Origin of the sequence: Streptomyces sp. 130 (genome assembly GCF_007096885.1) — a bacterium.
Classification (GTDB): domain Bacteria; phylum Actinomycetota; class Actinomycetes; order Streptomycetales; family Streptomycetaceae; genus Streptomyces.
This window is the reverse complement of record NZ_VJNO01000013.1, coordinates 57180-114528: the sequence shown is the minus strand read 5'-3', so window position 1 is coordinate 114528 and position 57349 is coordinate 57180. Positions and strand designations below refer to the sequence as shown.

48 protein-coding genes and 1 riboswitch (1 of these 49 running past the window's edge) are annotated in these 57349 nt (G+C 73.1%); of the genes, 12 read left to right on the top strand and 36 right to left on the bottom strand.

Annotation, left to right across the window (positions count from 1 at the left end; all coding sequences use genetic code 11):
• The first annotated feature begins 63 nt into the window (after positions 1 to 63).
• From mutA to meaB, 3 genes are read left to right on the top strand one after another with little or no spacing between them, the layout of a single operon-like run.
• Positions 64 to 1920: a methylmalonyl-CoA mutase small subunit gene (gene mutA / locus FKN01_RS14110; RefSeq protein ID WP_143620224.1), complete on the top strand. Its 1857-nt coding sequence runs from the start codon at positions 64 to 66 to the stop codon at positions 1918 to 1920.
• Complete coding sequence (gene scpA / locus FKN01_RS14105; protein ID WP_143620222.1) at positions 1920 to 4121, top strand: methylmalonyl-CoA mutase; 2202 nt, start codon at positions 1920 to 1922, stop codon at positions 4119 to 4121. The genes mutA and scpA overlap by 1 nt, the downstream gene beginning before the upstream one ends.
• An 11-nt stretch (positions 4122 to 4132) precedes the next feature.
• The gene (gene meaB / locus FKN01_RS14100) at positions 4133 to 5131 is read left to right on the top strand and encodes a methylmalonyl Co-A mutase-associated GTPase MeaB (protein ID WP_143620220.1); all 999 of its coding nucleotides are present in this window, start codon (positions 4133 to 4135) and stop codon (positions 5129 to 5131) included.
• Positions 5132 to 5155: 24 nt separating this feature from the next.
• Here the strand turns inward: meaB and FKN01_RS14095 are convergent, their stop codons facing one another.
• The 6 genes from FKN01_RS14095 to FKN01_RS14070 form a co-directional block, all read right to left on the bottom strand.
• The gene (locus FKN01_RS14095; RefSeq protein ID WP_143620218.1) at positions 5156 to 6517 is read right to left on the bottom strand and encodes an NAD(P)/FAD-dependent oxidoreductase; all 1362 of its coding nucleotides are present in this window, start codon (positions 6515 to 6517) and stop codon (positions 5156 to 5158) included.
• 133 nt (positions 6518 to 6650) lie between these two features.
• The gene (locus tag FKN01_RS14090; protein ID WP_143620216.1) at positions 6651 to 7019 is read right to left on the bottom strand and encodes a hypothetical protein; all 369 of its coding nucleotides are present in this window, start codon (positions 7017 to 7019) and stop codon (positions 6651 to 6653) included.
• Positions 7016 to 8842: a cytochrome c oxidase subunit I gene (gene ctaD, locus FKN01_RS14085; protein WP_398932285.1), complete on the bottom strand. Its 1827-nt coding sequence runs from the start codon at positions 8840 to 8842 to the stop codon at positions 7016 to 7018. Before ctaD ends, FKN01_RS14090 begins: the two co-directional genes overlap by 4 nt.
• Positions 8843 to 8930: 88 nt before the next feature.
• Entirely contained in the window at positions 8931 to 11150 is a 2220-nt protein-coding gene (locus tag FKN01_RS14080; protein ID WP_143620212.1) for an NADP-dependent isocitrate dehydrogenase, read from the bottom strand.
• 99 nt (positions 11151 to 11249) lie between these two features.
• Positions 11250 to 12275 (bottom strand): glutathione S-transferase family protein, encoded by a 1026-nt coding sequence (locus tag FKN01_RS14075; RefSeq protein ID WP_143620211.1) that lies wholly within the window; start codon positions 12273 to 12275, stop codon positions 11250 to 11252.
• Positions 12276 to 12288: 13 nt separating this feature from the next.
• A complete protein-coding gene (locus tag FKN01_RS14070; RefSeq protein ID WP_143620209.1) occupies positions 12289 to 13767 on the bottom strand; it encodes an MFS transporter in 1479 nt (492 codons plus the stop codon).
• Between the two features lie 89 nt (positions 13768 to 13856).
• Here FKN01_RS14070 and FKN01_RS14065 point away from each other — a divergent pair, with 89 nt between their 5' ends.
• Positions 13857 to 14252: a molybdopterin-binding protein gene (locus FKN01_RS14065; protein ID WP_143620207.1), complete on the top strand. Its 396-nt coding sequence runs from the start codon at positions 13857 to 13859 to the stop codon at positions 14250 to 14252.
• A 4-nt stretch (positions 14253 to 14256) separates the two neighbouring features.
• On the opposite strand, the gene FKN01_RS14060 is transcribed toward FKN01_RS14065, so the two are convergent.
• Positions 14257 to 14802, bottom strand: coding sequence for a DUF1697 domain-containing protein (locus FKN01_RS14060; protein ID WP_143620205.1), 546 nt, complete (start codon positions 14800 to 14802; stop codon positions 14257 to 14259).
• Between the two features lie 164 nt (positions 14803 to 14966).
• Between FKN01_RS14060 and FKN01_RS14055 the strand changes: the two genes are divergently transcribed.
• Together FKN01_RS14055 and FKN01_RS14050 are read left to right on the top strand one after the other, a co-directional pair.
• Positions 14967 to 15377 (top strand): PTS-dependent dihydroxyacetone kinase phosphotransferase subunit DhaM, encoded by a 411-nt coding sequence (locus FKN01_RS14055; RefSeq protein ID WP_143620203.1) that lies wholly within the window; start codon positions 14967 to 14969, stop codon positions 15375 to 15377.
• A gap of 28 nt (positions 15378 to 15405) precedes the next feature.
• A complete protein-coding gene (locus FKN01_RS14050; RefSeq protein ID WP_143620201.1) occupies positions 15406 to 15921 on the top strand; it encodes an NUDIX domain-containing protein in 516 nt (171 codons plus the stop codon).
• Here the strand turns inward: FKN01_RS14050 and FKN01_RS14045 are convergent.
• The 9 genes from FKN01_RS14045 to FKN01_RS14005 all read right to left on the bottom strand — a co-directional run bounded on the left by FKN01_RS14045 (position 15899) and on the right by FKN01_RS14005 (position 23725).
• Positions 15899 to 16213 (bottom strand): DUF6191 domain-containing protein, encoded by a 315-nt coding sequence (locus FKN01_RS14045; RefSeq protein ID WP_143620199.1) that lies wholly within the window; start codon positions 16211 to 16213, stop codon positions 15899 to 15901. The genes FKN01_RS14050 and FKN01_RS14045 overlap by 23 nt on opposite strands.
• Before the next feature lie 58 nt (positions 16214 to 16271).
• The gene (locus FKN01_RS14040) at positions 16272 to 17312 is read right to left on the bottom strand and encodes an NAD(P)-dependent alcohol dehydrogenase (RefSeq protein WP_143620197.1); all 1041 of its coding nucleotides are present in this window, start codon (positions 17310 to 17312) and stop codon (positions 16272 to 16274) included.
• Positions 17313 to 17393: 81 nt separating this feature from the next.
• On the bottom strand, positions 17394 to 18164 hold the full coding sequence (locus tag FKN01_RS14035; RefSeq protein ID WP_143620195.1) for an SDR family NAD(P)-dependent oxidoreductase: 771 nt from the start codon (positions 18162 to 18164) through the stop codon (positions 17394 to 17396).
• Positions 18161 to 18829, bottom strand: coding sequence for a TetR family transcriptional regulator (locus FKN01_RS14030; protein ID WP_143620194.1), 669 nt, complete (start codon positions 18827 to 18829; stop codon positions 18161 to 18163). The genes FKN01_RS14035 and FKN01_RS14030 overlap by 4 nt, the downstream gene beginning before the upstream one ends.
• Before the next feature lie 71 nt (positions 18830 to 18900).
• The gene (locus FKN01_RS14025) at positions 18901 to 20112 is read right to left on the bottom strand and encodes a PP2C family protein-serine/threonine phosphatase (RefSeq protein ID WP_143620193.1); all 1212 of its coding nucleotides are present in this window, start codon (positions 20110 to 20112) and stop codon (positions 18901 to 18903) included.
• Positions 20113 to 20279: 167 nt separating this feature from the next.
• Positions 20280 to 21026 (bottom strand): GNAT family N-acetyltransferase, encoded by a 747-nt coding sequence (locus tag FKN01_RS14020; RefSeq protein ID WP_143620191.1) that lies wholly within the window; start codon positions 21024 to 21026, stop codon positions 20280 to 20282.
• Complete coding sequence (locus FKN01_RS14015) at positions 21023 to 21940, bottom strand: NADP-dependent oxidoreductase (RefSeq protein ID WP_143620190.1); 918 nt, start codon at positions 21938 to 21940, stop codon at positions 21023 to 21025. Before FKN01_RS14015 ends, FKN01_RS14020 begins: the two co-directional genes overlap by 4 nt.
• A gap of 241 nt (positions 21941 to 22181) precedes the next feature.
• Positions 22182 to 23087, bottom strand: coding sequence for an NAD(P)-dependent oxidoreductase (locus FKN01_RS14010; protein ID WP_143620188.1), 906 nt, complete (start codon positions 23085 to 23087; stop codon positions 22182 to 22184).
• 47 nt (positions 23088 to 23134) lie between these two features.
• A complete protein-coding gene (locus tag FKN01_RS14005; protein WP_143620346.1) occupies positions 23135 to 23725 on the bottom strand; it encodes an adenosylcobinamide amidohydrolase in 591 nt (196 codons plus the stop codon).
• A gap of 375 nt (positions 23726 to 24100) precedes the next feature.
• On the opposite strand from FKN01_RS14005, the gene FKN01_RS14000 reads away from it, so the two are divergent.
• Positions 24101 to 25111, top strand: coding sequence for a PRC and DUF2382 domain-containing protein (locus FKN01_RS14000; protein WP_143620186.1), 1011 nt, complete (start codon positions 24101 to 24103; stop codon positions 25109 to 25111).
• An 84-nt stretch (positions 25112 to 25195) separates the two neighbouring features.
• Here FKN01_RS14000 and FKN01_RS13995 read toward each other — a convergent pair whose 3' ends face one another.
• The 17 genes from FKN01_RS13995 to FKN01_RS13915 all read right to left on the bottom strand — a co-directional run bounded on the left by FKN01_RS13995 (position 25196) and on the right by FKN01_RS13915 (position 47408).
• Complete coding sequence (locus FKN01_RS13995) at positions 25196 to 25975, bottom strand: ABC transporter ATP-binding protein (protein ID WP_143620184.1); 780 nt, start codon at positions 25973 to 25975, stop codon at positions 25196 to 25198.
• Positions 25972 to 27060 carry an iron ABC transporter permease gene (locus FKN01_RS13990; protein ID WP_143620182.1) on the bottom strand — a complete coding sequence of 363 codons (1089 nt, stop codon included), beginning with the start codon at positions 27058 to 27060 and terminating at the stop codon, positions 25972 to 25974. The genes FKN01_RS13995 and FKN01_RS13990 overlap by 4 nt, the downstream gene beginning before the upstream one ends.
• Positions 27057 to 28097, bottom strand: coding sequence for an ABC transporter substrate-binding protein (locus FKN01_RS13985; RefSeq protein WP_143620180.1), 1041 nt, complete (start codon positions 28095 to 28097; stop codon positions 27057 to 27059). The genes FKN01_RS13990 and FKN01_RS13985 overlap by 4 nt, the downstream gene beginning before the upstream one ends.
• Before the next feature lie 61 nt (positions 28098 to 28158).
• A riboswitch (cobalamin riboswitch) is annotated at positions 28159 to 28345 on the bottom strand.
• Between the two features lie 36 nt (positions 28346 to 28381).
• Positions 28382 to 29605, bottom strand: coding sequence for a beta-ketoacyl synthase (locus FKN01_RS13980; protein WP_143620178.1), 1224 nt, complete (start codon positions 29603 to 29605; stop codon positions 28382 to 28384).
• Positions 29602 to 29844: an acyl carrier protein gene (locus FKN01_RS13975; protein ID WP_143620176.1), complete on the bottom strand. Its 243-nt coding sequence runs from the start codon at positions 29842 to 29844 to the stop codon at positions 29602 to 29604. The genes FKN01_RS13980 and FKN01_RS13975 overlap by 4 nt, the downstream gene beginning before the upstream one ends.
• 242 nt (positions 29845 to 30086) lie before the next feature.
• Entirely contained in the window at positions 30087 to 31934 is a 1848-nt protein-coding gene (locus FKN01_RS13970; RefSeq protein ID WP_143620174.1) for an acyl-CoA dehydrogenase, read from the bottom strand.
• Positions 31935 to 31985: 51 nt separating this feature from the next.
• Entirely contained in the window at positions 31986 to 33233 is a 1248-nt protein-coding gene (locus FKN01_RS13965) for a beta-ketoacyl-[acyl-carrier-protein] synthase family protein (protein WP_143620173.1), read from the bottom strand.
• 81 nt (positions 33234 to 33314) lie between these two features.
• Complete coding sequence (locus tag FKN01_RS13960) at positions 33315 to 34247, bottom strand: carbohydrate kinase (RefSeq protein WP_143620171.1); 933 nt, start codon at positions 34245 to 34247, stop codon at positions 33315 to 33317.
• A gap of 241 nt (positions 34248 to 34488) precedes the next feature.
• Positions 34489 to 35361, bottom strand: coding sequence for an ABC transporter substrate-binding protein (locus FKN01_RS13955; protein ID WP_143620169.1), 873 nt, complete (start codon positions 35359 to 35361; stop codon positions 34489 to 34491).
• 96 nt (positions 35362 to 35457) lie between these two features.
• A complete protein-coding gene (locus tag FKN01_RS13950) occupies positions 35458 to 36084 on the bottom strand; it encodes a GNAT family N-acetyltransferase (RefSeq protein ID WP_143620167.1) in 627 nt (208 codons plus the stop codon).
• Positions 36085 to 36127: 43 nt separating this feature from the next.
• Positions 36128 to 36454 (bottom strand): cupin, encoded by a 327-nt coding sequence (locus tag FKN01_RS13945; RefSeq protein ID WP_143620165.1) that lies wholly within the window; start codon positions 36452 to 36454, stop codon positions 36128 to 36130.
• 95 nt (positions 36455 to 36549) lie between these two features.
• Positions 36550 to 38175, bottom strand: coding sequence for a glycoside hydrolase family 13 protein (locus FKN01_RS13940; RefSeq protein ID WP_143620162.1), 1626 nt, complete (start codon positions 38173 to 38175; stop codon positions 36550 to 36552).
• Between the two features lie 107 nt (positions 38176 to 38282).
• Positions 38283 to 39242, bottom strand: coding sequence for a carbohydrate ABC transporter permease (locus tag FKN01_RS13935; protein WP_185992843.1), 960 nt, complete (start codon positions 39240 to 39242; stop codon positions 38283 to 38285).
• Positions 39243 to 39258: 16 nt separating this feature from the next.
• On the bottom strand, positions 39259 to 40218 hold the full coding sequence (locus FKN01_RS13930) for a carbohydrate ABC transporter permease (RefSeq protein WP_143620160.1): 960 nt from the start codon (positions 40216 to 40218) through the stop codon (positions 39259 to 39261).
• A 91-nt stretch (positions 40219 to 40309) separates the two neighbouring features.
• Positions 40310 to 41734, bottom strand: coding sequence for an extracellular solute-binding protein (locus tag FKN01_RS13925; protein ID WP_143620158.1), 1425 nt, complete (start codon positions 41732 to 41734; stop codon positions 40310 to 40312).
• A gap of 214 nt (positions 41735 to 41948) precedes the next feature.
• Positions 41949 to 46226 (bottom strand): discoidin domain-containing protein, encoded by a 4278-nt coding sequence (locus tag FKN01_RS13920; protein WP_143620156.1) that lies wholly within the window; start codon positions 46224 to 46226, stop codon positions 41949 to 41951.
• 321 nt (positions 46227 to 46547) lie between these two features.
• Positions 46548 to 47408: an SDR family oxidoreductase gene (locus tag FKN01_RS13915; RefSeq protein WP_143620154.1), complete on the bottom strand. Its 861-nt coding sequence runs from the start codon at positions 47406 to 47408 to the stop codon at positions 46548 to 46550.
• A 101-nt stretch (positions 47409 to 47509) separates the two neighbouring features.
• Between FKN01_RS13915 and FKN01_RS13910 the strand changes: the two genes are divergently transcribed.
• Complete coding sequence (locus tag FKN01_RS13910) at positions 47510 to 48238, top strand: TetR/AcrR family transcriptional regulator (RefSeq protein WP_143620152.1); 729 nt, start codon at positions 47510 to 47512, stop codon at positions 48236 to 48238.
• A gap of 30 nt (positions 48239 to 48268) precedes the next feature.
• Here FKN01_RS13910 and FKN01_RS13905 read toward each other — a convergent pair whose 3' ends face one another.
• Positions 48269 to 48748, bottom strand: a complete 480-nt coding sequence (locus FKN01_RS13905) for a GNAT family N-acetyltransferase (RefSeq protein ID WP_143620150.1) — start codon at positions 48746 to 48748, stop codon at positions 48269 to 48271.
• Positions 48749 to 48904: 156 nt separating this feature from the next.
• Here FKN01_RS13905 and FKN01_RS13900 point away from each other — a divergent pair, with 156 nt between their 5' ends.
• Together FKN01_RS13900 and pgm are read left to right on the top strand one after the other, a co-directional pair.
• Positions 48905 to 49633, top strand: a complete 729-nt coding sequence (locus tag FKN01_RS13900; RefSeq protein ID WP_143620148.1) for a 4'-phosphopantetheinyl transferase superfamily protein — start codon at positions 48905 to 48907, stop codon at positions 49631 to 49633.
• Positions 49634 to 49685: 52 nt separating this feature from the next.
• Complete coding sequence (pgm, locus tag FKN01_RS13895; protein ID WP_143620146.1) at positions 49686 to 51326, top strand: phosphoglucomutase (alpha-D-glucose-1,6-bisphosphate-dependent); 1641 nt, start codon at positions 49686 to 49688, stop codon at positions 51324 to 51326.
• 52 nt (positions 51327 to 51378) lie between these two features.
• Here pgm and FKN01_RS13890 read toward each other — a convergent pair whose 3' ends face one another.
• Entirely contained in the window at positions 51379 to 53262 is a 1884-nt protein-coding gene (locus FKN01_RS13890) for a rhamnogalacturonan lyase (protein WP_143620144.1), read from the bottom strand.
• Positions 53263 to 53476: 214 nt separating this feature from the next.
• Between FKN01_RS13890 and FKN01_RS13885 the strand changes: the two genes are divergently transcribed.
• Positions 53477 to 55549 (top strand): SpoIIE family protein phosphatase, encoded by a 2073-nt coding sequence (locus FKN01_RS13885; RefSeq protein ID WP_143620142.1) that lies wholly within the window; start codon positions 53477 to 53479, stop codon positions 55547 to 55549.
• Between the two features lie 118 nt (positions 55550 to 55667).
• On the opposite strand, the gene FKN01_RS13880 is transcribed toward FKN01_RS13885, so the two are convergent.
• Positions 55668 to 56147 (bottom strand): lamin tail domain-containing protein, encoded by a 480-nt coding sequence (locus FKN01_RS13880; protein WP_143620140.1) that lies wholly within the window; start codon positions 56145 to 56147, stop codon positions 55668 to 55670.
• Positions 56148 to 56755: 608 nt separating this feature from the next.
• Here FKN01_RS13880 and FKN01_RS33555 point away from each other — a divergent pair.
• Positions 56756 to 57349, top strand: the beginning of a protein-coding gene (locus tag FKN01_RS33555) for a pectate lyase (RefSeq protein ID WP_185992842.1). Its footprint extends 717 nt past the window's final position; only the first 594 of its 1311 coding nucleotides appear in the window; it begins with the start codon at positions 56756 to 56758; its stop codon lies beyond the right edge, outside the window.

Sequence of the window (57349 nt, the reverse complement as noted above, 5' to 3'; positions counted from 1 at the left end):
GGAGGGCAAGGTCACAGGCCGACGCACTGCTCCTCCCCCGGGAGCTGTCCTAGCATCTGGGCCATGACGGTCCAGCCTGCTGACGAGCTTCCGCTGGCCGCCGGATTCCCTGACCCCGCCCACGAGCAGTGGCAAAGCCTCGTCGAAGGTGTGCTGCGCAAGTCGGGCAAGGACCTGTCGGGACCGGCCGCCGAGGAAGCACTGTCCACCACGGTGGAGGACGGGCTCATCACCCGGCCCCTCTACACCTCGCGCGACGACGCGCCCGACGCCGGTCTCCCCGGCTTCGCCCCGTACACCCGCGGCAGCAGGCCGGCGGGGAGCACCGCGGGCGGCTGGGGCGTACGGCAGCGGCACGCGTTCACCGATCCCGCCGTGCTCAACGAGGCCGTGCTCGCGGACCTGGAGAACGGCGTCACCTCGCTGTGGCTGGCCGTCGGGGGCACCGCAGGTGTGCCGGTCTCCGGTCTGGAGCGGGCACTCGACGGCGTCCTGCTCGACCTGGCGCCCGTCGTCCTGGACGCGGGCGGGGAACTGGACGCCGCGGCGGCCGAGTTGCTCCGGCTGCACACGGAGCGCGGTGTCCCGGCCGGGCAGGTACGGGGCAACCTCGGCGCCGATCCGCTGGGGCGCGCCGCGCGCGAGGGCACCGAGCCCGATCCGGCGGAGGCCGTCCGCTGGGCGCGGCGGTGCGCGGCGGAGTATCCCGGGCTGCGCGCGGTCGTCGTGGACGCGATGCCGTATCACGAGGCGGGCGGCTCGGCGGCCCAGGAGCTGGGCGCCTCACTGGCCACGGGCGTCGCCTATCTGCGGGCGCTGACCGGGGCCGGGCTCGGCGTCGACGCGGCGTGCGGGCAGTTGGAGTTCCGGTACGCGGCCACCGCCGACCAGTTCCTGACCATCGCGAAGATGCGGGCGGCGCGCCGGCTGTGGGCGCGGGTCGCCGAGGTCTGCGGGGCCCCGGACGCCGGGGCGCAGCGGCAGCACGCGGTGACGTCGCCGGTCATGATGACGCGGCGCGATCCGTGGGTGAACATGCTGCGGACCACCCTCGCCGCCTTCGGCGCGGGCGTCGGCGGGGCCGACGCGGTGACCGTGCTGCCGTTCGACCACGCGCTGGGCCTGCCCGACGCGTTCGCCCGGCGCATCGCCCGCAACACCTCCACGATCCTGCTGGAGGAGTCGCACCTGGCGCGGGTGATCGACCCGGCGGGCGGTTCCTGGTACGTGGAGCGGCTCACCGACGAACTCGCGGAAGCGGCCTGGTCGTTCTTCCAGGAGATCGAGCGGGCGGGCGGCCAGGCCGCCGCGCTGGGCTCGGGGCTGATCGAGGAGCGGATCGCGGCGACCTGGGCGGAGCGCGGCAAGGACCTGGCGCGGCGCAAGGAGCCGGTGACCGGGGTGAGCGAGTTCCCGCTGCTGGCCGAGCGCCCGGTGGAGCGCGAGCCGCACCCGGCGGCCCCGGCCCGGGGCGGCCTTCCGGTCGTCCGGCGCGACGAGGCGTTCGAGGCGCTGCGGGTCCGCTCGGACGCCCATCTCGCGGCGACCGGCGGCAGGCCGCGCGTCTTCATCGCCGCACTGGGCCCGGCGGCGGTGCACACCGCGCGGGTCTCCTTCGCCGCGAACCTGTTCCAGGCGGGCGGCGTCGAGCCGGTGCACGAGCCGGTCCGGGTGGACGCGTCGTCGGTGGCCGGGGCGTTCGCCGCCTCGGGCGCGGACGTGGCGTGTCTGTGCTCCAGCGACGCGCTCTACGCCGAACAGGCGGAGGAGGTCGCCGCGGCGCTGGTCGCGGCGGGCGCGCGGCGCGTGTACCTGGCGGGGCGGCCCGGCGCGTACGACGGTGTCGACGAGTACGTCTTCGCCGGCTGCGACGCGGTGTCCGTGCTCTCTTCCCTTCTCGACCGGATGGGTGTGGCGTAATGCGTATCCCCGATTTCTCCGACATCGGGCTCGGGCCGGACGGCGCTCCCGAGGTGACCGAGGACCAGTGGCGCTCCGCGGTCAAGGAGTCCTCCGGCAGCTCGGCCGGCGACCTGCTGTGGGAGACCCCGGAGGGCATCGGCGTCAAGCCGCTGTACACCGGGCGTGACCTGGAGGGCCTGGACTTCCTCGGGACGTATCCGGGCATCGCGCCGTATCTGCGCGGCCCGTACCCGACGATGTACGTCAACCAGCCCTGGACGATCCGCCAGTACGCGGGCTTCTCGACCGCCGAGGAGTCCAACGCCTTCTACCGGCGGAATCTGGCGGCCGGGCAGAAGGGCCTGTCGGTCGCCTTCGACCTGCCGACGCACCGCGGTTACGACAGCGACCACCCCCGGGTCACGGGCGACGTCGGCATGGCGGGTGTGGCGATCGACTCGATCTACGACATGCGTCAGCTCTTCGACGGCATCCCGCTGGACCGGATGTCGGTGTCGATGACGATGAACGGCGCCGTGCTGCCGGTCCTCGCGCTGTACATCGTGGCCGCCGAGGAACAGGGCGTACCGCCCGAGAAGCTGGCCGGGACCATTCAGAACGACATTCTGAAGGAGTTCATGGTCCGCAACACCTACATCTATCCGCCCAGGCCCTCGATGCGGATCATCTCCGACATCTTCTCGTACACCTCGCTGAAGATGCCGCGCTACAACTCGATCTCGATCTCCGGCTACCACATCCAGGAGGCCGGGGCGACGGCCGATCTGGAGCTGGCGTACACCCTGGCCGACGGGGTCGAATACCTGCGCGCCGGACAGAACGCGGGGCTCGACGTCGACGCCTTCGCTCCCCGGCTGTCGTTCTTCTGGGCGATCGGCATGAACTTCTTCATGGAGGTCGCGAAGCTGCGCGCCGCCCGGCTGCTGTGGGCCAAGCTGGTGCGGCAGTTCGACCCGAAGAACGCCAAGTCGCTCTCCCTGCGCACCCACTCGCAGACCTCCGGCTGGTCACTGACCGCCCAGGACGTCTTCAACAACGTCACACGCACCTGTGTCGAGGCGATGGCCGCGACCCAGGGGCACACCCAGTCCCTGCACACCAACGCGCTGGACGAGGCGCTGGCGCTGCCCACCGACTTCTCCGCGCGCATCGCCCGCAACACCCAGCTGCTGCTCCAGCAGGAGTCCGGCACCGGGCGGGTCATCGACCCGTGGGGCGGCAGCGCGTACGTCGAGAGGCTGACGTACGACCTGGCGCGGCGGGCGTGGCAGCACATCGAGGAGGTCGAGGCCGCGGGCGGCATGGCCAAGGCCATCGACGCCGGCATCCCCAAGCTCCGCATCGAGGAGGCCGCCGCCCGCACCCAGGCCCGCATCGACTCCGGCCGCCAGCCCGTCATCGGGGTCAACAAGTACCGGGTCGCGACCGACGAGCAGATCGATGTGCTCAAGGTGGACAACTCCTCGGTACGCGCCCAGCAGATCGACAAGCTGCGCCGGCTGCGCGAGGAGCGCGACGAGCGGGCCTGCCAGGACGCCCTGCTCGCGCTCACCACGGCCGCCGGGCGCGACCCGGGCCCCGGCCTGGACGGCAACCTCCTCGCCCTGGCCGTGGACGCGGCCCGCGCGATGGCGACCGTGGGCGAGATCTCCGACGCCCTGGAGAAGGTCTACGGCCGGCACGCGGGCCAGATCCGTACGATCTCCGGCGTGTACCGCAACGAGGCAGGGGAGTCGCCGTCCGTGGACCGCACCCGGGCACTGGTCGACGCGTTCGAGGAGGCCGAGGGACGGCGTCCGCGCATCCTGGTCGCCAAGATGGGCCAGGACGGGCACGACCGGGGCCAGAAGGTGATCGCGACCGCCTTCGCCGACCTGGGCTTCGACGTGGACGTCGGCCCGCTCTTCCAGACTCCGGGCGAGGTCGCCCGGCAGGCGGTCGAGGCGGACGTGCACATCGTGGGCGTCTCGTCACTGGCCGCCGGCCACCTCACCCTCGTCCCGGCGCTCCGCGAGGAGCTGGCCGCCGAGGGGCGCGAGGACATCATGATCGTGGTGGGCGGGGTGATCCCGCCGCAGGACGTCGACGCGCTCCTGGCGGCGGGCGCCGCGGCCGTGTTCCCGCCCGGAACGGTGATCCCGGAGGCGGCCCACGATCTGGTGACGCGGCTCGGGTCGTCGCTCGGCCACGAGCTGTGAGCCGCTGAGCGATGGCCCCGAGGATCGATCTCGACAGTTATGTGAAGGGGGTGCTCGACGGGAGGCGCGCGCACATCGCGCGTGCCATCACCCTCGTCGAGTCCACCCGCCCCGACCACCGGGCGCTCGCCCAGGAGCTGCTGCGCCGGCTGCTGCCGCACTCGGGCCACGCCCGGCGCGTCGGCGTCAGCGGGGTGCCCGGAGTCGGCAAGTCGACGTTCATCGACGCGCTCGGCACCATGCTCACCGGGCTCGGGCACCGGGTCGCCGTGGTGGCGGTCGACCCGTCGTCCAGCCGGACGGGCGGCTCCATCCTGGGCGACAAGACCCGGATGGAGCGCCTGGCGGTGGACCCGAACGCGTTCGTGCGCCCCTCCCCCAGCGCCGGCACGCTGGGCGGGGTGGCGAGGGCGACGCGCGAGTCCGTCGTGGTGCTGGAGGCGGCGGGCTACGACGTGGTGCTGGTGGAGACCGTCGGCGTCGGCCAGTCGGAGACCGCGGTCGCCAACATGGTCGACACGTTCCTGCTGCTGACCCTGGCGCGCACCGGCGACCAGTTGCAGGGCATCAAGAAGGGCGTCCTGGAGCTCGCGGACGCCATCGCCGTCAACAAGGCGGACGGCCCGCACGAACGCGACGCGAAGGCCGCGGCCCGCGAGCTGGCGGGCGCGCTGCGGCTGATGCACCCGGCGGACGCGGCGTGGACGCCGCCGGTGCTGACGTGCAGCGCGCGCGAGTCGACCGGTCTCGACACGCTGTGGGAGCGGCTGGAACAGCACCGGGCGCTGCTGGAGTCGACCGGCCGGCTCGCGGCCAAGCGCAGTGACCAGCAGGTGGACTGGGCCTGGACGATGGTGCGCGACGAACTCCTGGAGAGCCTGCGCGGCCACGCCGGTGTGCGGGCGGTGGCGCCGGACCTGGAACGCCGGGTGCGGGAGGGGACGCTTCCGGCGACGCTGGCCGCCGAGGAGATCCTCGCCGCGTTCCGCGGGTCCGGCCCGGCGGTCTGAGCGTCCGCCGCCCGGCGCGCCCGGTCACATCCGGGTGTGCAGGGCGGCGGTGTGCTTCCGGACCTGTTCCGGGGTGAGGTAGCTGTCGGTGTATTCAAAGTCCCGCAGCGTCGCCGGCTTGCGCATCTGGAAGCCCGTGCGGACGAAGTCGTCGCCGGCCGCGGCGTTGATCAGCCAGTTGGCCATGACGCGGGCCTTGGCCGCGTTGGTGCGCAGCGCCGACCAGTGGTAGCCGCGGGCCACGGCCTGGGCGGCGATGCCGTGCATCTCGATGCCCAGCGGCTTGGACACGGCGTCCTTGCCGCCCAGGTCCACGACGAGCCCGAGGTCCTTGTGGACGTACGGCTGAAGCGGCTGGTTGCGCAGCTTCGCCAGGAGGTTGTCGGCGAGTTTGCGGCCCTGGCGCAGCGCGTGCTGGGCGGTGGGCGGGCAGACCGCGCCGTCGCCCTTGGCCAGGTCGGGCACGGCGGCCACGTCACCGAGCGCGAAGATGCCGTCGTGGCCGGGCAGCGTCATCTCGGGCGTGACGGCGAGCCGGCCCTTCACGGTCTCCGCGTCGAAGGTGCCGGCCAGCGGGCTGGCGGCGACCCCGGCGGTCCAGATCAGCGTCCGGCAGGGCAGCACCCGGCCGTCGGTGAACGTGACGGTGTCCGGCCCGGCCTCGGCGACGGACACGCCGAGCGACACCTCGATGCCCCGGTCGCGCAGCACCTTGAGGGCGCTGGCGCCCAGCTTGTCGCCGAGCTCGGGCATGAGCTTGGGGGCGATGTCGATCAGGTGCCACTTGACGAGCTTCGGGTCGAGCCGGGGGTAGTGCCGCAGCGCGTTGGTGGTGAGGCGCTGCAGGCAGGCCGCGGTCTCGGTGCCGGCGTATCCGCCGCCGACCACGACGAACTGGAGCCGGGAGGCCCGCTCCTCCTCGTCGTCGCTGGCGTCCGCGAGGTCGAGCTGCGCGATGACGTGATCGCGCACGTAGGCGGCCTCGGCCAGCGTCTTCATGCCGCGGGCGTGGTCGAGGAGCCCGGGGATGTCGAAGGTCCGGGTGACGCTGCCGGGGCTGAGGACGAGGTGGTCGTACCGTTCGTTGACGATCTCGTCGGTGATCTTGCGGATCACGCACACCTTCGCCTCGGGGTCCACGCCGATGGCCCCGCCGGGAATGATCCGGGTGCGGTGGCGGCTGCTGCGGCGCAGCGAGAGCGCGACGGACTGCGGGGTCAGCACCCCGGACGCCACCTGGGGCAGCAGGGGCAGGTAGAGCTGGTACGAGAACGGGGCGACGAGCGCGACGTCCGCTTCACCGGGCCGCAGCCCCCGCTCCAGACGGCGTACGCACTCGACCCCGGCGAAACCGGCTCCGACTACGAGAATCCTGGGTCGTGCCACAGTGATCGTCCCTTCTGGGGGTCTGCACGGTCGTCCGTTCGCCTGCCCCGTCACACGCGCCCGTCACCTCTCATCTTCACGACCGGCGGGCGAGCGCGCCTGCTGGGAAGGCAGAACGGACGACCGGACCGGGTCACCTGGCCAGGTAGGTGAGCACACCGCAGGCGCCGCCCGCCGCGCCCGCGCAGACCACGGCGGCGGCGACACAGCGGGCGCGCAGCCTGCGGTAGCGCTCGGTGTACTCGCCGCGCAGTTGCAGGGCGCGGGCGGAGATCCGTGCCAGCACCACCCGGGAGTCGGCGGTCCGCTCCGCGGTGTAGACCCGCTCCACGTCCTCGCGCTGGGCGGTGGTGAGCCAGGGCAGCTGGTCGGTGAAGCGGCGGGCGAGCCGGCGCGCCTGCTCGACCTCCGCGTTCCACAGCAGGTAGCCCTCCATCTGGGCCAGTCCCCGGACGCTCTCGGCGTCCGGGTCGGCCGGCGCCCGCCTCTCCTCGCCGCTCACGCCTGCTTGTCCCCCGGCGCCACCGTCGCGGAGGTGTGCGGCCGGGTGGCCGCCTCCTCCAGCTCGCGCACGGCGGGGTGGTGCAGGTCGAAGGCCGGGGATTCGGAGCGGATACGGGGAAGGGTGACGAAGTTGTGCCGGGGCGGCGGGCAGGAGGTCGCCCACTCCAGCGAACGGCCGTAGCCCCACGGGTCGTCGGCCATGACCTGCTTGCCGTACTTGGCGGTCTTCCAGACGTTGTAGAGGAAGGGCAGCATCGACAGGCCGAGCAGGAACGAGGAGAGGGTCGAGATGGTGTTCAGAGCGGTGAAGCCGTCCGCGGCGAGGTAGTCCGCGTACCGGCGGGGCATTCCCTTGGCGCCCAGCCAGTGCTGCACCAGGAACGTGCCGTGGAAGCCCACGAACAGCGTCCAGAAGGTGATCTTGCCGAGCCGCTCGTCCAGCATCTTGCCGGTGAACTTCGGCCACCAGAAGTGGAACCCGGCGAACATCGCGAAGACCACGGTGCCGAAGACGACGTAGTGGAAGTGGGCGACCACGAAGTACGAGTCGGAGACCTCGAAGTCGAGCGGCGGGGACGCCAGGATCACCCCGGTCAGACCGCCGAAGAGGAACGTGACGAGGAAGCCGACCGACCAGAGCATCGGCGTCTCGAAGGACAGCGAGCCCTTCCACATGGTGCCGATCCAGTTGAAGAACTTCACCCCGGTGGGCACCGCGATGAGGAACGTCATGAACGAGAAGAAGGGCAGCAGCACCCCGCCGGTGACGTACATGTGGTGCGCCCACACCGTGATCGAGAGGCCGGCGATGGCGATGGTGGCACCGATCAGACCGATGTAGCCGAAGATCGGCTTACGGCTGAAGACTGGGATGATCTCGGAGACGATGCCGAAGAACGGCAGGGCGATGATGTACACCTCTGGATGGCCGAAGAACCAGAAGAGGTGCTGCCACAGCAGCGCGCCGCCGTTGGACGGGTCGTAGATGAGCGCGCCGAACTTGCGGTCCGCCTCCAGGGCCAGGAGTGCGGCGGCGAGGACCGGGAAGGCCAGCAGCACCAGCACACCGGTCAGCAGCACGTTCCAGGTGAAGATCGGCATCCGGAACATCGTCATGCCGGGCGCGCGCATGCATACGATCGTGGTGATGAAGTTGACCGAACCGAGGATCGTGCCGAACCCGGAGAAGGCCAGGCCCATGATCCACAGGTCACCGCCGACGCCGGGCGACCGGACCGAGTCGGTCAGCGGCGTGTAGGCGAACCAGCCGAAGTCGGCCGCGCCGTTCGGGGTGAGGAAGCCGGCCACCGCGATGAGCGAGCCGAACAGGTACAGCCAGTAGGCCAGCATGTTCAGCCGGGGGAACGCCACGTCGGGCGCACCGATCTGCAGCGGCATGATCCAGTTCGCGAAGCCGGCGAACAGCGGCGTCGCGAACATCAGCAGCATGATCGTGCCGTGCATCGTGAACGCCTGGTTGAACTGCTCGTTCGACATGATCTGCATGCCCGGCCGGGCCAGCTCGGCGCGCATGAACAGGGCGAGCAGCCCGCCGCCGAGGAAGAACGCGAACGAGGTGACCAGGTAGAGCGTGCCGATCGTCTTGTGATCGGTGGTGGTCGCCCATTTGATGACGACGTTGCCGGGCTCCCTGCCGCGTACCGGCAGCTCGTTGGAGTACGACTCCTCGTCCTCGGCCGTACCTGGTGTGCCCGTCGTCGTCACGGGGCCGCTCCTTCGCTTGTGCATCCGTGTTACCGGATGCAGCAAACCAGCGAAGCGGGTCCGTCGCGCGGCCCGGCACCCGCCGGGGCGCGACATTCACCCGTCAGGGGGGTTCGGGGCCTCCCCCGGACACACCGGCGCCCCGGCGCGGCGGAGGCCGGCCGGGGCGTCGGGTGACCGTCGGTCAGGCGAGGCTCGCGATCGCCTGGTTGAACGTCGCGGACGGACGCATGACGGCAGCGGCCTTGGCCGGGTCGGGCTGGTAGTAGCCGCCGATGTCGGCCGGCTTGCCCTGGACCGCGATCAGCTCGTCGACGATCGTCTGCTCCTGCTCGGAGAGCGTCTTGGCGAGCGGGGCGAACGCGGCGGCGAGTTCGGCGTCGGCGGTCTGCTGCGCCAGCTCCTGGGCCCAGTACAGGGCCAGGTAGAAGTGGCTGCCGCGGTTGTCGATGCCACCGAGGCGGCGGGAGGGCGACTTGTCCTCGTTGAGGAACGTGGCCGTGGCCCGGTCCAGCGTGTCGGCGAGGACCTGGGCGCGGGCGTTGCCCGTGGTCTGCGCGAGGTGCTCGAAGCTGACGGCGAGGGCCAGGAACTCGCCCAGGCTGTCCCAGCGCAGGTAGTCCTCCTTGACCAGCTGCTGGACGTGCTTGGGCGCGGAGCCGCCGGCGCCCGTCTCGAAGAGGCCGCCGCCGTTCATCAGCGGGACGACGGAGAGCATCTTCGCGCTGGTTCCGAGCTCCAGGATCGGGAAGAGGTCCGTGAGGTAGTCGCGGAGCACGTTGCCGGTGACGGAGATGGTGTCCTCACCGCGGCGGATGCGCTCCAGGGAGAAGGCGGTGGCCTCCTTCGGGGTCATGATCTCGATCTGCAGACCCTCGGTGTCGTGCTCGGCGAGGTAGGTCTTCACCTTCTCGATGAGCTTCGCGTCGTGGGCGCGGTCGGCGTCGAGCCAGAAGACGGCCGGGCTGCCGGTGGCGCGGGCGCGGGTGACGGCCAGCTTGACCCAGTCCTGGATCGGCAGGTCCTTGGTCTGGCACATGCGGAAGATGTCGCCGGCGCCGACGGCCTGCTCCAGCACGGCGTTGCCGGCGGCGTCCACGACGCGCACGGTGCCGGTGGCGGGGATCTCGAAGGTCTTGTCGTGGCTGCCGTACTCCTCGGCCTTCTGCGCCATGAGGCCGACGTTGGGCACGGAGCCCATCGTGGCCGGGTCGAAGGCGCCGTTGGCGCGGCAGTCGTCGATGACGACCTGGTAGACACCGGCGTAGCTGCTGTCCGGCAGCACGGCGATGGTGTCGGCCTCGTTGCCGTCCGGGCCCCACATGTGGCCGGAGGTGCGGATCATGGCCGGCATGGAGGCGTCGACGATGACGTCGCTGGGGACGTGCAGGTTGGTGATGCCCTTGTCGGAGTCGACCATGGCGAGGGCGGGGCCCTCGGCGAGCTCGGCGTCGAAGGACTCCTTGATCTTCGCGCCCTCGGGCAGGGCCTCCAGGCCCTTGAGGATGCCGCCGAGACCGTCGTTCGGGGTCAGGCCGGCGGCGGCGAGCGCGTCGCCGTACGCGGCGAAGGTCTTCGGGAAGAAGGCGCGTACGACGTGGCCGAAGATGATCGGGTCGGAGACCTTCATCATCGTGGCCTTGAGGTGCACGGAGAAGAGCACGCCCTCGGCCTTGGCGCGGGCGATCTGGGCGGTGATGAACTCGCGCAGGGCGGCGACGCGCATGACGGAGGCGTCCACGACCTCGCCCGCGAGGACCGGGACGGACTCGCGCAGGACGGTGGTGGTGCCGTCGTCGCCGGCGAGCTCGATGCGCAGGGTGCCGGGCTCGGCGATGACCGCGGACTTCTCGGTGGACCGGAAGTCGTCGACGCCCATGGTGGCGACGTTGGTCTTCGAGTCGGCGGTCCAGGCGCCCATGCGGTGCGGGTGGGTCTTGGCGTAGTTCTTGACCGACGCGGGGGCGCGGCGGTCGGAGTTGCCCTCGCGCAGGACCGGGTTGACGGCGCTGCCCTTGACCTTGTCGTAACGGGCGCGGACGTCCTTGTCCTCGTCGGTCTTCGGGTCGTCCGGGTAGTCCGGGAGGGCGTAGCCCTGGGCCTGGAGCTCGGCGATCGCGGCCTTCAGCTGCGGGATGGAGGCCGAGATGTTCGGCAGCTTGATGATGTTGGCGCCCGGAGTGGTGGCCAGCTCGCCGAGCTCGGCGAGGGCGTCGTCGATGCGCTGGTCCTCCCGGAGGCGCTCGGGGAAGCCGGCGATGATCCGGCCCGCGAGGGAGATGTCCCGGCTCTCGACGGTGACCCCGGCCTTGGAGGCGTACGCCTCGATCACGGGCAGGAACGAATACGTCGCCAGGGCCGGGGCCTCGTCGGTGTGTGTATAGATGATGGTCGAGTCAGTCACCCTGTGCTCCGCTCCACGTCTGCAACATTGCTTGACATCAAGATATCTCGTGAGCGGCGCGGGCTCGACAGGGCCCTGCCACACCGGCCGGAAGACGTCCTACGGACGGCCGCCGGGCGGCACGCCCTCGCCCCTGGGCACCGGTCCGGGCGGGGTGCCGTCGCCGAAGGGGCGTCCGCCGAGCTGTTCGCGGTGGTGCGGGGTCAGCCAGCCGGAGAGGTCGGGGCCCGCGGGCACGATGCCGGTGGGGTTGATGCCGGTGTGCACCCGGTAGTAGTGCTGCTTGATGTGGTGGAAGTCGACCGTGTCCCCGAACCCGGGGGTCTGGTAGAGGTCCCTGGCGTACGCCCACAGCACCGGGTCCTCGGAGAGTTTCCGGCGGTTGCACTTGAAGTGGCCGTGGTAGACGGCGTCGAAGCGGACCAGGGTGGTGAAGAACCGGATGTCGGCCTCGGTGATCGTGTCGCCGACGAGGTAGCGCCGGTCCGCGAGCCGCGCGGACATCTCCTCCAGGCGGCGGAACAGCGCCTCGTACGCCTCCTCGTAGGTGTCCTGGCCGTCCGCGAACCCGGCCCGGTAGACCCCGTTGTTGACGTCCCGGTAGATGCCCTCCATGACCGCGTCGATCTCGGCGCGCAGCGGCTCGGGGTAGAGGTCGGGCGCGCCGGGCCGGTGCAGGGCGGTCCACTCGGTGGCGAGGTCCAGGGTGATCTGCTGGTAGTCGTTGGTGACCAGCTTGCCGCTGGGTACGTCGACGATCGCCGGGACGCTGACGCCGCCCGGGTAGTCGCGCTCGCGGGCGTCGTACGCCTCGCTGAGGTAGCGGATGCCGAGCACCGGGTCCCGGCCCCCCGGGTCGAGCGTGAAGCGCCAGCTGCGGTCGTCCTGCAGCGGGTCGGCGACGGCGAGCGAGAGGGCGTCCTCCAGGCCGAGCAGCCTGCGGGAGACCAGCGCGCGGCTGGCCCAGGGACAGGCCCTGCTGGCGACGAGCCGGTAGCGGCCGGCTTCGACGGGCCAGCCGTCGCGGCCGTCGGCGGTGATGCGGTCCGCGAAGTGACTGCGGGAGCGCTTGAAGGGCTTGTGTCCGTAGGAGCTGTTGCCGTCGGTGCCGGCGGAGTCGTTCATCGCGTTCTCCTCATCAGGCGGCTGCGGGAGGTGGTGAGTGCTGTGTACGGCGTCTGCCCCGTCGGCCGCCGCCCACGTCGGCGACCGCGACGAGCAGGGCGCCGGCGACGAAGGCCACGGAGACGATGAGCCCGTGGTCGTACGCGTCGGACCAGCCGTCACCGCCGACCTGGGCGAAGAACACCGCACCTACGGCGGCGATCCCGATGGCGGAGCCGACGCGCTGCCCGGTCTGCAGGGTGCCGCCGGCGCTGCCCGCGGTGGCCACCGGCACCTCGGAGAGGGTCAGGGTCTGGTTGGGCGCGATGACCAGGCCGCTTCCCAGCCCGGCGAAGAGCAGCGGGGCGGCCATCGCCCAGCCGGCGCCCCGCCCGGGCACGAGGTGGACGGCGAGCGCGGTGGCCCCGAGGCCCACGGCCACGGAGGCCAGTCCGACGACGACGAGGGGGCGGCCGAAACGTCCGACGAGCCTGCCGCCGGGACCGGCGGCGATGGCGGAGCCCAGGGCGAACGGGGTGATCGCCAGACCGGCCTGGAGGGCGGTGTAGTGCAGGCCGCTCTGGAGGTAGAGCGTGGTGATGAAGAAGATGGAGGTGAAGCCGGCGAAGTACAGCAGGATGAGCAGACAGCCCAGCCAGTACGAGCGCACCCTGAAGAGCCGGAGGTCCACCACCGGCTGGGTGCCGCGCCGGCCGCACCGGGACTCCCAGCCGACGAATGCGGCGAGCAGCGCCACGGCCAGGACGAGCAGCAGCCACTTCTCGTCGCCGGGCCACTGGCGGGACTGGACGAAGGGCAGCAGCAGGGCCAGGACCCCGGAGCCGAGCAGCAGCACGCCGAGCGGGTCGAGGTCCCGCGGCCGGACCCGGCCGGCGGACGGGGTGTCGGGCAGCAGACGGCGGGCCAGCAGGAGGCAGACGAGCCCCAGGGGCAGGTTCACGTAGAACACCCAGCGCCAGCCCTCGTCCGCTCCGGCCGCCTGGATCAGCAGGCCGCCGAGCAGCGGGCCGACGGCGGTGGAGATGCCGACCACCGTGCCGAACATGCCGAAGGCGCGACCGCGCTCCCGGCCCCGGAACATCTGCTGGATGAGGGCGGAGATCTGCGGCGAGACCATGCCGCCCGCCAGCCCCTGGACCAGGCGGGCGATCACCAGCCAGAGGCTGGACTGGGCGGCGCCGCAGGCCGCGGAGGACAGCGTGAAGAGCGTGAGCCCCGCCATGAAGACGGCCCGCCGGCCGCGTGCGTCGCCGAGCCGTCCGGCCGGGATCAGGAACAGGCCGAAGGCCAGGGCGTAACCGGACAGGACCCATTGCAGGTCGGACTCCGGGGTGTGCAGCCCCTCCTTGATGGAGGGCAGCGCGACGTTGACGATGGAGACGTCCAGGAGGGTCATGAATCCGGCGACCAGGCAGACGGCGAGCGCCCGCCACCGTCGCGGATCGGGCGCGTCGTGCCCGTCGGAGCCCCGGTCCCCCGCGCTGTCTGCCATGGTTGGCACCCTAGGACGCGCGCGGTGATTCCTCATCCCGGCTGGTCCACCCGGCCGTGCGGGGCGGGGCGCCGGTTAGGGTACGGCCCATGCAGTCGTACACGATCGGGCAGGCGGCCCGGCTCCTGGGCGTCAGCCCCGACACCGCCCGCCGCTGGGCCGACGCGGGGCGCGTCGCGACCCACCGCGACGAGGGCGGCCGGCGCCTCATCGACGGGCGTGACCTGGCGGCGTTCTCGGTCGAGGTGGCGCAGAACGGCGCGGGTGACGACGAGGTCTCCTACACCTCGGCGCGCAACGCGTTCGCGGGGATCGTCACCGCGGTGAAGCTGGGCGATGTGGCCGCGCAGGTCGAGATCCAGGCCGGCCCGCACCGGCTGGTGTCCCTGCTGACTCGGGAGGCCGTGGAGGAACTGGGCCTGGAGGTCGGTGTGCAGGCCACCGCCCGGGTGAAGTCGACCAGCGTGCACATCGACCGCGCCTGACCGGTCAGCCCGTGCCCTTGCGGGCGGCGGCCAGGATCTTCACGACCGTGTGGAAGAAGCGGGTGGTCGCGTCGCGGCCCAGGACGCCTTCCTGGAAGCCCTTCGCGGCCGGGGCCTTGCCGTTGACCAGATGCCAGACGACGAAGGCGTCGTGGTCGGTGTGGCCGATGATCTCCATGTCCTTCTTCGGGGAGAGCATCGGCAGGGCCAGGTCCGGTGCGATGCGCCCGGTCGTGAACACGACGCAGCGGCGGATGTCGTCGCCGGCCGGGACGTCCTTGAACGGGTCCAGCGCGATCAGCGCCTCCAGCTCCGGGACCGTACGCAGGCAGACGGTGACCTCGTAGCCGAGCGCCCGCTCGAGGTGGTCGCCGATACGGGCGGCGAGCGCCCCCCGGTCGGTCTCGTCGGACTCGAAGAAGACGTTGCCGCTCTGGATGTAGCTGCGCACGGAGGCGAGACCGAGCTCCGTGAAGAGTCCGCGCAGGCGCTCCATCCGCACGGAGCGGCCCGGCACGTTCAGACCTCGGAGCAGTGCGATGTACAGCAAATCCGATCACCTGTTCATGCGAAGGGGAACTCGGCCGCGGCGGACGCCGACAGCGTAGCGCCGCCGACTTCGCGGCGGCGCGATCACGGCCTACGGTGGGGGGACAGGACGATGCTCGACGCGCCGCTGACCGCCGCGCCGGCGGAGACGGACGGGGGCCCGGTGTGAGCACAAAGGCGCAGGTGGGCATCGTGCTGGTCGCGCACAGCGGGGCGGTGGCCGCGTCGGTGGCGGAGCTGGCCCGGGGGCTGGCGGCGGGCGGGACGACGGCTCCGGTGGCCGCGGCCGGCGGCACCGGGGCGGGCGGGCTCGGCACGAGCCCGGAGCTGATCGCTCAGGCCGCCCGGTCGGTGGACGGCGGTGCCGGGGTCGCCGTCCTGGTGGACCTGGGCAGCGCGGTGGTCACGGTCAAGGCGATGCTGGCCGGGGGCGGCGGACTCCCGGCCGGGACGCGGCTGGTGGACGCCCCATTCGTGGAGGGTGCGGTGGCCGCCCTGGTCACGGCGTCGGCGGGCGGCGACCTGGACGCGGTGGCGGCGGCGGCCCGGGAGGCGTACGACCACCGCAAGGCGTAGTGACCGGGCGCAGCGCACACTTGACGGCATGACGGGCAAGAAGACCACCCGCCGGCGCAGCGCCGGTCTCCTGCTGTTCCGCACCGGAGCCGGGCGCGGCCTGGAAGTGCTCATCGGCCACATGGGCGGCCCGTTCTGGACGGGGCGCGAGGAAGCCGCGTGGTCGGTGCCCAAGGGCGAGTACGCCTTGGACGAGGAGCCGAGGGCGGCGGCGCGGCGCGAGTTCGAGGAGGAGTTCGGGCATCCGGCGCCGGACGGTGCGTGGCTGGATCTCGGCGAGGCCCGTCAGCCCAGCGGGAAGACGGTCACCGTGTGGGCGCTGGAGGGCGATGCCGATCCGGCGACGGCGGTGCCCGGCACCTTCTCGATGGAGTGGCCCCGGAAGTCGGGGACGCTGCGGGAGTTCCCGGAGATGGACCGGTTCGCCTGGTGTACGCCCGAGGAGGCGGCAAAGCGGCTTGTGAAGGGGCAGCGGGTCTTCGTGGACCGGCTGCGGAAGCGTCTGGCGGGCGGTGGGTCGGTCAGTGCGGGTGGAGGCGGATGACGGCGAGGCCGCGGTCCAGGTCAACGGTGGAGCGGTGCGGCGGGGCGCCGTCCTCCTCGTCGTCGCGGAGCAGCAGGGCGCTCTGCCGTTCCTTGAGCTCGCTCTGCTTGCCGGGCGAGAACGCGGCGTGCAGCTGCTCGAAGCCGGTGGCCGAGATCTGGCCCTGGCGGGCGCTGTTGCGCCAGGGCAGCAGGCCCGCGCGCCCGGCCCGCAGCAGCAGCTGGTCGAGGAAGGCCGCGGCGGTCAGGCCGATGACCAGGCCGGGCAGTGTCATCAGGACGAGGAATCCCATGCGGCCAGTCTCGCCGTACGGGCGCGGCCGGTGCAACGGCCGCGCCCGTGGGACCGGGTCAGCTCTGCGGAAGGATGACCGCCCGGCCGTTGATCTTGCCGGCGTGCAGGCGCTCGTAGGCGAGCGGCGCCTCGTCCAGCGGGTACGTCTCGACGTGGACGTCCACCGCGCCCGCGTGGGCCAGGTCGAGCACCTCGGCCAGTTCGGAACGCGATCCCCAGTACGGGGCGGTGACCGTCGTGTTGAACGGCAGGACGCCGAAGCCGACGGGCAGCGTTCCGCCGCCGATGCCGACGATGGTCACGTCGGAGTCGATGGCGGCCGCCGCGCCGGCGGTGGCGACGGTCGGCGGGGCACCGACGAAGTCCAGGACGACCTGGGCGCCGGTGCCGCCCGTCAGTTCACGGATGCGGGCGGCCGCGTGCTCGTCGGACAGGACGGTCTCGTGCGCGCCGACCGTGCGGGCGAGGGCCAGCTTGTCCTCGGTGACGTCCAGGGCGATGACCCGGGCGGACGTGAGGGCGCGCAGCAGCTGGATCGCGACGTGGCCGAGGCCGCCGGTGCCGATGACGACGGCGGTGGCCCCGGGGACCAGCTTCGGCAGGGAGCGCTTGATGGCGTGGTACGGGGTGAGGCCGGCGTCGGTGAGCGGCACGGTCCGGACCGGGTCGAGGTCGCCGATGGGCACGAGGTGGCGCGGGTCGTCCACGATCATGTACTCGGCCATGGCGCCGGGCGAGCCCAGGCCGGGCGGGTTGATGCCGAGCGCGGCGGCGCGCAGGCAGTAGTTCTCCTTGCCCTCGGCGCACTTCACGCAGGTGCCGCAGCCCCAGGGGCCGTAGACGGCGACGGACTGGCCCGTCTCCAGGCCGGTGACGCCGTCACCGAGCGCGGCGATCGTGCCGACGCCCTCGTGGCCGAGGGTGAGCGGCAGCGGGTACGGGAACTCGTCCGCGGTCCAGCTCATCACGGCGATGTCGGAGTGGCAGACGCCCGCCGCCGTGACCTTCAGCAGCACCTGCCCGGGGCCCGGCTCGGGATCGGGCACGGTGACGACCTCGGGTGCGGCGCCGATCTCCCGGTACTGAACTGCCTTCATGGGGTCCTCCTTGACCTCAATGACTGTTGCGTCTTCTGCTGACCCCCCGTTCCCCCGTCCCCCCTCCCCCTGCGGCCCCGCTCAGGAGGCCGAGTAGCCGCCGTCCACCAGGTGGTAGCTGCCGTGGATGAACGAGGCGCGGTCGGAGAGCAGGAACGCGGCGAGCTCCGCGACCTCCTCGGAGGTGCCCAGGCGGCCCGCCGGGTGCAGCGAGATCAGGTGGTCGCGGGCCGGGCCCTCCGTGTCCCGCAGCAGCGGGGTGTCGATGAAGCCGGGGCCCACCGCGTTGATCCGCACGTTCTGGGCGGCGTACTCCAGCGCGGCGGTCTTGGTGAGACCGACGACGCCGTGCTTCGCGGCGACGTAGGCCGGCGAGCCGGCGAAGCCGTTGGTGCCCAGGATCGAGGACATGTTGACGATCGCGCCGCCGCCCGCGGCGACGATGGCGGGCAGCTCGTGGCGCATCGAGTAGAAGACGCCGCTGAGGTTGGTCGCGACGACCCGGTCCCAGTCCTCGACGGCGTACTCGCCGGTCGGGGCGCTGGGGCCCCCGATGCCCGCGTTGTTCACGGCGAGGTGCAGCGCGCCGAAGGTGTCGACGGCGAACCGTACGCCCGCCTCGACGGACGCCGGGTCGGTGACGTCCATGGCCACGGCGGCGGCCCGGCCGCCGGCGCTCTCCAGGGCGGCGGCGGCCTCGCGGGCGCTCGCCTCGTTGTAGTCGGCGACGACGACCGAGGCGCCCGCGCCGGCCAGCCGGTGGGCGAGGGCCAGGCCGATGCCGGAGGCGCCGCCGGTGATGAGGGCGGTGCGGCCGGCGAATTCCTGCTCGGTGGGGGTGGTGGTGCTCATGGGGTGCCGTTTCCTTCCGTGGTGCTGGTGGTGCTGTGCGGCGCGGAGCCGGTGAGGAGTTCGCCGGCCAGGGCGTCGAAGGCCTGTTCGACGAGCAGGGGCAGCTCGTCGGGGCGGCCCTGGCGCACCCAGGCGGCCTGGGCGGCCAGGAGGGCTCCGGCTCCGGCCGCGACCGTGACGGCGGGCCGCAGGTCGCTGAGGGGGTCGGTGCCGAGCCGGTCCGCGACGATGGCGACCGAGTCCGCCTGGGCGTCCACCCGGATGTGGTGGAACGCCGCGTAGAGGGTCGGTTCGCGCTCGGCGAGGACCAGCAGTTCGTAGATGCGCGGGCGGCGGTGCCAGGCCGGGACCTCGGGGTCCGCGAGCCAGTCCCGGACGGCGCGGCGGTAGGCGGTGAGCGGGGGCTCACCGGCCGGGCGGGCGCGCAGGGCGTCGTTGATCCGGTCGCCGTCGCCCCGGACCGAGTCCAGGACGGCGTCCTCCTTGCCGGCGAAGTACCGGCTGAAGGTCCGGCGGTCCAGGTCGGCGCGTGCCGCGATCTCCTCGACCGTGACCTCCTTGAGCCCCCGGTCGAGCACGAGCTCGAACGCGGCTCCGGCCAGCGCGTCCCGGGTCCGGCGGGCCTTGCGGCCCCGCCTGTCCGGAATCTTCGATTCCGCTTGCATGTGTCCCACCGTACACCCCAAAATGTCCCGGCGCGACAGAAGTCGCACCGGGACAGTCGTACACGTGTACGTCAGCGCCCGCTGAGCACCTCGGCGGCCAGTGCCGCCTCGCGCCCCGCCGGTACGGGCGGGGCAGGCTCGGCGGACGAGGAGCGGCGCAGGGCGAGCACGGCGACGTCGTCGCGCCGCACGCCGTCGGAGAACGCCTCCAGGTCGTGTTCGAGCGCGTCGAGCACTCCCTGGGGGCTCCGGCGCGCCCAGCGGCTCAGCCGGGCGTCGAGCGGGTAGAAGTGCCCGTCGGCGTCGCGGGCCTCGGTGACCCCGTCGGTGAACAACAGGAGCGTCGCGCCGGGCGGGAAGTCGAGCCGTTCCGCGGTGCGGCCCTCCCCGCTGAGTTCCGCCAGGCCCAGCGGCAGGGAGGTGCGGCGCAGCGGCACGGGGACGGCGACCCCGTCGTGCAGCAGCCGGGGCAGCAGATGGCCGCAGTTCACGGCGCGGGCCCGGCCGTCCTCGTCGAAGCCGAGGACGAGCGCGGTCACAAAGCGTTCCGTGTCACCGGTCTGGGCGGCGAAGGCGTTCTGCCGGACGACCGCGTCCTCCAGCCGGTCCACGACAGCGGTGAGGGAGGGTTCGCGGATGGCCGCCTCCCGGAACGCGCCGAGGACGGCGAAGCCCACGCCGATGGCGGGGAGCCCCTTGCCCTGCACGTCGCCGATGATCACGCGGGTGCCGTACGGCGACTGGACGACCTCGTAGATGTCGCCGCCGACCAGGCGGTCCTCCTCGATCGGCGTGTAGGTGCCGTGGGCGGTGATCTGGTCGGTGGGGATCGGCAGGGGGCGCAGGATCTGGCGTTGGAGGGCGACGGCGGCGGAGCGCAGCCTGGCGATCTCGGTGGCGTGCCGGATGCGCAGGGCGCAGGCGGCGACGCTGAGCAGGCAGGCGAAGAGGGTGAAGACGATGCTGCTGACCACGTCCCACGTGGTTCCGCCGGTGGCCGCACGCGTGACGACGGCCGCCCCGGTGACCCAGGCGCCGGCGACCGCGGTCTGGCCGACCGTCCCGAAGACCGAGACGAGGGCCGGCGCGACCACGAGGAGCGGCACCAGGCGCAGGTCGTTGCCGGCGAGGACGTCGAGGCTGACGATCACGGCGGTCAGCAGGGCCAGGCCACCGGACAGCACCCCGTTCCCGATGCGTGGAGCGCGTGCCGCCGCCTCCCCCGCGTCGGTGCCGGGGAGCGCCACGCGGGGCGCCGGCCGGCTCAGGAGTCCGAAGGTCACGGCCCTCTCCTTCCGGGATCGGCCGGCGCCCGGCGCGCCGGCGCTCTCTTCCATTCGACCCGGCGGCGGGAGGGAGCACACGAGGCTTACGGCCTGACGGGCCCGGCCGAAGGTCCCGGAAGGCGTCCGGGGCGGGCGCCTCCCGGTCCGGAGGCACCCGCCGCGGCTCAGCGCGCGGCCGGTACGCCGGCGGGCGGACCGGGCGCGGGGACCGCCGGCCCGGCCGGCACGAGAGCGGCCAGGAACTCGACCCGCCGGCGGAGCTCGAAGCCCAGCGCCTCGTAGAGCCGGACGGCCCCGGTGTTGGCGGCGGCCGCGTGCAGGAACGGGATCTCGCCGCGCCGGCGGATCTCGTGGGCGACGGCGCGCACGAGTCCGCCGCCGAGCCCCTGACCGCGTACCGACTCGTCGGTGCAGACGGCGCTGATCTCGCTCCAGCCCGGCGGCCGCATGCGCTCACCGGCCATGGCGACGAGCACGCCGTCCCGGCGCACCCCCAGATAGGTGCCGAGCTCGACGGTCCGGGGCTCGAAGGGGCCGGGCCGGGTGCGGGCGACCAGTTCGAGCATCTCCGGTACGTCGGCGGGGCCCAGCCGGACCGCTTCGGGCAGGGGCTCCGCGGCCACGCCCGCGTCCACCAGCTGGACGCCGTCGGCGTGGAAGGTGATCTCCCAGTCGGCGGGCGGGGGCTCCCGGAACGCGGTGATCGTGACGCCCGCGCCCGGCCCGGTGAGCGCCGCCACGTCGGCCCAGTCGGCGGGCCCGGGGTCCGGCGGGAGCGCGACCCAGGGGGCGACCTCGGAGGGGTAGCGCAGCACGCGGCCCCGGCGCTCGGCGAAACGGGCGTGCGGCCCGCGCAGCGCGGCGCCCACCGGGTCGTCCAGGGGGTGGCCCGGGTCCGGGTGCGCGCTCACGCGGTCACCTCGATCACGGTCTTGCCCAGGGCGTGGCCGTCCTCCACCGCGCGCAGCGCCTCGGCCGCCCGGTCGAGGGGCAGCGTCCGGGTCACATGGGTGCGCAGGACCCCTTCGACGGCCAGCCGCGCCACCTCGTCGAGGACGGCGGCGGTACGCGCCCGCCGGACGGGTTCTCCGCCGAGCTCGGCCACCAGGGGCTTGCCGCCCGCGCTGATCAGCGCGGCCGGGCCGACCAGGCCGGCCGCCTCGCGCAGGGTGTCGCCGCCGACCAGGTCGAAGACCGCGTCCACGCCCTCGGGGGCGGCCGCCCGCACCCGGTCGGCGAGGCCGGCGCCGGACGGCACGTGCTCGGCGCCCAGGGACTCCACGAAGTCCTTCTTGGCCGCGCTCGCCACGCCGAGGACCCGGAGGCCCGCGTGGCGCGCGAGCTGGACGGCGGCGCTGCCCACGCCGCCGCCGGCCCCGGTGACCAGGAGCGTGGCGCCGGGGGCGAGGGCGAGCTGGCGCAGCCCGTCGTAGGCGGTGGCGGCGGCGACGGGCAGGACCGCCGCGTCGGCGAAGGACAGGCCGGCCGGTTTGCGGGCGGTGACCGCGACGGGCATGAGCGTGTACTCGGCGTACCCGCCGGTCAGCGGGTTGCCGAACACCTCGTCGCCGGGTGCGAAGCCCTCCACTCCGGGGCCGGTCTCCACGACGGTGCCGGCGGCCTCGCTGCCGAAGACGGTCGGGAACGGCAGCGGCTCGCTGCCGGGCCTCGCGTAGCCGGCGCGCAGCTTCCAGTCGACCGGGTTGACACCTGCCGCGCGGACGGCGACGAGCAGTTCGCCGGGGCCGGGTTTCGGCCGTTCCAGATCGGCGAAGACCTCCACCTCCGGTCCGCCGTTGCGGGTGAACACGTACGCCTTCGGCATGAGCTCCTTCTCCCCTGATTCCGTGCGCCGGCGCCCGCCGGCGGGCGCCACAGCTGCGGCAAGGACGAGTGGCGCGCGGGTATTCCCGTACCGTCGATTTCGACTCAATCACGGCCCGGCGGCAGCCGGCCGGCCCCTGCCACGGGCCGTCCTGTGGCACGCTGAAGGCGGCCGTCCCACCGGGCTCCCCCGTACCGGTGGGGCGGTCGTCCGTCGTTACGGGGCCGGTGCCCCGGTCCGGTCAGCCGCCGTCGCGCCCGGGGGCCCGGCCCGCGTAGTAGGTGGCGATCATGTCCTCGTCGCCGTGTCCGGCGGCCTCCGCGCGCTCGAAGCGGGCGGCCGAGGCGGCGGCCAGGTCCAGCCGGACACCGGCCTGTGCCGCCGCGTCGAGGATGAGGCGGGTGTCCTTGAGCGCGGTGGACAGGGCGAAGCTCGGCGTGAGGTCGCCGTCCAGCACGGCCGCGGACTTGGCCTGGAGGTAGCCCGAGTCGAGCGGTCCGCCCTCGACGAGTCCGAGGAACGTACGCGGGTCGACGCCCAGCCCCTCGGCGAGGTTCAGGCACTCCGCGACTCCGCCGACCATGTTGACCACCCAGGCGTTGACCACGAGCTTCAGCCGGGACGCCGCTCCCGGCTCCGCACCGGCCCACACCGTGCGCCGCCCGATCGCGTCCAGCACCGGTGCGACCGCCTCGCGGGCCGCCTCCGGGCCGGAGACGAGGACGGTCAGCGCGCCCTGCTCGGCGGGCTGCCGGGTGCCGACGACGGGGGCGTCGAGGTGGATCAGCCCGAGGTCGGCGGCGCGCTGGGCCAGCTCGACGGCGCCGTCCGGGCCGACCGTGGAGGTCTGGAGCAGCACCTGGCCCCGGTGCAGCCCCTCGGAGGCGGCGGTGAGCGCGGCGGCGACGGCGGTCGTGTCGGTGAGCGCGGTGAGCACGACATGGGCGCCGCGCACGGCCTCGGCCGCCGTGCCGGTGACGGTGGCGCCGTCCGCGGCGAGCGGGGCGGCCTTGGCCTGCGTGCGGTTCCAGGCCCGGACCTCCAGGCCGGCGCGGAGCAGGCTGCGGGCCATGGCCGCGCCCATGATCCCGGTGCCGAGTACGGCGACGACCGGCTGCCGGGGTGCGGCGGGGACTGCTGAGGTCATGGGGTTCCCTTCGTCGGCCGGGCCCGGGGGCGCGGCGGATTCGCTTCTCAGGGGTGCCGCAGGGCGCCTTCCAGCACGGCGGCGTGTACGGCTCGGGCGAGTCGCGCGCCCCAGCGGGAGCGCGGCCCGGCGAACGGTTCGGCGGCGCCGGTCAGCGGCCCCGGTTCGGGCGCGGCGACGCAGACGGCGTCCGTGGGGGTGCCGGAGCAGTCGAGCCCGGCGTCCAGGAGCGCCTGCACCTTGGCCTCCGTGGCGGTGGCGACGGCGTTGACCAGGGCCGCGTCGGACAGGGGCACCGGGAACGTCACCACGATGTTGACGGTGCCGGGGCGCGGCGGTCCGCCGGTGCCCTCGTCCGGTGCGGCGGCCCAGCCGCGCACGCCCAGACCGCAGGTGGCGGTGGCGTGCACGTCCTCATCGCCGGCGGTGGTGTACGCGGTGACATCGGCGGCGGTCATGAGGCCGGCCCCGGGGCCGGCGAGGTCCGCTTCGGCGGCGATCTCGGCGAGGTGGCGGTCCGGGTCCGTGCGGGGGTAGCCGCCGGGCACCTGGGCGTTGAGGATCCACTCGCGCGGGCCGATGCCGCCGCCCAGGACGGCGCTGCTGCAGACCCGCCAGCCGGGGCCCAGCCGCCACAGGAGGTGGTGCAGCTCCGCGCCGTCCTCGCGCCGGGCGAGCAGTTCGCCCCGTTGCGCGGGGAGCGGGATGCGTACGGAACGGATGGGGCACCCCCGGGGTGGCGCGGCGGGACGCCGGTCGGCGCGGACCCGTTGATCATATGGGGCGGGGCCGGGGCGTCCGGGGACCGGCCCGTTCACCCGGATGGCCTAACGGGTGCGAGAGCCGCGCATCCGCGTCAGGCTGGGCATGCGCGGGTCCCAGGCGGATGCGGCGCGCCGCGCCCGGTGGCCGGGCGGTTGCAGCGTCCATCCGGGTGAGGCGCGATGGAATCCGGACGCGCCTTCTCTGCTGGACCCACCCACAGGACGCGCCCGGGCGAGGAGGATTCGGATATGGGAGCCGCTGACGGTTTCACGGATTCCGGAGAGCTCGACGGCCTGACGGTGTACGACACCGAGGGCGAGAAGATCGGCAACGTGGGCCGCGTGTATGTCGACGACAACACCGGCCGCCCGGACTGGATCACGGTGAAGACCGGCCTGTTCGGCATGAAGGAGAGTTTCGTGCCTCTCGCCGGAGCCCGTCGAGTGGGCTCCGACCTGCACATCTCCCACGGCAAGGACCAGGTCAAGGACGCTCCCCGGGTGGACGCGGACGCGCATCTGTCGGTGTCCGAGGAGGAGGAGCTGTACCGGCACTACGGCCTGACCAGGAACACCCGGGGCAACCTGGGCGGCGGTGCCGGGGCCGGCTCCCCGACCACCACGGGCACCGGCACCATGGGCTCGGGCGGCGCCGGCGCGGCGGCCGGAGCCGGGGCCGGAGCGGGTGCCGGGGCCATGGGCGCGGCCGGCACGGACCGGACCCAGGGGGCCGGCACCGGCAGGAACCGGGACACCGACTCGGGTACCGCGGCGGGCCGTCCGCTGGCCGGAGCCGGCGCGGGTGCCCAGCGGTCCGGGGCCGACCTGGGCGGCAAGGAGGAGATGATCCGCTCCGAGGAGCAGCTGCACATCGGCACCGAGGAGTACGAGAGCGGCAGGGCCCGCCTCCACAAGTACGTCGTCACCGAGAACGTCACGCGCAGCGTGCCCCTCTCGCACGAGGAGGTACGGGTGGTCCGTGAGCCGCTGCAGCCGGGCGACAGGACGGCCGCGCGTACGGGTGATCTGGCGGAGCAGGACGTGGAGGTCACCCTGCACGCGGAACGCGCCACGACGCGCAAGGAGACCGTCCCGGTCGAGCGCGTCCGGATGGAAACGGAGAGGGTGACGAGTCAGGAGGAGGTCTCCGCCGAACTGCGCAAGGAGCAGATCGACTACTCGGACGGCACCGCCAAGGGCCGCAAGGACATGGGCGGCAAGGACACCGGCGGCGACATGGGCCGAGGACGCCACCGCTGACGTCCGCCGGCATGCCGGCCGTACCGTACGACAGGAGAGGGCGGACCCGCCCGGCGGGTCCGCCCTCTCGTGCGCCCCGGCCCCTCAGGGCAGGAAGCGCACCGAGGGCCGCCCCCGGGGGCCGTCCGGTGTGACGATCGACCGCACCCGGTAGACGTCCGCGATGAGCTCCTCGGTGATCACCTGCTCCGGGGTCCCGCCCGCGACCGCCCGTCCGCCGCTGAGCACCACGATCCGGTCGCAGAACATGGCGGCCAGATTGAGGTCGTGCAGGGCTACGACGGCGGTCAGCGGGAGCGAGGCGACCAGGGAGAGCAGTTCCAGCTGGTGCTGGATGTCGAGGTGGTTGGTCGGTTCGTCCAGCAGGAGTTCGCGCGGTCGCTGGGCGAGCGCGCGGGCGATCTGGACGCGCTGGCGCTCCCCGCCGGACAGCGTGTGCCAGGACTGGCCGCGCCGGCCGGAGAGCCCGGTGCGTTCCAGCGCCTCGTCCACCGCCGCCGCGTCCTCGCCCGTCGGCGCGGACCAGGCCCGCCGGTGCGGGATGCGGCCCAGGCGTACGACGTCCAGGACGCTCAGCTCCTCCTGGGTGACGGCGTGCTGGTCGACGACCGCGACGCGCCGGGCGACGGCACGGCGGCCGACGGCCGTGAGGGGTTCGCCGTCCAGGGTGACGACGCCCGCGTGCGGGGCGAGGACCCCGGCGAGGATGCGCAGCAGCGTGGACTTGCCGGAGCCGTTGGGGCCGATCAGGCCGACGGTGGTGCCCGGCTCCGGGGCGAGCGTCACACCGTCCAGGAGGAGGCGGCCACCGGCCTCGCGGCTGACTCCTCCGGCCCGCAGGCCCTCCGCCGCCGTCCCGCTCACGCGGGCCGCCCGGTGCGGTAGAGGACGGCGATGAAGGCGGGCACGCCGATCAGGGCGGTGACGACGCCCACCGGGACCTCCTGCGGATCGAGGACGGTCCGGGCCAGTGTGTCGACCCAGACGAGGAAGACGGCTCCGGCCAGCGCGGTGACCGGCAGCAGCCTGCGATGGCCCGAGCCGGTGAGGGCCCGGGCCGCGTGCGGCAGGACCAGCCCCACGAAGCCGATGGCCCCGGCCGAGCTGACGAGCGCGGCGGTCAGCAGCGCGGTCGTGCACAGCAGGACGGTGCGGACGCGTGCGACGTTCACCCCGAGCGCGGCGGCCGCGTCCTGCCCGAAGGCGAAGGCGTCGAGCGTACGGGCGTGGCCCAGGCAGACCAGCAGGCTGCCGGCGAGGACGGCGGAGCAGATCCACACGTCCGTCCAGCCGACCCCGCCGAGCGAGCCCAGCAGCCAGAACAGCACGCCCCGGGTCTGCTCGGCGTCGGCGGCGGTCATGACGACGAACGAGGTCAGCGCCGAGAACAGCTGCATCGCGGCGACCCCGGACAGCACGACCCGGTCGGTGGAGCCGCCCAGGGTGTGGCTGAGCAGCATCACCAGCGCGAAGGAGCACAGCGCCCCGGCGAACGCCCCGGCCGGCAGCGACACCGCTCCCCCGCCGACGCCGAGCACGACGACCAGGACCGCGCCGGTGGACGCGCCGGAGGAGACGCCGAGGACGAACGGGTCGGCCAGCGGATTGCGCAGCAGGGACTGCATGACGGTCCCGCACACCGCGAGGCCCGCCCCGCAGACGGCGGCGAGCAGGGTGCGCGGCATGCGCAGGTTCCAGATGATGCCGTCGCGGACGGGGCTGAGCCGGGTGTCGCCGATGCCGAGGTGGGCGGCGACGGCGGACCAGACGTCCACGACGGAGATCCGGGCCGGTCCGATGGTGACGGCGACCGCGACCGACAGCACGAGCAGCAGCAGGCCGCCGGTCCACAGGAGGCCGCCGCGCAGGCGGCGCGGGCGGGGGCGGGCGGGAACGGCGGTTTCCGGCGCCTCTTCGCGCGGGGCGGCGAGCCGGTCGGCGGCCGTCACCCGGCGAGCCCGGACGCGCGCAGCCCGGCGGCCACCAGCTCCACGCCCTCGACCGTACGGATGGTCGGGTTCATGGCCTGGCCGCTGAGCCAGACGTAACGCTTGTGGCGTACGGCGTCCATCTTCTTCGTCACCGGGTTGGACTCCAGGAAGGCGATCTTCCCGGCGGCGCTCTCGGCGGTCTGCGACTTGCGCGTCAGGTCCCCGATCACCAGCACGTCCGGGTCGCGGTCGGCGACGGTCTCCCAGTTGACCTGGGGCCACTCCTCGTGCGTGTCGTCGAAGACGTTCCTCAGGCCGAGCTGCCGGGTGATGATGCCCGGCGCCCCGCAGCAGCCCGCCAGGTACGGGGACTCGGAGTTGGCGAACCAGTACAGGACGGAGATGCCGGAGCCGTCGATGCCGTCGGCGGCCTTCCGGATGCGGGCGCGCAGCCGCTCGACCAGCTTCTCGCCGCGCTCGGGCACACCGAACACCCGGGCCAGGTCGCGCACTTCGGCGTAGACGCTGTCCATGGTGAGGGCGCCGGTGCGGACGCCGTCGCCGTCCCTGGTGTTGTCCTTGGCCGTGCAGTCGGCGGGCGATACGTAGGTGGGGACGCCCAGCTTCTCGAACTGTTCGCGCGGGGCGACACCGCCCTTGGCGAGGGTCGACTCGAAGTCGGCGGCGACGAAGTCGGGCTCCTGGTCGAGGACCTTCTCGGAGGAGGGCCGGTTGTCGGCGATCCGCTTCACGCCCGCGTTGGCCTTCTCCAGTCCCTTCATGACCGGGTCGGTCCAGGTGGCGGTGGCGGCGATCCGGTCGGCGAGGCCCAGCGAGAGGAGGATCTCCGTCGTGCCCTGGTCGACGGAGACCGCGCGCCGGGGGGCGGCGTCCACGGTGACGGTGCGCCCGCAGTTCTCGAGGGTGACCGGGTAGCCGTCCGCCCCGCCCGGTGCGCCGGCCTTCGCGGAGGGAGACCCCCCACAGGCCGTCAGCGACAGCAGCGCGGCGGTGAGCAGGGCGGCGGAACGGGCGGAGCCGGATATCGGCGGCACGGGGTACCTCGGCGTCTCTGGGCCCATGCGCGGGGCCCCCTGTACGGAATCCGCCGCCCGGTCCCGGACGGCGGTCGCCAGCAGGTCTTCGGACTCGGGTTCGCTCGGACGGGACGCCTTCCCGGGAGACGGTGCTCTCCCAGTGGCCGTGGCCCCGCCCGTCCCCCTCACCGCTGCGCGTCAGTTCCGGATTCGCACCGGATTCCCTGACCCCTACGTGGAGTTCGACTGGCTCCGGGGACGCTACCACGGAGGTCCGCGCGGTACGGCGCGGCCCCCGTGGATCACGCGCGCTGCAGGGCCACCACCGCGTTGTGCCCGCCGAAGCCGAAGGAGTGGCTGACGGCCCGGCGTACCGGCCGCACCAGCGGCACCTTGGTGACGCAGTCGATGTCGAATCCGGGTGCGGGGGCGTCCAGGTTGGCGACCGGCGGGACGACCCCGCGCTGGAGGGTGAGGATCGTCAGCCCCGCCTCGATCGCCCCGGCCGCGCCCATGCAGTGCCCGAGCACGCCCTTGGGGGCGGTGACGGGGGGCCGGTGCGGGTACACCCGGCTGATCAGCGCGGCCTCGGCGGCGTCGTTGCGTACGGTCGCGGTGCCGTGCGCGTTGACGTGCTCCACCTCGTCGGCCCGCCAGCCCGCGTCGCGCAGGGCGGCCTCGACGGCGGCCCGGGCGACCCGCCCGTCGGGGTGCGGGCTGGTGGGGTGGTGGGCGTCCGTGGTGGCGCCGGTGCCGGCGAGCAGGGCCCGGGGTTCCGCACCCCTGGCCTCCGCGTCGGCGGCGCGTTCCAGCACCATGACGGCCGCCCCCTCGCCCATGACGAGCCCGGCGCGGTCGGCGGCGAAGGGCCGGCTGAGCCGGGACAGGTCGCCGTCCGCGCGGGCGGCGGCCCCGGACCGGGCGAAGCCGGTCATGGCCACGGGGAAGAGGGTCGACTCGGTGGCCCCCGCGATGGCCACGTCGCACTGCCCGGTCGCCAGCAGGTCGCGGGCGACGGACAGCGCGGTGACGCCGGACGAACAGGCCGTGCAGGGGGCCATGCTGGGGCCGGTGGCCCGCATCTCGATCGCGATCTCGGCGGCGGGCATGTTGGGGATGGTCAGCAGGACCCCGGCCGGTGAGGTCGCCTCCGGGCCCCGCCGCTCCAGGACCAGTGCCTGGTCGGTGAGGTGCGCGGAGCCCCCGCTGCTGGTGCCGACGACGACCGCGACCCGGCTCCCGTCCCAGCCGGCCGGGTCGAGCCCGGCGTCGGCGACGGCCTCCCGGGCGGCCAGCACCGCGAACTTGACGTACCGGCCCATCCGAAAGGCCGTGCGGCGGCCGATCTCGGCGTCCAGATCGATGCCGTCGACCACGCAGGCGAAGTCGATCGCGCACCCGGCGAGCGCGGGGACGGGGCGGGCCGGGCTCACCGCGGCGCACACCCCGTCCCAGGTGGACTCGGTGTCGTTGCCGACCGGGGTGATCATGCCGAGCCCGGTGACGGCGATGGCCGGTGTCCTCATCGGGCGGCGCCCGCCGCCGCGTGGAGGTGCGCCGTGAGTTCGGCGAGGGTGGTGCCCCGGGTCAGGGTGCCGGTGTCCAGCTCGACCCCGGTGGTCTCCCGCAGCACGACGGCGAACTCCGCGGCCGCGAGGGAGTCCATGTCCAGGCTGTCCATCGTGGATTCCGGAAGGATCTCGGCCACGGGCACCCTGAAGGTACGGCTGAGTACATCGGTGATGTGGGGGTGGATCGTGCTCATGGTCTTCCTTTCCTCGTGCCCATCCGGTGGGATGTCCGGCGCCGGCGCGCACGGCCCCGACGCCGGAACAACTGAGCAGCGTCGATCCGGTTACGCCTTGCGGCGAACCGATTCGCCAGGGCCCGGCCGGGACGCCTCGCACCACCGCGCGAACAGGGCGACGGCCGTCCAGTAGGCGAGGAGGACGGCCCCTGCCCCGAACCCCCGCACGGCCCGCGCCGCCCGGCGCGTCCGCGTGCTCCTCATCGCCCCGCCTCCGCCGCGTGCCAGTGGGCCTCCGGGTCGTCGTACGCGTCGGCGTAACCGGCGCCCGTGATCGGCCAGTCGGCGAGCAGTTCGCCGGGGAGGGCGAAGGAGTCGGCGAGCCCCGGGAGGTGGGGGGCCACCGCGCCGATGAGCCCTTCGGTGTGGTCCGTCAGCGCCTCGGCCTGACCGGTGCTCAGGTGGCCGGCCGCGACGAGGTCCCCGCTGTCGCGGGCGATCCGGCCCAGGGCGAACAGCCGGGCCAGCTCGCCGAGCCGGTCCCGGTCCGCGCCGGGCGGCAGCGCCTCGACCGCCTCCGCGTACGCCTCGGCCGCCTGCCGGCAGGCGTGCGCCTCGACGCCGCGCAGCGCGGGTCCCGCCGCCGCGTTCCACCGGCCCAGCGGGTCGCCGTGCGCCGCCCGGGCCGCCCGGGCCCCGGCGCGCGCGAACCAGAGCTCCTCGGCGTGCCCCAGGAGCCGGACCAGGAACCGGAGGTCGGTGAGGTCGCCGTGGTCCGGGGCGGCCGGCTCGTACGGGGGGCGGTCGGCGAGCAGGGCGGCGGCGGCCCTGGCGTGGACGGCGAGGTTGTCGCCCTCGGCGGTGATGGCGCCCTCGACGCCGGTGACGAGCGCGGCCATCCCGTTGTTCTCCAGGAGGCCCTGGGCGCCGCAGCGTTCCCGGGACTCCACGATCACGGCCCTGGCCTGCCAGGTGATCCAGCCCTTGGCGATGTCCACCAGCCGCTCGGCCGCCACCCGCCCGGCCTCGGGCCCGGCCCCGGCCGCCTCCCAGCGGTCCAGGACGCGGCGGTGCAGCAGGCTCATGGCGAAGACCGTCGCCATCGCCTCGGCGAGCGGCCCGTGATGGGTGCGGTACGCGAGCACCGGCAGCCGCGCCCCGCGCCCGGCGGAGACGTGGCGGTGGCCGCCGTACCGCACCGCGACGGCCAGCGTGGCGCGCGCCGAGCCGACGGCGCTGGCGCTCATCGAGATCCTGCCGGTGACGACGCGGGCGATGGACGCGAGGAAGCGGCGCCTGCGGCCGTCGATGGCGCTGCGGAACTCCCCGTCGCCGTCGATCCACCCCTGCGGCCCCGTCAGCAGCGCCTCGCGCCCCACGAAGACGTGGTCGAACGAGGTCAGGCTGTGGTCGACGGGGCTGCCCATGCGGGCCGGCAGCCTGCGCACCCGTACGCCGGGCAGCGGCCCGGCGGCGTCGGTGAGGGGCACCAGCAGCAGGAAGACCCCCCGGTCCGCGCCGCCGGCCAGCAGCCGCGCGGCGACCAGCCCCGACTTGGGGCCGCCGGGCTGCCCGGTGTTGGGCATGAACTTCTGCGCCCCGCAGTGCGGGGTGTGCAGCACGAACCCGTCGCGTACGGGGTCGTAGGCGGCGGTCGTCTCGACGGCCGCGGCGTCGTTGCCGTGGGCCACCTCCGTGCACAGGAAGGTTCCGGTACGCCGCAGCGTCAGGAAGTCCGACAGGTCGCGCGGGCTGTCGGCGATGTGGTCGAGGAGGCTGCCGAGGAAGAGGTTGTAGTGGATGCCCGCGATGGTGGCGAGCGCCGGGTCGGCCGGGGCCAGCCACTCGTGCAGGGCCGCCAGCGCCCGGAAGTCGGAGGCCGGGCGGGCCGCACTGTCCAGGGCGTCGTTGAGGGTGCGCAGACGGGCGTACGCGCGGGCGAGCCGCTCGTCCGGGGTGCCGCCGGCCCCCGGCCCCGGGGGCAGCCGGAACGGTTCGGTGGCGACGAGCCGCCGCCAGAAGCCGTGCTCGCGGCGGGCGTCGGCGCCGAGGAGTACGGAGGTGAGCGGCCGGGCGAGGGGATCGGCGTCGGTGAGCGTGGTGGTCATACAAGGCTGAACGACCGGCGTACGGTCAGGACACCGGGATCGTGCAGATGTTCACCGGCCGGAGGGGCGAACCCGTTCGAAGCAGAGGGCGACGTTGTGCCCGCCGAAGCCGAAGGAGTGGCTGACGGCCCGCTCGACGCGCAGGCGGCGCGGCTCCTTGGTGACGCAGTCGATGTCCCAGTCGGCGGGCGGGGCGTCCAGATTGGCGACCGGCGGGACGACCCCGTGTTCGAGGGTGAGCACGGTGGCGGCGGCCTCGATCGCCCCGGCGGCGGCGAGCGTGTGCCCGAGGACGCCCTTCGGGGCGGTGACCGGGGGCCGGTGCGGGAAGAGGCCGGCGATCAGCTCGGCCTCCATCGCGTCGTTCAACGGCGTGGACGTGCCGTGGGCGTTGATGTGGCCGACCTCGTGGGCGGCCCAGCCCGCCGCGCCCAGGGCGGCCTCGACGGCGCGCCGGGCGCCGTGACCGCCGGGGTCGGGCGCGGTGGGGTGGTGGGCGTCCGTGGCGGTTCCGGTCCCGGCGAGCACGGCCCGTACGCGGGCGCCCCGGGCCGCCGCGTGCGCGCCCCGCTCCAGGACGAGCACGCCGGCGCCCTCGCCCAGGACGAAGCCGTCGCGGTCGGGCGCGAAGGGGCGGGACGCGGCGGCGGGGTCCCCGGTGCGCGTGGACAGCGCTCCCAGCTGGGCGAAGGCCGCGGCCACGAGGGGCGTCAGGACGGATTCCGCGCCGCCCGCGACGACGAGGTCGCACCGGCCGGTGGCCAGGAGGTCGTGCGCGGTGGCGAGGGCGGTGGCCCCCGAGGCGCAGGCGGTGGCCGGGGCCAGGCTGGGGCCGCGGGCGCCCAGGTCGATGGCGATCTCGCCGGCCGCCGCGTTGGGCATCATCATCGGTGCGAGGAGCGGGGAGACGGCCTGTGCGCCGCCGCCGTCGTACCGGCGGACGTTGTCCACGAGGGCGGAGACACCGCCGACGCCGACGCCGAGCACGACGCCCACCCGGCCGCCGTCCCAGCGGTCCGGGCGCAGCCCGGCGTCGGCCACCGCCCGGCGCGCGGCGACCAGGGCCATCTTCGCGAACCGCGCCATCCGCCAGCCGGCGCGGCCCCCGATGGCCCGGTCCAGGTCGGTCCGGTCGGCCGGGCAGGCGAAGTCGGCGGGAAGCCCGGCGAGTTCCCCGCAGCGCCGGGCCGTGGACCGCCCGGCGCACAGCCCGGCCCAGAAGGCCCGCTCGTCGTCGCCCGCGGGGGTGACCAGCCCCAGCCCCGTCACCACGGTCGCCGTTCCCGCGTCCCGCACCATGCCCCGGCCCTCCTCAGCGTCGTCGGTCCCTCTGAAGGGGAACGCGCCGGACGCCGTCGAGGGTGCGGGTGGGGCCGGATGTCAGCCCGGCCCGAGCGCCCCGCGCAGCTCCGCCTCGTCCGGCGGGTTCGCCCCGGCCCGGGCGACCGTCACGGCGGCCGAGGCCGCCGCGTGGCGCAGGACGTCGTGCACCGTGCCCCGCTCCGGCGCGCGCAGCCGCGCACGGCCGGACGCGCCGAGCAGGCCGTGGGCGGCGAGCGCGTGCAGGGTGCCGGACATGAAGGCGTCCCCGGCGCCCACCGTGTCGGCCACGTCGGCGGGGAGCGCGCCGATGTCCACCTGCCCGTCCGGCAGGACCGCCGAGGCTCCGTCGCCGCCGCGGGTGACGAGGACGAGGGCGGGGCCGGAGGCGAGCCAGCGCCGGGCGGCCTCGGCCGGGTCCCGGCCGGGGTACAGCCAGTCCAGGTCCTCGTCGCTGGCCTTGACGACGTCGCTGAGGCCCACGCAGCGTTCGACCCTGCGCACGGCGGCCCGGTGGTCGCCCATCAGCGCCGGCCGCACGTTGGGGTCGTAGCTGACGGTGGCGGCCGTCCGCAGCGACTCCACGGCCGCCCGCACCGCGGCCGCCCCGGGTTCGGTCACCGCCGCGATCGACCCGGTGTGCACGTGCCGGGGCTGCCGGTCGAGGGCGACGGGGCCGAGCGTCCAGGCGATGTCGAACGCGTACGAGGCACGGCCCTCGCCGTCCAGGGTGACGACGGCCGACGGGGTGGGGCCAGGGGCGCCGTCCGTCAGCACCTCGACCCCCGCCCCGGTGAGGTGGGCGCGGATCAGCCGCCCGTTGTCGTCCGGGCCCAGCTGGGTGAGCAGGGTCGCGTCGTGGCCGAGCCTGGCCAGGCCGTACGCCAGGTTGGCCGGGCTGCCCCCGGGGTGGACCCGGTCGGGGGCGTCCGGGGCGCGGACGATGTCGGCGACGCATTCACCGATGACCAGGAAGTCGGGGCGGTCGGGCATGGCGGCGGTCTCTCCCGGGGTGCGGCGGAGGGGGTGACGGGACGTCCGGCCCACCGTACGGCCCTCCGGGGCGTGTTCCGAAAGGAGCGCCGTCCGCCCGCGGAACGGGTCCGGCGGCGTCCGGTGGGGGCGAGCGCACGGCGGAGGGCCGCCCCGGCACCGGTTGTACCGGGGTGAACCCGGCAGCGCGGCGAGCCCACGCGCCGGGCGCCGCCGGACAGGCGGGGCTTTTGGACACGCCCTACGTGTCCAGGGCGTCCGCCACCAGCTCCAGGAACCGGGCGTGGGCGCGGGCGCTGCACACCGGTTCCGGGTTCCACGGGACCACGCGGGCCGTCGCGGCGACGGCCGTCCACTCGGCGTTGCCCCGCAGCTCGGCGAGCGGGGCCGCGTTGGCCCGGATGTCGGCGAGGACGACGTCGGGGCGCAGGGCGGCGGCCTCGGTCCAGCCGGTCGTGGACCAGCTGGCCCCCGGGCCGTCGGCGGGTTCGATCAGGTCGACGCCGAGGTCGGCGAGGACCCGGAGTTCGGGCCACATGCGGGGGCGGGCCAGGTACGCCTGTTCCCGGTCCGCCGGGGACAGCGCGAGGACGCGCAGCCGGTCCCGGCCGGCGGTGAGGGCGCGCAGCCGGTCCCGCGCGGCGTCCAGTTCCCGGGCCGCCGAGGCCGGTTCCCCGGCGCCGAGCGAGCGGGCCAGCTCCGCGAACCGGTCGCCGATCCCGGCGAGGGTGCGTCCCTGGCCCACGTCGATGACGACGACCGGGACGTGCTCCTCCAGGTGCTTGGCGGTCTCCGGGCCGAGGCCGTAGACCTGGCCGCCGCCGTAGCTGACGGCGACGACGAGGTCCGGCGCGCAGCTCAGTAAGGCGTCCACGTCCAGGGCGGCACCGGCACCGGCGTACGCGATTCCGTCCAGCTGGAGCGACCCGGTCTTCGCGGGGTCGGGGGCGGCCGGGTCGTCGTGGCCGGAGCCGAAGAGCCCGGCCGGGCGTATCCCGTGGTCCCCCAGGGTCGCCCCGGCCTGTATGTAGGCGAGCACCCGTCGCGGGCGCTCCCCGGTTGCCGACAACTGCCCCCGGTCGTCGGTGAATTGCCACACGGTCCGCTCGTTCACGTCACACGCCTCCCAGCCGGAGTCCGCCGCCCGGCGACGGCGGTCGACCAGTACCTGCCCAGCAATCGCGGGCCGCACCCTTGGGCGGGGCGGCTCCTACGGATCCGTCCGCGTGGAGCGTACGAGGTAGGTGACGGGGCCGGGGTCGGGGACGTGGATCTCGGTGAAGCCGAGCCGGTCGTAGAAGGCCCTGGCCGGCGTGTTGGAGGTGAGCATGGACAGATGGACGCCCTCGACGCCCTTGGCGTTCAGGGCCGCGAGGAAGGCGTGCATCAGCTTTTTGCCGTAACCCCTGCGCTGCCAGTCGGGCAGCAGGTCGATGTGCAGATGGGCGGGGTGGCCGGCGAGTTCGGGCAGGACCATGCGCTCGGGGTTGTGCAGGAGGGCGGTCATCTCGTCGGCGGGGCTGCGCGGCGGGCCCTCGGGCAGCGGGAAGCGGCCGGCGACCCGGGGCAGCCAGCTCTCCCGGTACTCCTTGACGAACCGGGGCGTGTCGGCGGTGCCGAGGATGTAGCCGACGGCTCGGCCCGTCCCGTCGTCGACGACGAAGGTGAGGTCCGGTTCCAGTACGGCGTAGGGCGTGGCGAAGATGGACGGCACCAGCTCGTGGTCCGGATAGAGGTCCCGGGCGTCGCCGCCGCTCGCGGCGGTGCGTATGCAGATGTCGGCGAGGGCGGCGCTGTCTTCGGGGCGGTAGGGCCGGAGGCCGGGAAGCGAGGTCACCGGCCCATCCTGCCCACTCTGAGAGCGCTCTCACAAGGGGATTTCAGGGGTTGACGGCCGTGAGGAGGACGACCGCGTCCTCCAGGGCGAGCAGCCCGTGCCGCTCCTGCGGGACCGGGTGCAGCCGTCCGGGTGTCAGTTCGACGTCGCCGGAGGCGGCGGTCAGCCGGACCGAGCCGCGCAGGACCTGGAGCGAGGCGGCGGGCGGGGCGTTGTGCTCGTCCAGCGCGGAGCCCGAGGTGAGCGCGATGACGGTCTGCCGCAGCGGGTCCTGGTGGAGCAGGAGGTGGGCGCTGCGGCCGTGCGGCGCGTCGCGGGCGGCGGCCAGGTGCTCGGCGGCGAGGGCATTCAGATCGTTCGGAGCGTCCATGAGCCCACTGTGCCGCAGCCCGGGCCGGCCCGCGAACGTGCCGCACGGGCCTGGACGCGCTCCCACGCGCCCCGGCCCGTGCGGTCGTGGCGCTCTCAGGCGCGCAGCCACACCGCCGTGTCCCGGGGGAGGCGGCCCGCCGCGTCCAGGGGGCCGCTGGTGAGCAGCACCGCGCTGTGCGGGGGCAGCTCGGCGGCCTCGGCGGCCAGGTTGACGACGCACAGCAGTCCGTCGGTCCTGGCGAAGGCGAGCACCCCGGGGGCGGCGTCGAGCCAGGTCAGCCGCCGGATGCCGGGCTCTCCCCCGGTGCCGAAGCCCGGTTCGAAGCGGCGCAGCCGCAGGGCCTCGCGGTAGAGGCTGAGCATGGAGTGCGGGTCGCCGTCCTGGAGGTCGGCGGCGTAGTCGGACCAGCCCTCCGGCTGCGGGAGCCAGGGCTCGGCGGTGGCCCCGAATCCGGCGTACGGTTCGCCCGCCGCCCAGGGCATGGGCACCCGGCAGCCGTCCCGGCCCGGGTCGGTGCCGTTCTTGCGGAAGTGCATGGGGTCCTGGATGCGGTCGAGCGGGATGTCGGCCTCGGGCAGGCCCAGTTCCTCGCCCTGGTAGAGGTAGGCCGCGCCGGGCAGGGCCAGCGAGAGGAGGGCGGCGGCCCGGGCCCTGCGGGTGCCGAGGGCGAGGTCGGTGGGGGTGCCGAAGGCCTTGGCGGCGAAGTCGAAACCGGTCTCCTCGCGTCCGTAGCGGGTGACCGTCCGGGTGACGTCGTGGTTGCAGAGCACCCAGGTGGCGGGGGCGCCGACCGAGGCGTGTTCGGCGAGCGTGTCGTCGATGGCGGTCCGCAGCTTCTCCGGCTCCCAGGGGCAGGCCAGGAAGTTGAAGTTGAAGGCGGTGTGCAGCTCGTCGGGGCGCAGGTAGCGGGCGAAGCGCTCGGTGTCGGGGAGCCAGACCTCACCGACGAAGACGCCGCCGTACTCGTCGGCGATGGCGCGCCAGGAGCGGTAGATGTCGTGGAGTTCGTCGCGGTCCACGAAGGGGTGCGGGTCGCTGCCGATGACGAAGTCGGGGAGGGCGGGGTCCTTGGCGAGCAGGGCGGCGGAGTCGATGCGGACGCCGGCGACCCCGCGTTCGAACCAGAAGCGCAGTACGTCCTCGTGTTCCCGGCGGACGGCGGGGTGGGCCCAGTTGAGGTCGGGCTGCTGGGTGGCGAAGAGGTGGAGGTACCACTCTCCGTCGTCCAGCCTGGTCCAGGGGGTGCCGCCGAATTCGGAGACCCAGTCGTTGGGCGGGATCTCACCGTTCGCGCCGCGGCCCTTGCGGAAGTGGAAGAGGTCGCGTTCGGGGCTGCCGGGGCCGGCTTCGAGGGCGGCGCGGAACCAGGCGTGCTGGTCGGAGACGTGGTTGGGCACGATGTCGACGATGGTGCGGATGCCCAGCTCGCGGGCCTCGGCGATCAGTTTCTCGGCCTCGGCGAGGGTGCCGAACGCGGGGTCGATCGTGCGGTAGTCGGCCACGTCGTAACCGCCGTCGGCCAGCGGCGAGAGATACCAGGGGGTGAACCAGAGGGCGTCCACGCCCAGTTCGACGAGGTAGGGCAGCCTGGCCCGTACCCCTGCCAGGTCGCCGGTGCCGTCGCCGTCGCCATCGGCGAAGCTGCGTACGTAGATCTGGTAGATGGCGGCGTCGCGCCACCAGGGTGCGGTGGCCTCGGACGGACGGTTGGCTGCCACTGACGTTCCTTTCGGGCAGGTGGGACTCCGCCGCCGGCTCGGCGAGCGGGGCAGGACGGGAGAGCCGGCGGCGGAGCGCTGAGGGGAAGGCGGTCCGGAAGCGGGGGTCAGCCCTTGAGGCCGCCCGCGGTGAGACCGCTCATGATGTTGCGCTGGAAGAGCAGGAAGATCAGCAGGGTCGGGACCGACGCGATGGTGAGCGCGGCGATCAGGACGTTCTCGGGGACGCCGCTGGCCAGTGAGTAGATGCCCACGTTGAGGGTCTGCTTGTTCGGGTCGGGCAGCGTGAGCATCGGCCAGAGGAAGTCCTTCCACACGCCGACGACGGCGAAGATGGAGACGACCCCGAGGATCGGCCGGGAGATGGGCAGGACGATCGAGCGCAGGGTGCGCAGGGGTGAGGCGCCGTCCATGGCCGCGGCGTCGAGGAGTTCGCCCGGGATGGAGTCGAAGAACCGCTTCAGCAGGAAGATGTTGAAGGCGTTGGTCACCGACGGCAGCCAGATCGCCCAGGGCGAGTTGACCAGGTTGCGCTGGACCAGGGGCACGTCCAGGACGGTGAGGTACTGCGGGACGACGAGCACGGTGGCCGGGATCATCAGGGTGGCCAGCATCATGCCGAGGATGACCTTGCCGAACACCGGCCGCAGCTTGGACAGCGAGTAGGCGGCGGCCACGTCGAAGACCAGCTGGAAGGCGAGCGCGCCGAACGCGTAGTACAGGGTGTTGAACAGCAGCTTGGACAGGTCCATGACCGTCCATGCCTGGCTGTAGTTCTCGGTGTGCAGGGAGCTGGGGAAGGCGGTGGGCGGGCTCTGCACCACTTCCTGGGTGGTCTTGAGGCCGCCGGTGACCATCCAGTACAGCGGGCCGAGGAAGACGGCCGTGAACAGGACCATCACCAGGCCGAAGACGATCCAGTAGACGGCCTTGCCGCGCGGCCGGCCGAGCTGGGCCGGTGAGATCAGGGTGCGCTGGCGGCCGCGTTCGGCGCCGCCCTCGGACCTGCGCCGTACGGCCTTGCGTGAGGTGCTCCCGCGCCGGGAGACAAGCGTGTTCGATGCCATGGTCCTGGCTCCCGTCCTAGTCTTCGCTGCTGCGGCTCAGCCGTACGTACACCGCGGAGAATCCCGCGAGGACGACGAGCAGGACGAGGCCGAGTGCCGCCGCGCTGCCGTAGTTGTTGAAGTTGAAGGCGTACTGGTAGATGAGGTAGACGACGGTGGTGGTGGAGCCCTCGGGTCCGGCGCCGTTGGTGAGCAGGAAGGGCTCGGTGAAGACCTGCATCGTCGCGATGATCTGCATGAGCAGCAGCAGCGAGAGGATGAGGCGGGTCTGCGGGATGGTGACGTGCCAGACCTTGCGCAGCAGCCCGGCGCCGTCGAGCTCGGCCGCCTCGTACAGCTCGCCGGGGATGCCCTGCAGGGCGGCGAGGTAGATGAGGGTGGCGCCGCCCATGTTCATCCAGGTGGCCGCGATGACGACGGAGAGCATCGAGGTGCTGGTGTCCTGGAGCCACTGCTGTTCGGGCAGGTGGAGGAGGGCCAGGATGCGGTTGAAGAGCCCGTAGCCGGGGTCGTAGAAGTACTTGAAGAGCAGTACGGAGGCGACCGGCGGCAGCATTACGGGGAGGTAGACGAGCAGCCGCAGGTACCCCTGGCCGTGCCGGAACTCGTTGAGCACGACGGCGACGACGAACGGCACGAGGAAGCCGAGGAGCAGGGCGAGGACGGTGAACAGCAGGGTGTTGCGCCACGCCTGCCAGAAGGCCGGGTCGTTGAAGACGTACGTGAGGTTGGACCAGCCGGCCCAGGTGGTGGTGCCGTCCTCGTTCTTCTGGAAGGCCAGGACGAATTCCCGGACCATCGGGTACCAGGAGAAGAGCGAGAAGCAGAGCACCGCTCCGATCAGGAAGCCGTGCGCTGAGATGTTGCGGCGCAGCGCGCGCAGGAACTCCTCGCGGGCGGAGTCCCGGCCTGCGGGGCCTGGGTGTCCCGGGCGAGGCCCGGTCGCCTTGCGGTGGGACAGGGTGGGGGCCGACATGGTGTCTCCTCGGTGCCGGTGTACGACGAGCGCGTAGCGGACGGGGTCCGGATGCGGGGCCGGGTCCGCGTGACCCGGCCCCACGCGTCCGTTACTGGTTCGCCAGAACCTGGTTGACCTGCTGCTCGGCGGTGGAGAGCAGCTTGTCGATGTCGGCGTCCTTGTTGGTCAGCACGCCGGACATGGCGTTGTCGAGGATCTTGTAGATCTCCTGGGCCTTCGGCGGCTCGGCCTTGCCGGGGACGGGGTTGTCCATGAAGGCCTTGAAGTTCTCGACCGGCATCGTCGCGTTCTCGGCGCGCGCCGCGTCGTCCTCGGTCTTGCTCTCCCCGAGGAAGAAGTTCGGCTGGGGCAGGCCGACGGGGAGCTTGTCGGCCTTGGTGCGGGCCCAGTCGAACTGGCCCTTGCCGGGGGTGAGGTTCTTGAAGTTGAGCCAGGCGATGGCGGCCTTGATCTGGTCGGGCGAGCTGCCCTTCTTGATCAGGTAGTTGTTGCCGCCGAAGAGGGTGCCCTTGCCGCCGGGGATGGGGCCGAGGCCGAAGGTCTCGTACTCGGCGCCGAGCTGCTGCACCATGTACGCGATGTCGTCGGGGGCGGCGAGGAACATGCCCAGCTTGTCGCTGGCTATCTGCTTCTGGAGGTCGCCCCACTTGAGCAGCTGGGTCTTGCCCATGCTGTCGTCCTCCCAGCGCATGTCGTGCAGCTGCTGGAGGACCTGCTTGCCCTTCTCGTCGTTGAAGGCGGCCTTCTTGCCCGAGGCGTCGACGATCTCCCCGCCGAGGCCGAACTGCGTCGCGGCGAAGTGCCAGCCGCCGTTGTTGCCGGCGCTGTACTCGCCGTAGCCGGAGATGCCCTTGCCGAGGCCCGCGATCTTCTTGGCGGCGGCGCGCACCTCCTCCCAGGTGGCGGGCGGGGTGTTCGGGTCGAGACCGGCCTGCTCGAACAGCTTGCGGTTGATCATCAGGCCCATGGTGTAGTTGCTGGTCGGCAGGCCGTAGAGCTTGCCGTCCTTGCGGGCCACGTCGACGACCTGCGGCTGGATGTCCTTCAGCGCGGGCACCGTCTTCTCGTTGACGTAGGCGGAGATGTCCTCGGCCCCGTCGTTGTCCAGGACCTGCTGGAGGTCGCTGAAGTAGGCGTAGAAGACGTCGGGCTGCGACTTCCCCTTCAGCATGGCGGTGAAGCGGGGCGGCTCGTTGCACTGGCCCGGGGTGGACTTCCCGTTGATCGTGACGTTCGGGTACTTCTGGTGGAACGTCTTGATGTCCTCCTCCCACTCCCGCAGCTCCGCGGCCTTGGCGGCCGGCGGCATGCAGTCGATGGAGATCGTCACCTTGGTGTCCGGGTCCAGCGGGGCCGAGGGGTCGGACGAACCCTTGGACGAACTGCCCGAGTCGTCGTCCTTGCTGCTGCTCGTGCCGCAGGACGCGAGCGAGGTCAGGGCAAGTGCGGTGACAAGGGCAGCCGCGGAGGCACGGCTGATACGGCGTGTGCGGCGCAACCCAGCACTTCTCATCGATGGTCCCCTTCGGGCATGAGCGTGGACGGCCCTCGGCCGGCTGACTGCCGGGGCGAGGCACACTCAACCAGCGTCGACATGTGAGCGCAATATCCCGCGCAGTTTTCGTAAAAGTTTGACAGTCATGGGTACGCCGCATGCGGAACGCGGCGTGAGCGCAGCAGAGGGGCGCCGCCCGGCGGACCGGACGGCGCCCCTGTGCACGGTGTCGCTACGGGTTGATGTTGATCTTCATGGTGGACGTCGTGTTCTTCACGTCCTGGGCGTTGTCGCTGAACCTGAGCCCGTTGAAGGTGACCTCACCGACGGCGGGTCCCTGGCCGGCCTCCGGCATCTCGTTGGCCCACAGCCCGAAGCCGGACTTGGCGTCGAAGGCGTCCCCGCTCTTGTGGGCGCCGGAGACGGAGATGTCGGTCAGGATGGTGTCCTTGATCGGGAACTGCGGTTGTCCTCCCACGTAGTTGGTCTGGAACATGATGCCGCTGTACGTCGGGTCGACGATGTCGACGTGGTTGATCCGGATGCCCTGGAAGACCTTGGAGGCGGAGAACAGCCAGATGCCGGGGAAGGTCTGCGAGCCCCAGAAATGGCCGCCGGAGCGGACCACGGAGACGTTCTCGATGGTCGTCGGACCGGTCCCGAAACCGTTCATCGGATAGCCGAAGTCCAGCGAGCTGACCGTGATCCCGGAGTAGACCAGGGTGTCCGCGATGCGGATGTTGCGGAAGGTGTTGTCGTAGCCGCCGTAGACGGCCACGCCCGCCGCGCGCCAGGTCAGCAGGGAGGTGAGGTTCTCGTAGACGTTGTTCTTCATGTCCGCGCCGCCGGCGTCGATCGCCGAGAACAGCGCGAAACTGTCGTCACCGGTGGCCCGCGACTCGTTGTTGACGACGTGGTTGTCGGTCGAGCCGTTGGTCATGTTGACGCCGTCGGCGAACGTGTCGCGGATGCGGGAGTTCCTGATGGTGACGCGGTCGGTGTTGGCGCCCCAGTAGAGGCACACCGTGTGCTCGTTCCAGATGTTGTCGATGACCATGTCGGACACGTTGGAGAAGTCGAACACCTTGCCCGGTCCGTCGATGCGCGAGGTGTAGTTGCCGAAGTACGCGAAGTTCGCGAACGTCGAGCCGTTGGCACTGGCCTCGGCCCGGAAGCCGATGTCGGTGTTCTCCTGTGTCGTGGGCGCGTGGAATCTGGTGTACCAGGGCCCCGCACCGATCACCTTGACGGCCTTGCCGTACACCTGGAACTTGCTCGCGGTCCGGTAGTCGCCCGCGGGCAGGTAGACGCCCACCAGCTTGCCCGTGGTGTCCATCCGGACCTGGTCCAGGGCGTTCTGGACGTCCTGGTGGGTGAAGCCGGCCGGCACGGCGTAGGCGGCCGGGTCCGGGTTGGCGATCCGGGCGGCCTGCTCCAGACCGATGAAGTCGATCGCGTAGGTGCTGGTGTTCGCCGCGTCCTTCTGGAGCCGGATCCTGCTGCCCGCCGGGACCGTCCTGCCCAGCATCACGTTGGCCTCGTCGTAGATGTGCCGGGGTGAACCGGAGCCCGGGGAGTTGCCGGGGCCGGTCTCGGCGCCGTACAGCCAGGCGTACTTCGAGGTGAGGTCGATCGCCTTGAGGAAGGTGCCGTCCACATAGACGTTGAGCGTGGAGTCGATGCCGCCGCCGCCCGCCGCGTCCGGGATGGAGTAGCGGGTCACCAGGGTGTTGGTGTCGGCCTTGGTGGTGAACTCGACGTAGTTGCCGGTGCTGTTCAGCGTGACCGCCTTGCGGCCCGACGCCTCGCCCGCGACGTCGCCGACGGTCCTGTTCGGCCCAACGACCTTCGCACCGCCGCCGGTGACGCCGTCCTCCGCCTCGTAGGTGTCGTACGGCATGTCGGCGCCGCGCCCGACGAAGAGGGAGCTGCTGACGGTGTTGTTCCCGCGCTTGACCGGCGGCTCCTCGGCGTCGTCCGCGACCACCGTCTTCACGGTGTACGAGCCGTTGGCCGCCGTCCAGGGGCCCAGGTTCACCGGGGCGCTGGTGGCGCCCGCCGCGATCGAGCCGTTGTGGCTGCCGGTGAGGGTCTTCACCGTGGCGCCCTCGGCGTCGAGCAGGGTCACCGTGACGGCGTGGCCGCCCGGCGCGGAGGCCACCGTGCCCTGGTTCCTGATGGCGACGGAGAAGGTGACGTCGTCGCCCTGGGCCGGGGCGGACGGCGAGGTGGTGACCGCGGTGGGCACCAGGTCGGAGCCGGCGACCGGCTTGACGACCAGGCCGGAGGCGCTGGTGCGGGTGTTGTCGGTCTCGTTCTCCTCGATGATCCGGTTGTCCGGGTCGGCGACCGCGCTCAGCGTGTACGTACCCGCGTCCCGCGCCCCGATGCCGGCGCTGACCTGTGTGGAGGCCCCGGCGGCGAGCGCGCCCACGTCCGCGGTCGCGACCTCGGTGCCGCCGAGCCGGAATGCGAGCTTGCCGGCCGGGGCGGCGACCGCGCCGGTGTTGCGCACCGTCGCGGTGAGCGTCACCGGGTCGGACTCGACGGGCGCGGCCGGGCTCGCGGTGACCTCGCTGACCTGGAGGTTGGGGTTGGGGGCCGGGGCGCCCAGCACCTGGAACTCCGCGACCTGCCCGGCGGGGGCGCCGGTGTTGGAGGTGAACTTCAGCTGGACGTCGGCGACCCGGGCCTCGACCGGGATCGTCACCGTGTTGCCGCTGCCCGGGCTGAACGCGTAGTCCTTGGCGGCGACCAGGCTCGTGAAGGACGAGGCGCTCTGCTCGCGGCCGAGGACCTGGATGTTCTGGGTCCTGGCCCCCCAGGCGCTGTCCGGGTTGAGCTTGACGACGACGCTCCGGGTGTCGGCGTTGGCGCCCAGCTTCACCGTGAGGGTGTTGGGGTAGCTGCCGCCGGCGCCCTCCCAGTAGGTGGAGAGCTGGTTGTCGTTGGCGTTCTCCGCGACGTAGGTGTGCACCACGGAGGAGGCGGTGACGGGCTTGCCGACGGCGAGGTTCGAGGCCGCGCCGGCGGAGCCGTTGCGGGTGACGGTGTTGCTGTCGCCCGAGACGTTGCCCGCCGCGTCCCTGGCCCGCACGACGTACGACACGGTGGTGCCGGCGGGCTGGGTGTCGGTGTAGGTGGTGACGTCGCCGGCCACGGTCCTGCGCAGCACGTTGTTGGCGTAGACGTCGTACCCGGTGACGCCCTTGTTGTCGCTGGACGCCGTCCAGGTGAGCTTGATCTGTCCGGAGGCGGGCTCGGTGAAGCTCAGGTCCGCCGGTGCGGTGGGCGCCTGGGTGTCGCCGGAATCCCCCTCGCGGGTGACGGTGTTGCTGTTGCCGGAGACGTTGCCCGCGGCGTCCCTGGCCCGTACGTAGTACGAGACGGTGGAACCGGCCGGGCGGGTGTCGGTGTACGTGGTGACGTCACCGGCGACGCCGGTCAGCAGGGTGCCGTCGGCGTAGATGTCGTAGCCGGTGACGGCGGTGTCGTCGGTGGAGGGCTTCCAGGTCAGCCGGATCTGCCCGGTGGCCGGTTCGGTGTAGGCCAGCTGCGCGGGGGCGGTCGGTGCCTGGGTGTCGCCGGTCTCGGGGCCGTAGATCTCCAGCTCGGAGACCTGGGCACCGGGCTGGACGGTGTTGGCGGTGACCAGGACGCGGACGTACCGGGTGGTGGTGGCGTCGAAGGTGATCTCCGCCGTCTCGGAGCCGGGGCTGAAGGTGTACGCCCTGGCCTGGGTCAGGTCCGTGAAGTCGGAGCCGTTGGCGCTGCCCTGGACCTTCAGCGTCTGGTCGCGGGTCTCCCAGCCGTCGGGCAGCCGCAGCACCACGCGGTCGACGCGCACCGAGGAGCCCAGGTCGGCCTGGAGCCACTGCGGGAACTCGTTGTTGCGGCTCTCCCAGTAGCTGGCCCGGTTGCCGTCGTTGGCGTTGGCCGCGATGTACGTCTGGGTGTTGCTGCTGGCCGTGAGCGGGCGCCCGGCGGCCAGGTTCACCGAGGACTTTGCCGCCGCCCGGACCTCCAGTTCGGCGAGCTGGCCGTGGTCGGACGCGGTGTTCGCGGTGATGTCGGCCCGGACGAAGCGGGTCCGGGTGGCCGGGAAGCCGATGGTGACCTTGTTGGAGCTGCCCGGTGCGAAGGAGTAGGAGGCCGAGGTCTTCAGCGTGGAGAAGCTGGTGCCGTCGATGCTGCCCTGGAGGGAGAGCGTCTGGCGGCGGGCCGGCCAGTCGGCGGGGAGCTTCAGCGTGACCTGGTCGATGCGGGTGACCTCGCCCAGGTCGCTCTGCACCCACTGGGGCAGGGAGGTGCCCGCCCCCTCCCAGTAGGTGGACTGCCGTCCGTCCGCGATGTTCCCGGCGGACTTCCCGCTGCTCGCGGCGGCGCGGTGGCCGGCGGCGATGTCCGGGCCGCCGGCGGCCGAGGCGTCCAGCGCCGGCCAGGCGACCATCATCAGGCTGGTGGAGACGGTGGCGGAAAGGATCCGCCGTCTCCAGCGTCGCGTTCTCATCTGTCCCCGATCTGCTGCCTCGGCGCAGGGCGGCCGAGGCGCGGCTCAGTCTGCGAACCCACCCGTGTTTCTGCACTGGCAGGATGACCTTTTGCGAATCGCGGTCAGAGAGTTGCAGAGAATTGACGCGGAGTCCACCACTCCGGCAGAAGAACGCAGCCCTGCGGCCACTGCCCGTGCGGACCAACTGGTCCGACAAGAAGCGCATTTGACCACAGGGCTACTGAGGACGGCTGGGCGGCGCCGAGTCCGCAAAATTTTGCGCGATGCCCGCAAGCCGATGAAAGGTGCCAGCTCGGAGAGGGCCCGCGCCGGGCCGGTCTACGCGGCCCAGGCGTGTTCCAGCTGCGCGCGGAAGGTGACCGGCTCCCGGCCGATCAGTTCCGCCAGGGCCGGGTCGACGGGGGCGAACTCACCGTTCCGCGCCGCCGCGAAGATGCTCAGCATCAGATCGGCGATCGGGGCCGGGGCGCCGTGGGCCAGGGCCTGATCGCGGAAGGCGTCGTCGGGGACGACGGTGCGGGTGAAGGGCCGCCCGGCGGCCCGGGCCGCCACCTCGGCGACGGCGTCGAAGTCGAGGGCCGCCGGACCGGTGAGCGGCGGGGTGGGCCCGTCGAAGCGGCGCTCGCCGGCCAGGATCGCCGCGGTGGCCTCGGCGAGATCGTCGTGGCCGGTCCAGGCGACGGGACCGTCGGCGGGGAGCGCGATGTCGCCGGTGCGGCGGGCATCCTCCAGGAACCGCAGGGCGCCGGCGGCGTAGAAGCCGTTGCGGAGCGCCGTCCAGGGCACCCCCGAGGCGCGCAGCAGGTCCTCGGTCCGGGCGTGGTCGCGGCACGCCCGGAAGCGGGAGTCATGGGCGGCACCCATCTGGCTGGTGTAAAGGATGCGGCCGACCCCCGCCTCCACGGCGGCGTCGATCGCGGCGCGGTGACCGTTGACGCACTCCTCGCCCGTGCGGTCGAGGGAGACGAGCAGCACCCGCTCGGCGCCCTCGAAGGCGTGGAGGAGCGAGGCGGGGTCGTCGAAGCTGCCCTGCCGGACGCGGACGCCGCGGTCGGCCAGGTCCCGGGCCCTGCGGGGGTCACGGACACTGACGCCCACCTGACCTGCGGGGACGCGCTCCAGGAGGCGGTCGACGGTGCGGCGGCCGAGCTTGCCGGTGGCTCCGGTAACGATGATCACAGGGTTCTCCAAGGGGTGTTTCCAGCGGAATTTCCACTGGAATCAATTTCAAGATAACACTGGAACTCACATGGGAAACAGAGTTTCGATATCATCGATACATGCCTAGCCGCGACAGCACCGCCGACCCCCGCCGCCGGATCATCGAGGCGGCCGTGGAGCTACTGGAGAGCGGCGGCCCCGGCGCGGTGAGCACACGCGCGGTCGCCGCCGCGGCCGGGATGCAGCCACCGGCCATCTACCGCCACTTCGGCGACAAGGACGGCTTGCTGGAAGCGGTTGCCGAGCACGGCTACGCGCAGTTCCTGGAGAGCAAGCGCGCACAGCTCGATCCCGCGCCGGAGGACCCGGTGGACGAACTGCGCCGCGGCTGGGACATGGTGGTGGAGTTCGGGATCTCGCGCCCCGAGCTGTTCGCCGTCATGAACAGGTCCACCGGCTCGGCGACGGACGCGGCTCACCGCGCGGGCCTGGAGATCCTGCGCGGCCGGGTGCGCCGGCTGGCGGCCGCGGGATGGCTGCGGGTCGGCGAGGAACTGGCCGCCCAGATCATCCAGGCCACCGGCCGGGGCGGGGTCACCACCTGGCACTCCACCCCCGAGGAACGCCGCGATCCCGAGCTGCTGACCGTCCTGCGCGAGTCCATGGTCGCCGCGGTCACCCGCGCCGAACCGATGGTCCCCGCCACGGAGTCCGGCCCCGCCCCGGCGGCCCGCGCGCTGCGCGCCGCCCTCCCCGACGGCACCGGTGTCCTGAGCGACGCCGAACAGCGCCTGCTGCACGAATGGCTCACCCGCCTGGCGGGCGACGGCGGCGGGCGGCAGCGCTGATCCCCCTCGGCCGCCCTCAGCCGGGCCGGCTCACCCGCCGGGCGCCCACCGGTAACGGACGTCCGGCTCGTTCTCCTCGTTGCGGCTGCCGTCGTCGAAGGCGACCGCGGTGAACCCGTGACGCTCGTAGAAGGACCGGGCCCCGGTGTTGCGCCGGAAGGTGTAGAGGGTCAGGCCGTCGGGGCCGGCCTCCTTGGCCGCCGCCAGCAGGAGCGAGCCGATGCCCCGGCGGCGCAGGTCCGGGTCGATGTAGAGGTGTTCCAGCTCGGAGCCGTCCAGCGAGAGGAAACCGGCGATCCGGGTCTCCCCGCCCTCGCGGATCTCGGCCACCCGGACGTCGGTGCCGGGCAGCACCACATGGGTCATCCAGGCAAGGGTCGCCTCGTCGCTGTGCACCCGTGCCAGATACGGCATGGCGGCGGCGCGGGAGGCGAGGAAGAGCCGGGTGAGCGGCTCGGCGTCGTCCTCGCGGGCCTCCCTGAGGATGGCGGGAAGGCTGTCCGACGGCATGGGCTCTCTCCAATCCGAGTGGCCGCCGCCGAAGGCGCGGGGCGCACGGTGATCGAACATACGTCGGACGCCTTACGGATCTCCATAGGATAAGAGAGCCCTGCCCGCCGGTGCCCCGCCCGGGGCGCCCGGCCCCGCCGAGGAGACGACGTAACGGTGTATCAGCCCCACGTGTTCACGCTGACCGAGGACGGCTACCGGGGTCCCGCGCCCGCCTGGGACTCCGGCGCCCCCTCCCTGTGGCTGGTGGACGCGGAACGCGCGGCCGAGGCCGCCCGGCTGCTCGCGCCGAAGATCCTCGACGACTCGGAGCTCGCCCGGGTGGAGCGGCTGGCCTTCGCCGCGGACCGGGCGTGCTACACCGCCGCCCACCTGGCCCTGCGTCTGCTGCTCGGCGCCCACCAGGGCGTCGCCCCCGAGGCCGTACGGCTGACTCGGGAGCGGTGCCCCTCCTGCGACGGCCCGCACGGCCGGCCCGCGACCGGCGGCGGCACGCACTTCTCGCTCTCCCACACCCGGGGCGTCGCGCTGCTGGCGTTCGCGGGCGTCCCGGTCGGGGTGGACGTGGAGCGCGTCCCCGAGGCGCGGGTGGTGACGGAGATCGCCGGGCAGTTCCACCCCGCCGAGGCGGCCGAACTGGCCGCGCTGCCGCAGGAGGAGCGGCCCGCCGCCTTCGCCCGGGTGTGGACCCGCAAGGAGGCCTACCTCAAGGGCGAGGGCACCGGCCTCGCGGGCGGCCTGCACCGCGAGCACGTCGGCACCGGCCCGCGCCCGCTCGGCCCGCCGGGCTGGGCGGTCACCGATGTCGCGGTCCCTTCGGGGTACGCGGCGGCGGTCGCGGTACAGGCGGCGGGGCGACCGCCCGCCGGGGACCACGACCGGTGAAAATGACCGCACGGGCACATCGCACCGACCGACCGATACGGAGGAGTGGCAGATGCCGCACGCACGAGCCGGACAGCAGGCGCGCCCCGAGGACCTGACCGATGTGGCACGGCTGGTGACGGCGTACTACGCGCTGCACCCCGATCCGTCCGAGCCCGCCCAGCGGGTGGCGTTCGGCACCTCCGGGCACCGCGGTTCGTCCACGGCCACCGCGTTCAACGAGGACCACATCGCGGCGACGAGCCAGGCCATCAGCGAGTACCGGGCCCTCCAGGGCACCGACGGGCCGCTGTTCCTGGGGGCCGACACCCACGCCCTGTCGGAGCCGGCCCGGGTGACCGCCCTCGAGGTGTTCGCCGCAAACGACGTGCGCGTCCTCATCGACACCGAGGACGGGTACACCCCGACGCCCGCGGTCTCGCACGCCATCCTCACGTACAACCGCGGTCGCGCCTCCGGCCTCGCGGACGGCGTCGTGGTCACCCCGTCGCACAACCCGCCGGGCGACGGCGGCTTCAAGTACAACCCGCCGAGCGGCGGTCCGGCCGGGTCGGCGGCGACGGGCTGGATCCAGGACCGGGCCAACGAGATCATCACGGGCGGGCTCAAGGACGTCCGCCGGGTGCCGTACACGCGGGCGCTCGCCGCCTCCACCACCGGCAGGTACGACTTCCTCGGCACCTATGTGGCGGATCTGCCCTCCGTCCTGGACCTGGACGCGGTGCGCGGGGCGGGGGTGCGCATCGGCGCCGACCCGCTGGGCGGGGCGTCGGTCGCGTACTGGGGGCGGATCGCCGAGCAGCACCGGCTGGACCTGACCGTGGTCAACCCGCTGACCGATCCCACCTGGCGGTTCATGACGCTGGACTGGGACGGGAAGATCCGGATGGACTGCTCGTCGCCGCACGCGATGGCCTCGCTGATCGCCCAGCGCGACCGCTACCAGATCGCCACCGGCAACGACGCCGACGCCGACCGGCACGGCATCGTCACCCCGGACGCCGGACTGATGAACCCGAACCACTACCTGGCCGTGGCCATCAACTACCTGTACGCGCACCGGAAGGACTGGCCGTCCGGGGCGGGCGTCGGCAAGACCCTGGTGTCCTCCGGGATGATCGACCGGGTCGCCGCCGACCTGGGCCGGGAGCTGGTCGAGGTGCCGGTCGGCTTCAAGTGGTTCGTGGACGGGCTGGCCGACGGCTCGCTGGGCTTCGGCGGCGAGGAGTCGGCCGGGGCGTCGTTCCTGCGCCGGGACGGCTCGGTGTGGACGACCGACAAGGACGGCATCCTGCTCGCGCTGCTGGCCTCCGAGATCCAGGCGGTGACCGGCGAGTCGCCGTCCCAGCACTACGCCGCGCTGACCGCCCGCTTCGGCGAGCCGGCCTACGCGCGGATCGACGCTCCCGCCGACCGCGAGCAGAAGGCGGTGCTGGCGCGCCTCTCCCCCGAGCAGGTCGGCGCGGACACCCTCGCCGGTGAGCCGGTGACCGCCGTGCTCACCACGGCGCCGGGCAACGGGGCCGCGATCGGCGGGATCAAGGTCACCACGGAGAACGCCTGGTTCGCCGCCCGGCCCTCGGGCACCGAGGACGTCTACAAGGTGTACGCGGAGTCCTTCCGGGGCGCCGGGCACCTGGCCCAGGTGCAGGAGGAGGCCAAGGCCGTGGTCTCGGCGGCGCTGGACGCCTGAGCCCGGCGGGGCCCGTCCGCCCGGCGCGGTGCCGGGAGGACGGGCCCCTGGCTCAGGGGGTCCACACCGCGGGCCGCGGGGCGGTCGCCATCCCGTCGCCGAGGAAGAAGCCGGGGTGCGGAGGCTGGTTGTAGGCGGTGTTCTGCCAGGCCAGCGCGGTGCGGTAGGTGGTGTCGTGGAGCAGGGTGGTGATCCTGGTGGTGGTCTCGTACGGCGTGGAGTAGATCCGCAGCGCGGTGTTGTCGGTGGTCGCCCAGACCACCTCCTCGCGCCAGTCGCCGAGGAGGTCTCCGGAGATGACCGGGGTGGCCTTGGTGCCGTTGTCGGAGTGGACCGAGGCGCCGGTCAGCAGGCGGGTGTCGCCGGAGGTGCCGTACTTGTCGATGTGGGTGCCGTCCAGCAGTTCCCGGGTGGTGTCACCGTCCCACCAGGCCAGGAAGTTGGTGCTGGAGGGCTTGCGGCTCGCGACCACCGTGCCGTGCGGGTCGCGTATTCCGGAGACGGCGGACGACCAGGACTCGGCGCCCGGGCTGCCCGCCCAGATGTCGTCGCTGACACCGCGTCCGTTGTCGCCGCCGGCGGGCGTCGACCAGATGATCTGCCCCGTCCTGGCGTCGGCCATCCAGGACGAGGGCTTCGAGCCGTCCTCGTCCACCTTGAACTCCTCCAGGCCCGGGCGCGCCGGGTCCAGGTCGCCGACGTGCATGGCGTCGCCGTGGCCGTTCCTCGTGGTCCACAGGGAGCGGCCGTCGTCGTCCACGGCCATGGCGCCGTAGACGATCTCGTCCCTGCCGTCGCCGTCGACGTCGGCCACCGACAGCTGGTGGTTGCCCTGGCCGTCGTAGCCCCGGCCGGTGTTGGTGGAGCTGTTGGTGTCGAAGGTCCAGCGCCGGGTGAAGGCCCCTCCACGCCAGTCCCAGGCGGCGATCACCGTACGCGTGTAGTAGCCGCGGGCCATGATCAGTGAGGGCCTGCCGCCGTCCAGATAGGCGGTTCCGGCCAGGAAGCGGTCGACGCGGTTGCCGTAGCCGTCGCCCCAGGAGGAGACGGTGCCGCGTGCGGGGACGTAGTCGACGGTGCCCATGGCGGCGCCCGTCAGGCCGTTGAACATGGTGAGGTATTCGGGGCCGGACAGCACGTAGCCGGAGGAGTTGCGGTGGTCGGCCGACGCGTCGCCGATGACCGTGCCCCGGCCGTCGACGCTGCCGTCGGCGGTCTTCATCGCCACCTCGGCCCGCCCGTCGCCGTCGTAGTCGTACACCTGGAACTGCGTGTAGTGCGCGCCGGAACGGATGTTGCGGCCCAGGTCGATCCGCCACAGCCGGGTGCCGTCGAGCTTGACGCCGTCGATGACGGTGTTGCCGGTGTAGCCGGACTGGGAGTTGTCCTTGGCGTTGGTGGGCTGCCACTTCAGTACGAAGTCGAGCGCGCCGTCGCCGTCGAGGTCGCCGACGGAGGCGTCGTTGGCCTCGTAGGTGTAGGAGACGCCGTCGGGGGTCCTGCCGCCCGGGGGCGGGCTGACGGGCACGTCCTTGTAGCCGGCGCGGAACTGGACCGCGTGCACGGAGTCGCCCTGTTCGACGCCGCCGACCACCGCGCGCACGGTGTAGTCGGCCGAGTCGGGGGCGCCGGCGTGGAAGTAGTCGGTCGAGCCGGTGACGGGTGAGGCGTTGACCTTCGTACCGGCGCGGTAGACGTTGAAGGCGACGGAGTCCGGGTCGGTGGCGAGCCAGCGCCAGCTGATGAGGTTGCCGGAGCCGGTGTGCACGCTGACGACGCCCCGGTCCAGGGCCTCCACCTGGCGTGCGGTCGCGGCGTGCGAGGTCTCGCCGGTGACGACCAGGCCCGCGGCGGCGAGTATTCCGGCGGTGACGGCGCCGAGGAGGGTCCGGGTGGTACGGCGTCTGCGGGAGCTGCGGGGATGCGCGAGAGCCACGGTAGGTGCCTTCCGGAGTGGGGGGTGGGGTACTCCTCAGTGGCCGCCGGGCGCCCAAAGGTTGCCGCCCGGTGACAGGAGGTTGCGGCCGGGTGAAATCCCGTACGCCCTCACCCGTTCGGCGCCGCGCGGTGGCGGGCGCCGGCCGGGGACCCGCAGGCTGTGCGGAGAGCTGCCGATCGCCAGGGGCGGCGGAGCCCGTTGGGGGTGCGACGTGTCGGACACCGGTACCACGGCCCCCGGTACGGACCCGGGCGACGACATGGCGGGTGCGCTGCTCAACACTCTCTTCAACCAGTCCGCGGTGGGCCTGCACGTCCTCGACCTGGATCTGCGGGTGGTCCGGGTCAACGCCCTCACCGACGCGGTCGACCCGGCGGAGCTCGTCGGGCTCCACTTCACCGACGCCTACCGCCTCGACGCTCCGCAGGAGGCGGAGCGCCTGCTGCGCCAGGTCATCGAAACGGGCACACCGGTGCTCAACTTCCCGGCCCGCGGGCGCGTCGCAGGGGCCCCCGGCCCCGACCGCAGTCTGAACATCACCCTGCACCGCCTCGACGCCGAGGACGGCCGCCCGCTCGGTGTGCTGGCGGCCGTGGTGGACGTCAACGAGCGCGAGAAGGCGCACGTCCGGGCCGATGTGCTGGCGGCGGTGCGGCGGGGGGCCGGCCACTCGCTGGACGTGGTGGCGACCTGCGAGGGGCTGGTTTCGGCGCTGGTGCCCGCGTTCGCCGACCTGGCCGTGGTCGAGGTCGTGGACGAGGTGCTGCGCGGTGCCGATCCGCCGCTGAGCCCGCTGGACCGGGACGTCCCGCTGCGGCGTGCGGCGGTACGCGGCGCCGAGGCGGCGTCGGGCGATCTGGTCGGTGAGCTGCGCCGGCTGCCCGAGGGGACCCCGTTCGCCCTCGCCGTCGCGGATCTGCGGCCCCGGCTGGTCGAGCTGGGGCCGGACACGCCGTGGCTGGACGCCGACCCGGTGACGCGCCGGATGACCGAGGCGACCGGGGCGCACTCGATGATCGTGGCGCCGCTGAAGCTGCACGGCTCCGTGCTCGGCCTGGTGAGCCTGTACCGGCACCGGGGCGATCCGTACAACGAGCGGGACCTCACCCTCGCGCTGACCGCCGCCGCGCACACGGCGCTGAGCATGGAGAACGCGCTGCGCTACGCCCGCGAGCACGTGATCGCCTCGACCGTCCAGCGCCGGCTGCTCCCCCAGCACGAGGACGACCGGGCCGCGATCGAGACCGCGCACGTCCTGCTGCCGGGGCGCAACAGCGGCTGCTGGTTCGACACGATCGCGCTCTCCGGCGCCCGGACGGCGCTCATCATCGGCAATGTCGCCGGTCACGGCTTGCAGACGGCCATCACGATGGGGCAGCTGCGCACCGTCATCCACGCGCTGGCGGGGCTCGACCTGGAGCCCGACGAGGTGCTGGCCCGGCTCAACGACACGGCGGACCGGCTGGTGGAGGAGCGCCGGTCGCTGCCGCCCGGGGACTCGCTGCACCGCCAGCCGCTGACGGCCACCTGCCTGTACGCGGTCTACGACCCGTTCACGCAGACGTGCACGGTGGCCCGGGCCGGGCATCCCGCGCCGGTGGCCGTCGGGCCGGACGGGCGTCCGCTCGTGCTGGACGTGCCGGAGGGACCGGCGCTCTTCTCGGAGGACAGCGCGCCCTTCGCGACGGGTTCGGTGCGGCTGGAAGAGGGCAGTGTGCTGGCCTTCCTCACCGGTTCGCTGCTGCCGGAGGAGCGGTCGGCGGAGCGGGTGCGGGACGCCCTGGCCTTTCCGGAGCGCCGGCTGCGGGACCTGTGCGATGCGATCGTGTACAACCTGCCGGCCGAGGCCGATCCGGACGGGGCCGCGCTGCTGCTCGCCCGGACGGGCGTGGTGCCTTCGGAGCGGGTGGCGACCTGGGAGCTGGCCCACGACCGGACCACACCGGCGGTCGCCCGCACCCTGGTCCGGGACCGGCTGGAGGGCTGGGACCTCGACGAGGACACCATCGAGGCGACCGAGCTGATCGTCAGCGAGCTCATCACGAACGCGGTCCGCTACGGGACGCCGCCCCTGCGGCTGCGGCTGCTGCTGGACCGCGCGCTGACCTGCGAGGTCCACGACAGCAGCTCGGTGGCCCCGCATCTGCGGCACGCGCGGACGGTCGACGAGGGCGGGCGCGGGCTGTTCATCGTGTCGCAGCTCGCCAACCACTGGGGCACCCGTTACGGCGTGAACGGCAAGGCGCTGTGGACGGAGCAGGAGCTCCCGGAGGAGGACTCCTGACGGCCGGTGGGTCCCCGGCGGGCACACGGACGCGGCGCCTCACGGGCCCGGTGGGCCCGTGAGGCGCCGCGGGGGACCGCGGGCGGCGGCCCGGGTTCAGCGGGCCGCCGCCGGTGGGTCAGCGGCGGTGACCGTGGTGGCGGTGGCCCCAGGACTTGGAGTCGACCTTGTGGCCGTGCGCGTCGCGCAGGGTGGCCGTGTCGCTGTTGTCCCAGACGTAGGTGCGCCGGTCCTGGTAGACGTCGTGGCGGCTGTCGCGGCCGACACCGGTGTGGACCCGCACCGAGGAGCGGCCGGGCAGGCGCAGGTCGAACCTGTACGTGCGGTGGCTCTCGTCGCTGAGCGTCCAGCCGCGCAGGTTCACCGCGTGCCGCCCGGTGTTGGTGACGGTGACCCACTCAGCGTTCAGGCTCCGGTTCGAGCCGTTGTCGCGACCGGGGCTGTCGTACTGGATCTTGCCCAGGACGACGGTCGGACGCGGGGCGTGGTGGCCCCGGCCGCGGTCGTGGCCGTCGGCGGCCGCGGGGAGGGCGGCCGCGGCGACCAGTGCGCCGGAAGCGAGGACGGCGGCGGTGATCCGCCGTGCGGAACGGGACATGTGGACCCCTCAGGTGCGGGCCCGGACCGGTGCGGTCCGGGCGTTTCTCCGTTCCCGGCGTCGTGCCGGGAGCCACACCTTGGCCCTGTCGGCGGCCGCGCGGGAACCGCATCGGGTCGTGTTACGAAGTGCGGACATTTCCGTCACACACGGCTGTAGTCGACATGGAGGGCAAAGCCGCGGGTACCTGTCAATTCCTGTCCGCTGCAACCAGCCGCTCGGTACCGGATTGACGGAGTCGTCCGTGCGGGCGACGCCGTCGCGCGCCCCGCCGGCGTCGGTGCGGGCGGGGCCCGCGGGTTCGTAACAAACAGACCGCGGGTGCTGTTGAACACCCGTTCCGTTACCGCCGGAAGTGCCGCACGGCCGTTCGCCCGAACGACGCGGCGGCCCAGCGCGCGGCGCGGAAACACGTGAGGCACTTCTTGACCGGTGCATGACGGTGCCGTACGGTCACGGCAGTTCGCATACAAGAACTCGGTTCATCATGCGGGACGAGGACGGCAGCGTTCGCACCGTTCCACATGATCGAGGGATCGCCTTGACACCGCACCGAACCACTCATTGGTGCCCGCGGAGGACGCCGCGGGCGGTGAAAGGAACACCCAGTGCGTACCAGAAATCAGCATGCCAGACGGCGGGGCGGCCGGACAGCCGCCTCGTTCGTCGCCCTCTCCTCACTGCTCCTCGCCGGTGTCACGGCGCTGGTCGCGACCGGTTCCGCGACGGCCGCGCCCGCGACCGGCGCGTACAGCCTGTCGAACGCGGCGAGCGGGCTGTGCCTGGAGGTTCCCGGCTCGGGAACGTCCGACGGCACCCAGCTCGCCCAGCGCGGCTGCACCGGCGCCGCCAACCAGACGTGGCAGCTCAAGGCATCCGGCGGCGGCTACACGCTGACCGCCGCGCACAGCGGCAAGTGCGCCGGAGTGCGGGGAGCCTCCACCAGCGCGGGCAAGGCCGTCGAGCAGCAGAGCTGCACCGGCGGCGCCGGCCAGGTGTGGACGCTCTCACCGGTGAGCGGCGACACCTACCGCGTCGTCAACGCCAACGGCGGCAAGTGCCTCAACGTGAAGGACAGCTCCACCGCGGCCGGTGCCCTGGTCCAGCAGAACTCCTGCGACTCGGTCACCAGCAAGCGCTGGACCTTCACCGCGGCGGGTTCGACGCCGACGGACCCGACCGACCCCACGGACCCGCCGACC

Excerpts from the sequence above, each read along its gene's own strand:
- mutA (WP_143620224.1), top strand. The coding sequence starts at position 64 with ATGACGGTCCAGCCTGCTGACGAGCTTCCGCTGGCCGCCGGATTCCCT.
- scpA (WP_143620222.1), top strand. The coding sequence starts at position 1,920 with ATGCGTATCCCCGATTTCTCCGACATCGGGCTCGGGCCGGACGGCGCT.
- meaB (WP_143620220.1), top strand. The coding sequence starts at position 4,133 with ATGGCCCCGAGGATCGATCTCGACAGTTATGTGAAGGGGGTGCTCGAC.
- ctaD (WP_398932285.1), bottom strand. The coding sequence starts at position 8,842 with ATGTCGCGCCCCGGCGGGTGCCGGGCCGCGCGACGGACCCGCTTCGCT.
- FKN01_RS14075 (WP_143620211.1), bottom strand. The coding sequence starts at position 12,275 with ATGAACGACTCCGCCGGCACCGACGGCAACAGCTCCTACGGACACAAG.
- FKN01_RS14070 (WP_143620209.1), bottom strand. The coding sequence starts at position 13,767 with ATGGCAGACAGCGCGGGGGACCGGGGCTCCGACGGGCACGACGCGCCC.
- FKN01_RS14065 (WP_143620207.1), top strand. The coding sequence starts at position 13,857 with ATGCAGTCGTACACGATCGGGCAGGCGGCCCGGCTCCTGGGCGTCAGC.
- FKN01_RS14050 (WP_143620201.1), top strand. The coding sequence starts at position 15,406 with ATGACGGGCAAGAAGACCACCCGCCGGCGCAGCGCCGGTCTCCTGCTG.
- FKN01_RS14045 (WP_143620199.1), bottom strand. The coding sequence starts at position 16,213 with ATGGGATTCCTCGTCCTGATGACACTGCCCGGCCTGGTCATCGGCCTG.
- FKN01_RS14040 (WP_143620197.1), bottom strand. The coding sequence starts at position 17,312 with ATGAAGGCAGTTCAGTACCGGGAGATCGGCGCCGCACCCGAGGTCGTC.
- FKN01_RS14035 (WP_143620195.1), bottom strand. The coding sequence starts at position 18,164 with ATGAGCACCACCACCCCCACCGAGCAGGAATTCGCCGGCCGCACCGCC.
- FKN01_RS14030 (WP_143620194.1), bottom strand. The coding sequence starts at position 18,829 with ATGCAAGCGGAATCGAAGATTCCGGACAGGCGGGGCCGCAAGGCCCGC.
- FKN01_RS14015 (WP_143620190.1), bottom strand. The coding sequence starts at position 21,940 with ATGCCGAAGGCGTACGTGTTCACCCGCAACGGCGGACCGGAGGTGGAG.
- FKN01_RS14010 (WP_143620188.1), bottom strand. The coding sequence starts at position 23,087 with ATGACCTCAGCAGTCCCCGCCGCACCCCGGCAGCCGGTCGTCGCCGTA.
- FKN01_RS14000 (WP_143620186.1), top strand. The coding sequence starts at position 24,101 with ATGGGAGCCGCTGACGGTTTCACGGATTCCGGAGAGCTCGACGGCCTG.
- FKN01_RS13980 (WP_143620178.1), bottom strand. The coding sequence starts at position 29,605 with ATGAGGACACCGGCCATCGCCGTCACCGGGCTCGGCATGATCACCCCG.
- FKN01_RS13975 (WP_143620176.1), bottom strand. The coding sequence starts at position 29,844 with ATGAGCACGATCCACCCCCACATCACCGATGTACTCAGCCGTACCTTC.
- FKN01_RS13970 (WP_143620174.1), bottom strand. The coding sequence starts at position 31,934 with ATGACCACCACGCTCACCGACGCCGATCCCCTCGCCCGGCCGCTCACC.
- FKN01_RS13965 (WP_143620173.1), bottom strand. The coding sequence starts at position 33,233 with ATGGTGCGGGACGCGGGAACGGCGACCGTGGTGACGGGGCTGGGGCTG.
- FKN01_RS13960 (WP_143620171.1), bottom strand. The coding sequence starts at position 34,247 with ATGCCCGACCGCCCCGACTTCCTGGTCATCGGTGAATGCGTCGCCGAC.
- FKN01_RS13945 (WP_143620165.1), bottom strand. The coding sequence starts at position 36,454 with ATGGACGCTCCGAACGATCTGAATGCCCTCGCCGCCGAGCACCTGGCC.
- FKN01_RS13935 (WP_185992843.1), bottom strand. The coding sequence starts at position 39,242 with ATGGCATCGAACACGCTTGTCTCCCGGCGCGGGAGCACCTCACGCAAG.
- FKN01_RS13930 (WP_143620160.1), bottom strand. The coding sequence starts at position 40,218 with ATGTCGGCCCCCACCCTGTCCCACCGCAAGGCGACCGGGCCTCGCCCG.
- FKN01_RS13925 (WP_143620158.1), bottom strand. The coding sequence starts at position 41,734 with ATGAGAAGTGCTGGGTTGCGCCGCACACGCCGTATCAGCCGTGCCTCC.
- FKN01_RS13920 (WP_143620156.1), bottom strand. The coding sequence starts at position 46,226 with ATGAGAACGCGACGCTGGAGACGGCGGATCCTTTCCGCCACCGTCTCC.
- FKN01_RS13910 (WP_143620152.1), top strand. The coding sequence starts at position 47,510 with ATGCCTAGCCGCGACAGCACCGCCGACCCCCGCCGCCGGATCATCGAG.
- FKN01_RS13905 (WP_143620150.1), bottom strand. The coding sequence starts at position 48,748 with ATGCCGTCGGACAGCCTTCCCGCCATCCTCAGGGAGGCCCGCGAGGAC.
- pgm (WP_143620146.1), top strand. The coding sequence starts at position 49,686 with ATGCCGCACGCACGAGCCGGACAGCAGGCGCGCCCCGAGGACCTGACC.
- FKN01_RS13880 (WP_143620140.1), bottom strand. The coding sequence starts at position 56,147 with ATGTCCCGTTCCGCACGGCGGATCACCGCCGCCGTCCTCGCTTCCGGC.